Below are 57,671 nucleotides of genomic sequence, written 5' to 3' on the forward strand. Positions count from 1 at the left end.
GTTGCGCCAATGGTAGTGTGGCTCCGGCCATGTGAGAGTAGGTCATCGTCAGCTCTCTATTCTAAGAAGAGTCATCCTTAACCGGGTGGCTCTTTTTTTTTGCCTTTAATTTAGTCATTACCATGTGACCTACGCAGCTATTCCTATTTAAAGGAATAGCTCTTGCGAAGCTAAAATTGGCATGCAATTTTTTAACGGTTCTCAGGTCATCGTCAGCTCCCTATTCCTAAAGCCCCCTTAACTTAATTGTTAAAGGGGTTTTTTTGGGGAAGCTGTTATTGGCTTTGGTTCTAGTAAGCGGCTTTTGACTTAATAACAAGTTTATGCCTCCAAAATGATTTGCCTTATATCATTATAACTGATAATTTTAAATAGTAATATTTATTACAGGTCTATAAAAGGATGTTTTAGGCTTGTAACGTCATAAATGATTTGACGAGGTAAATACTAAGTTTTTCTTTGATCTTTATTCTTACAGTTATCAAAAGGAATTGATAATGAAGTTAGCTCCCCTTTTTTCGATTGGTGCATTAGCTACCGCGAGTCTTTTTGGTTGTTCAAATCAATCTGCGGATAGTACCGATGGTGTATCAGCAAATTCTCAAGAAACCACTGTTCTACGTTTTTCTCATTTTTGGCCTGCAACCTCCTCAATCAGTACAGAAGTTTTTGAGCCATGGGCCAAGCAAATCGAAACTGATTCTGATGGCCGATTAAAAGTTGAGCTATACCCTTCAGCAGGTCTTGCAAAAGCTGACGTGACCTATGAGTCCGCTGCTAAAGGCACCATAGATATTGGCTCACAAGCGCATGGTTATACCAGCGGACGTTTCCCATTAACGCAGATCACTGAGCTTCCAGGTTTGTCTAATTCTGCCACACAGATGGGCTGTATGCTACAAACCCTCTATGATGACGGCACCTTGGCCGGTGAGTATGAAGACTCACATCTCCTCTTTATGTATGGTGCTGGACCTGGCTCTTTGCACACGACCGATAAGCTAATACGCACGCCAGCAGATATGAAGGGCATGCGTATTCGTCGTCCTTCTGCGGTTGCTGGTGATATCATAGAAAGTGCTGGAGCCTCGCCTGTGGGTTTGCCTGCTAATGATATGTATACTTCTTTACAGCGCGGTGTCGTTGATGGTTTGAGCTTTCCGTGGGAAGCTGTGACAGCTTTTAAAATAGACGAAATCACCAAGTATCATACCAATATTCCTTTTTATAGCTCTGCCCTGATGGTCACGATGAATAAGGACAAATACGACGCCCTGCCTGATGATTTAAAACAAGTTCTTGATAACAACTCAGGCATGGCGCTTGCCAAAAAGGTAGGTGAAGTATTTGATAAGCATGACGATATGGCAATAAAAGCGGCCCAAGCTAAAGGTGATGAGATTGTGGAGATTCCAGATCCATTAAATGATCCGGATTGGCGAGGCCCGTTATTAGAAGGCACAAAGAAATATCTCAAAGATGTAAATGCTTTGGGCCTAGATGCAGATAGTGTCTACGAAAAAGCCAAAGCCGCCAGCGCTGCCTGCAAGGTCTAACCTAAAGGAGTCGCCGCATGACCTACTTGGTCAAAATCAGTACCTTCATCTCACGGCTATGTCAGCTCATCGGTGGTATCAGTCTGATCATCATCGTTTTGACCACCATGTTAGATGTTATCGCCCGTTATATCTTCAAGCTCACCGGCGGTGAGTTTGGTTTCACTGTCAAAGGCAGCGTCGAGATTGTTTCTTATTTTATGCTGTTTGCGCTATTAGCTGCCTTTGCCGCTTTTGTCGAACGCTCACAAATCATTGTTGATGTTTTCACCCAAAAGATGCCCAAGTCTATCAAAGGCTATATGATGGGCGTCTTTATGCTGGGGTTCTTTATCATCGGTATCGTCTTTGCTTGGGGGCTGTTTGAGAGCGCTGTTGATGCTATCGAGTTTGGCAAAGTCACCCAGGATTTGCGGGTTTCAATGATGCCCATTTATCTTGTCAGCGCCTTTTTAAGTGCTTTGCTGGCCATTCGATCCTTGATCGAGTCCATCAATATCTTTAAGACAGGCGAGTTTTTTGACGCTGAGGAGACAGGCGCATGAGTCCAGAAATCGTTGGAGCCATTGGCTTAGTTGTCATGATCCTACTCGTCATCTTACGAGTACCCGTTGCCCTTGCTATGCTTGGTGTTGGTCTGGTCGGCTTTGGCGCTGTGACGGCACCGAGTGGCGCTGTACAAATGCTCAAAGACCTCCCCGTAGATGTCTTAGCCAAATATGACTTTAGTGCCATTCCGCTATTTATCTTGATGGGCGTTTTTGCCACTCATTCTGGTATGGCGGGCAAATTGTTTGAAGCAACCCGCACCATCTTTGGCGGTGTTAGGGGCAGTTTGGGAATCGCCGGTATCGGTTCATCGGGTATCTTTGCCTCAATCTCGGGATCATCGTTAGCGACCGCCTCTACCATGACCAAAGTGGCCTTACCGCAAATGGAGAAGTATGGCTATCAGCCAGGCTTTGCCTGCGGCATTTTAGCGGCTGGTGGTACACTTGGGATTATGATTCCGCCCAGTATTGCCTTACTGGTTTATGCCATTTTGACCCAGCAGTCGGTCGGTGACATGTTTATTGCAGGATTTTTGCCGGGTATGCTAGGTATGGTCATGTATTCGATCACTGTCATGATCATGGTGCGCTGGAAACCACACTTGGCGCAGCGCGGTGAGTCTACCTCATGGAAAGCCAAGCTTGTAGCGTTGACAGGACTCATTCCCTTTAGCTTTATCTTCATCGTTATTATCGCTGGTATTTTCTTTGGGTTATTTACTCCAACGGAAGGCGCTGCTGTCGGGGCGTTCGTTTCTTGGGCTTATGCGTTTGCCAAAGGCATGCGTATGAAGGGACTGAAGCAGTCGTTGATTGAAACCTTAGCATTATCTGCAGTGGTGTTTTTCATGCTACTAGGTGCAGAGGCACTGGGCTATTTTATCTCAGTCTCTAGATTGTCATATACCTTAGCGAGCTGGATTGGTACCTTGGCAGTGAGTCCGATGGTGGTGCTGATTTGTATTTTGATCATGTACTTCTTATTAGGGCTGTTTATGGATGCCTTGGCGATGCTGGTCATCACCATTCCGGTGGTGTATCCGATCATTATAGCCTTAGGGTTTGATCCGGTATGGTTTGGTATCATCGCAGTACTGACGGTAGAGCTTGGACTGATTACGCCGCCGATGGGCATGAACATCTTTGTGATTAAGGCGATGGCACCGCATATTAAGCTGTCCGATATGTTTCGAGGGGTGGCGCCGTTTATTGTTTCCGATGTGATTCGCTTGGTGATTTTGGTGGCGTTCCCTGCGATTTCTCTAGTACTGCTAGCATAACCTTTCTCAGATAATAGTCTAAATGGTAACTGTGTTTAAATGGCCATATTGTTTATAAAGCAATATGGCTTTTTTGTTGTAATAGTTGAACGATCACGCTCGCTATCGGTGCTAGCGCCAGTCATAAAAGTGCCATATATCTTCTGATAGCGCCTTGTTACAATAAACTCTACCATGGAGCCTGACAACTGAGAGCCTTTTATTATGGCAGTTGATTTTAGTAATACGTTGATTGTAGCGATCTCTGCAACAGCACTGTTTGATTTAACGGAGTCTGAGAGCTATTTGTCGCAGTTATTAGCGCAGCATCCTGATACGGCCATTAAAGCGTTTCGCGATTATATGACGGAGCGCGAAAACGATCCTTTAAGCATTGGCGCAGGCTATCCCCTGATAAAAGCGCTGCTAAACCTGAACAGATACTGTCAGGCTGACAGTCAAGAAACTGAGCTAGAAGCGCCGCTGGTTGAGGTGGTTATCGTCTCAAAAAGCAGCCCTGATACTGGTATTCAGGTTCTCAATGCCATTCGTGAGCATGGCCTCAATATTTCTCGATCAGCTTTTATCTCAGGTAGCCCGGTGGCGCCTTATATCGATGATTTTAATGTGGACTTGTTTTTGACCACCAATCGCGAGGACGCTCAGCAAGTTGCGGATGCCAATATTTGTGCGTGTGCCATCTTGGATGCGACGCCTGTCAATACTTATGAGCTGGATACTCAGCAGCTGCGTATCGCTTTTGATGGTGATGCGGTGCTTTTTGATGACTCAGGTGAGCTGCTTTATAAGCAAAAAGGGTTACGCGCCTTTCATGACCGTGAAGCCAAAATGCGGGATTTGCCGATAGAGAAGGGGCCGTATGCCGAGCTCTTGATTAAGCTCTCAAACTTGCAAGAGTGTCTGCCAGCAGGGCTTAGCTACTCTCCGATAAAAATCGCTCTGGTAACCGCTCGCAATGCCCCTGCCGATCTGCGGGCCATCAAAACATTGCGAGAGTGGGGCGTCAATGTCGATATGGCGTTTTTTTTGGGTGGACTAGAAAAGACAGCGGTGCTCAGAACCTTTGCGCCGCATATCTTTTTTGATGATTCAATCCAGCATATCGATGCGGCGCGCCGTTTTATCCCAACGGCTTTGGTGCCTTATCATTCAGCCTCGTTGCTGCATGGTGATAGCTATTTGGCCGCTGATAAAGAAAACAGTCTGCTATTTATACCAGTTCCACGTTAACAGACAATGTATAGTTAGCTGAATGTAAAACTGTTATGGATTTAAACGCGCTACTGGTATAAATTTTACTTGCGTGCTGCGTTCCCAGAGGCTGAGCAACCTACGTTTAAAAATAGCATCCCAGTAGCGCTATGACATTTTTAGAGTGTATCGACTATATCTGTTTTATTTAGAATCGACTATAGCATAAAAATTAAATACAAAGCATAGAGTCAAGGGCAGGTCACGATATGAATGGGCAGCAGTTATTTTCTCTCATCATGACACGGGTCAAACAAGTCATCGGACTATATGCTTTTGTGCTGATGCCGATGTGGGGGATGTTTTTTTTAAATGAAACGGTCTTTTTTGGCATCTGGAATGTGTTTGGTATTGTACCGCGCGCCTTAGATGTAGGTAGCATGATTGGGATAGTCGCTTCATGGACAATGCACGGCAACTTTTCTCACTTATTGGGCAATACCATCACGTTGTTGCAGATTTTATTTTTGTTTGGCTTGTTTGAAAAAAACGCCTATCGTACGGTGATTAAGCTGGTGATTGCCTCAGGGCTGGTCACTTGGGTCATTGGTTCGCCGTCTTCTATTCATATCGGCGCATCGGGGCTATGCTTTGCCATGATTGGGTATATGATCGGCGGCGCGGTATTTGCCAGACGTTGGGGCTACCTGCTCGCTTGTATTGTCATGGGTACAGGCTATTGGTTGATTATCAAGCAAGGTTTGATGCCGCAGCAAGGCATTTCATTTGCCGCGCATTTCGGCGGCTTGTGCGCCGGTCTGCTATTGGGTGCCAACTCCAAACATACCTATCAGGTAGGCTCTATACGCTAAACATGCCAGAGACGTTATGGATTACTATCTGTGCAAACACTGATAAATAAAGAATCCGCTTTGGTCAATGGGTGCCATGTGCTGGTTTGCTGCACATGCTCATCAAGCGATAGGATGCTGCCTGCTTTTGGCAATATATAATCTGCACGCGCAGGCGCCGCGCAATCGATGACTTGCGGGATTTTTTGTACGCTTCTACGTCTTTCAAACAAATAAAGAGTGACTAAGTGCATATCGGCATTGTCTACTTGGACACGGGCATTTTTGATATCTGCGGCGATAAAACGCAGTATTTGCGGCTTGACATAAGACCAAGGCCGAAACCAAGTGCGACTCTCTGCTGTTTTGACCACCTCTACGCCCGTGGGTAACTTGCTGACTTGCTGAGAATACCAGTTATATTCTTGATGAATTTGGAAGGTAAAAATGCCAATCGCTGCAAAGAGTGGCACCAGCCACTTTGGCGCGCGTTTGCCCGCCAGTTTACTAAGGTGAGTTATAATCAGTGCCAGTCCAGCCATACCAAACGCTGCGGCCATGGTGGCAATAAACTCAAAAAGCATAAAATCTTCCTTCTTAATCGGTTAGAGCGGTTTGCGTTTTATTTAGGCAAAAACAAATCTGGCAACCATCCAAGACTTATTCTGCACCTAAAGGGATAAAAAAATCACTCACAAGCAGCGCCTGCCTGTGAGTGACACTTTACGTATGATATCTATAATCATTCCAAGAAAAAAAGTGACGTTCAACATTTATCCTTTTAGCGTGGTTTGATTATAGAGCCCACATGGCTCGTACGCCTAGTGGTCGATGGCACCGCCAGCGCCGCGCGGAGAGCGAACACTTTCAACCAGCTCTTGGATGTGCAGCGGTGGCGCTTTTGTCGAATAAGAAACGATAAAGGCGACTGCAAAGTTAATCAGCGCGCCAATGGCCCCAAACGACAGCGGTGAGATACCAAACAACCAGTACTCTGCGGTATCGGGGAAGTTGGCAGTACCACTGATAAAGAACCAGCCTTTAAAGACAAAGATATATACCAAGGTCGTGATAAGGCCGGCGAGCATCCCGCAGATAGCACCTAAGTTATTAATACGCTTAGAGAAAATACCCATCATCAGCGCGGGGAACAAGGAGGCGCCAGCGATACCAAAGGCCAAGGCCACCACCTGTGCGGCAAACCCTGGCGGATTTAGGCCAAGCCACGTTGCCACCACAATCGCAATCGCCATAGAGATTCGAGCAACTTGTAGCTCTCCTTTATCAGTGATGTTTGGGTTGAGGTTTCGTTTGATTAAGTCGTGACTAATGGCAGACGAGATGGCCAGCAACAATCCTGCCGCAGTCGATAGCGCAGCTGCCAAACCACCAGCAGCGATAAGACCGATCACCCAAGGTGGCAGCTGAGCAATCTCTGGATTGGCCAAGACTAAGATATCGTTATTGACATCCAGCTCATTACCCGCCCAACCTGCTTCAGCAAAGCGTCCATCAAGCTCTTGGTCGTGAGCGGCTTGCGCCTTGGCGACTTCTGCTGTAGCAGCGGTGACATCGCCACCATCCGCTTCAGCGGTGTTGAGGGCTACTTGAGCGGCACCAAGTCCACTGTCGTTATACATCTGGATACGACCATCATTGTTTAGATCGTTATACTTGATAAGCCCTGTGTCTTCCCATGTTGCCATCCAGTCTGGACGTTGATCATACTCTAAAGATGCTTCTGCAACCCCTTGTGGATAGACCGTATCAATGAGGTTTAGACGAGCCATCGCACCTACCGCTGGAGCAGTAAAGTACAATAGCGAGATGAATACTAGTGTCCAACCCGCTGTCCAGCGCGCATCAGCGACTTTTGGTACGGTAAAGAAGCGAATGATAACGTGTGGTAGGCCTGCTGTACCAATCATAAGTGATAGCGTAAACAGTACCATGTTAAGCTTGTTTGGCACATCAGCAGTATAAGCAGCAAAACCAAGATCAGTGACTACTTGATCAAGCTTGGTCAAAATAGGCACGCCGGACTCAGCATGCGTAGAAAACAGACCCAAACCTGGAATAGGGTTGCCGGTCAGCTCAAGCGAGATAAAGACAGCCGGAATGGTATAGGCAATCATCAAGACGATGTACTGAGCGACCTGTGTATAGGTAATGCCTTTCATACCGCCTAGTACTGCGTAGAAAAACACGACTACTGCGGCAATGAGAAGACCTGTGTCATTCTCCACTTCCAAAAAGCGAGAGAAAGCAACACCTGCACCAGTCATCTGTCCGATAACATAGGTGGTCGATGCCACAATCAGACAAACCACCGCAATCATCGCTGCTGTCTTGGAATAAAAGCGATCGGATATAAAGTCTGGAACCGTAAACTTACCGAATTTACGTAAGTATGGGGCAAGCAACATAGCGAGTAGTACATAACCGCCTGTCCAGCCCATCAAATAAGTTGAAGCACCATAACCACCAGCAGCAATCAAACCTGCCATGGAGATAAAGGACGCCGCACTCATCCAGTCAGCAGCGGTAGCCATACCGTTTACAACTGGATGCACGCCGCCGCCTGCCACATAGAATTCACTGGTGGTCCCAGCACGTGCCCAAATCGCGATACCGAAGTACAGCGCGAAAGACGCTCCTACAAAAATAATATTAATTATATATTGGCTCATGATCTATTCCTCATCTACGCCATATTGTTTGTCCAACTTATTCATACGCCAAGCGTAGAAAAAAATTAAGACGATAAAAACCCCGATAGAACCTTGCTGGGCAAACCAAAAGCCCAAATCAGTGCCACCGATTTTTATACCTGCCAAAAGAGGACGTAAGAGAATAGCAAAGCCATACGAGCATAATGCCCAAATGATAAGGCTGCCTAAAATGAGACGGACATTGGCACGCCAATAGCCGGATGGATCGTTGTGGTTTTCCATAGGACAACTCCTTTTGTCTTACCTAAAATATCATGGTTGATCTCAGTCTCGTCAGTCTGATAAAGACATCTGACAAGCACGTACTGACGATCAGATAACGCGAGTGCTGATTTAGCATGATGACTATTTGCCAAGATCACTGTATTTAAGAGCGCTATAACAAACAATATTTGAGGAAGAAAGGAGGGGGCAGACCATCCACTGTCTTTGATTACCGTCTCGTCTTCCTGACAAGCGTCTTAAAGTTTTTAGTATGCCAAACAATCATGACAATAAGTGAATATTCAATAAGTCACAATGCCTATAAAATTTAGTCTATCACTTTCAAGTCTGCGTCACTGCAAAAAAATAGGCATAAACCAAAAATCCTGCATAACCATTAGTAATAAAGATCTGATAGGTGGATGACAGTATGTAAAAACCATCACCGCTGGCTTACTTTGTGCAGTAAATTGGTTACTTTTATCATTCTATAGGATAGAAGAAGCCTGTAGTATTTATTTTAAAAATAAATATATTGAACCGATAAGTAAACGTGATGGTTGTGGCGCACCGAATCTCTATAAAATGCACAGCAGATTTGACAACTGAGCATGGTATGCTGGTTTTAATGGCGTTTATTTGATATAAAACGCAAAAAATAAGCAAGTTTTAAAAAGTATTCACGAGGAGTTGATATGAGTGAAGGGGTAGTAGGGTGGTTTAACAGCCTCGTAAATTATGGTGTCAGTATTATCTGGGGGAATAACGATTGGTTGATTGCCAATAACCCTTGGTATGGTCTGCTGATGTTTGTACTGATTGGCGCAGGTCTGTATTTTACTGTCGTGACACGTTTTATTCAGTTTCGCCACTTTGGTCATATGTGGAAGCTACTGCGCGTCTCTAACCAAGGACGCAAAAATGGTGGTATCAGCTCATTTGAAGCATTGATGACGTCGCTGGCGGCGCGTGTGGGTACGGGTAACTTGGCAGGGGTTGCGATTGCGATTTATCTCGGTGGCCCAGGCGCAGTGTTTTGGATGTGGATGACCGCGCTGGTTGGTATGTCGACCAGCTTTATCGAGTCGACGCTCGCCCAAGCATACAAAGTCCCTCACAACGACAATGTGTACCGCGGCGGACCGGCCTACTATATCGAAAAAGGCTTGGGTAAACGCTGGCTTGCGATATTTTTCTCACTGTGTTTGCTCGTGGCCTTTGGTCTTGCTTTCAATGGCGTACAGTCCAACACCATCGCACAAGCGACCAACGAAGCCTTTGGCGTGCCAACATGGATGACAGGCCTTGTATTGGTGGCACTGGTCGCGCCTGTTGTGTTTGGAGGGTTGCGCTCGGTGGCTCGTATCGCGGGCAAAATCGTCCCTATCATGGCGATTTTATATATTTTATTGGCACTGTTTATTATCATCACCAACCTTAGCCAATTCCCAGCTGCCATCGCCTTGATCGTAAAATCAGCTTTCGGATTTGAGCAAGCAGCGGGCGGGGTCATCGGTTATGGTATCGCTCAGGCGATGATCAACGGTATCAAACGCGGATTGTTTTCTAACGAAGCAGGCATGGGGTCGGCGCCCAATGCGGCAGCCACAGCCAAAAGTCATCCTGACCATCCCGCGGTGCAAGGGTTTATGCAAATGCTCGGCGTGTTTATGGATACGCTGGTGATCTGTACCGCAACGGCTGCTATCATCATTTTGTCAGGTGTGGTCGACCCCAGTGTCGAGCAAGAAGGTATTCAGCTGACACAGCTGGCGTTGTCGCAGTACGTGGGTGATTTGGGTATTATCTTTGTCGCCATTGCCATTTTCTTCTTTTCTTTTACTTCCATCATTGCCAACTACAGCTATGGCGAGTCAAACCTTGAGTTTATCTCAGGCGCCAAAAACGCCAAAGTAATGATCATGATATTTCGCTTTATGGTATTGGGAATGGTGTTTATTGGTGCCATCGCCAGCTTGCCTGCGATTTGGAACTTTGCGGATTTATCCATGGGTATGATGGCACTTGTCAACTTGGTGGCTATTTTGCTCTTGTCTCCTGTGGCGCTACGCATACTGCGTGACTACGAGCGTCAAATCAAAGAAGGCAAATCAGGGACACAAATCAAATTTGACCCTGATGATTTTGTCAAATTAAAAGACGAAGTCAACCGTGACGCTTGGACAGATTAAGATGGGTTGTCGCGTCATTTAATTGAGACATTGAATGTATAAGTATTAAAAAACCGCCCTTATAAATTAAGGGCGGTTTTTTATTGCTCAGCGGTGAGCAGATGACTGCTCAAGGCTCTCCAACACCATTACATGTTTGGATAGTTGGGGCCACCGCCGCCTTCTGGTGTGACCCAAGTAATGTTTTGTGATGGATCTTTGATATCACAAGTCTTACAGTGTACGCAGTTTTGCGCGTTGATGACGAATTTTGCGCCTTCGGCATCTTTGACCACTTCATAGACGCCCGCTGGGCAGTACAAACGCGCAGGCTCGGCATAGAGGGGCAGGTTAATCGACACTGGCACCGTTGGGTCAGTGAGCTTAAGATGTGTTGGCTGATCTTCTGCGTGGTTGGTATTAGAGATAAACACTGAAGAGAGTTTATCAAAGATAAGTTTGCCGTCAGGCTTAGGATAAGTAGGCTGATATGCATGAGCTGCACGCTCTAGCTGATGATAGTCATGCGAGTTATCATGAATCGTCAAAGGCATCTTACCGCCAAGCAGGTTTTGGTCGATAAAGTTGAACGCGCCGCCCATCCATTGACCCATACGGTGCATAGCCGGCGAGAAGTTACGTGCCTCATAGTTATCTTGATACAACCAAGACTCTTTGTACATCGTACTATAAGCGACTACTTCATCATGCTGACGGCCGGCTTCTATCGCTTCGAAGATAGCTTCAGCAGCGAGCATACCCGACTTCATAGAAGTATGCGTACCTTTGATTTTGGCTGGGTTTAAGAAACCAGCATCGTCACCGACCAACACGCCGCCTGGGAAAGTGAATTTTGGTAGAGAGTTTAGGCCACCTTTGGTCAGCGCTCGTGCTCCATACGAGATACGCTCGCCGCCTTCTAAGATATTGCGAATAAGTGGATGCAGTTTTAGGCGCTGCATCTCATCGAACGGTGACATATACGGGTTAGAATAAGATAAGTCGATGACCATACCGAAGCTGACTTGATTGTTTTCGGCATGATAGAGCCACCAACCACCAGAAGATCCGGTATCACTCAACGGCCAACCAGAGCCATGCAGTACCACGCCTTCTTCATGCTTAGCAGGATCGATGTCCCAAAGCTCTTTTAGGCCAATACCATAATGCTGTGGGTCAGAGTCATTGTCAAGTCCGAAACGGCTGATCAAACGTTTGCCCAAGTGACCGCGGCTACCTTCAGCAAAGATGGTGTATTTGGCCAGTAGCTCATAGCCTGGCTCAAAGCTTGGCTTGGCCTCACCGTCAGCCGCCACACCCATATCGCCTGTCAAAATACCACGTACTGAGCCGTCATCATTATATAAGATATCGGCGGCAGGGAAGCCTGGGAACATCATCACTTCAAGCTCTTCAGCTTGCTCAGCGAGCCAACGTACGACATTACCTAGTGAGACGATGTAATTACCGTCATTATGCATGAGGGCTGGAACCACTGAATCCATAAGCTTTGTGGCTTTGGTCGCCGAACCAAGCATATAAACGCGATCTTCAATCGCAGGGACATTAAGCGGTGCGCCTTTCTCTTTCCAGTCCGGAATTAGTTCATCTAGGGCGCGCGGCTCAATAACCGCGCCTGATAAGATATGCGCGCCAAACTCAGAGCCTTTTTCGACCACGCAAACCATAAACTCATCGTTACCCGCCTCAATGGCAAGCTGACGCAGACGGATAGCCGCAGACAAACCTGCAGGACCGCCGCCGACGATGATGACATCAAACTCCATAGACTCGCGTTCTATCTCAGGCTCTGCAGCCACGCTTTGTGCTTGCACGTCTTGCTCGACCGTATCTGTCGCTACAGTATCGCCATCAACGACTGGCTTTTGATTGTCTTGCTCTTGCATACCTACTCCTAAACTTATGGTGGCTTATCTCAGGGCATCATTAGCTTAACAATTAAATAATAGACTTGTGGCGCTAACGTCACTCGACATATGGCTGCCCGATAAAAACTGTCTGCGCCGTATCAATAACAATGAGATGGGCTCTTTGCGACAAACCATTTATGCAAAGATATCAACACCTTAAAAAACGCCTCATTGATACAGCACCCACTTAACCATGTAAATAAAAACACGTAAATGAAAAATCGTTACTCATTATAAAAGAAAAGTCCTACAAACACGATACGCATTTGTGAGTATCGATGTTAAGGTAAAATCAAAATAATGAGCTAATTATGATGATTGATTGACGACAAAGATTCATCATACCTGAAACTAAAATTTATAGTCATAATAGATTTGCCAAACTTTGCATACTAGATAGGAAATCATAAGATGGATAGCCATAACAAGCAAGCCAATAAACACCAAAACGATACGCTACAAGCCCCAAACGACGTGCCATCAGACCTAAATAGTATGGACGCATTGAGCCAGTATCTAAAGACCACTGCTGGGGCGCGCGAGGGGCGAGCCATACCGCCCCTAGAGCGCTGGCATCCTGAGCAAGTGACGGATATGGATTTGGTGATCAAGGCAAATGGCGAGTGGTGGCACGAAGGCGGGCAAATGACCAGAGAGTCATTGGTAAGTCTGTTTGCCACGATTTTGTGGAAAGAAGAAAATCAGGGCAAAACAGAATACTTTTTAAAGACGCCTGTACAAAAAATTCGTATTCAAGTTGAAGATGCGCCGTTATTGATCAACGATGTGGGTATCGTTGAGGAAGCAGGCCTGCGCTGGTTGGAGTTTACCACGACCACAGGCGATGTCGTTCGCCTAGATGACGAGCACAAAATCGTCTTAAAGGCGTATAATCCTAATGTACCAGACAAGCATGCCGAGAGTCAGCCTCAGGCCAGCAGCGCTCAAGCCAATAATACACAAAACGCCAAAGACCATCAGCAACAAGCAGCCGAGCAGCAGATACGTCCGTATATGCCCGTCAGACAGGGCTTGATGGCGCTGATCGGCCGCAATACGTTTTATCATTTGGCTGAGATTGGTGAGCTGACAGAGCAAAACGGCGAGACGATATTAACCTTACAAAGTGGTGGGCAATGCTATCAGTTATCGATGCCTTAACATATCAATGTCTTAACGTACCAATTAAATTAGCAATGACTTAAGCTATCAAGGCCTTAAGCTATTGCTAATTTGTAGAATAAACAATAAATAGCAAAGCGTGACAGGATGTGTGTAGCAGTTTGATTGACTACCGACAAGTCACGCAATCAGTAGTATAAAGATACCGATATGACCAAAAAAAACGACAGTACAGCCATGAAGGGTATGAGCAAAAATGAAGCGCTAAACATGGATAGGGCAAATCCTGAGGCTGTGCTAGCCAAACACATGAAGACAGCGGCTATCTGGCAGGCTGCTGCTCATGAGGTGGTAGCTGAGGCAACGACTTATCATGCCGACCCAAACGCACCGATAGGTTTATTTGACTCGGGGGTAGGCGGTCTGTCTGTGTATCTGCATTTGGCCGAGCAGCTGCCTGCTGAGCGCTATGTCTATTATGCCGATACGCTACATGTCCCTTATGGTAATCGCGACAGCACCGATATTGAGAGGCTGACATTAAGAGCGATAGAGTGGCTGTATCAGCAAGGCTGCAAACTTATCGTTATCGCTTGCAACAGTGCCTCTGCCTATGCGCTAGAGACGGCTAGGCGTTGTTATCCGCAGCTGCCTATTGTGGGATTGGTGCCAGCATTAAAACCGGCGGTACTGGCCAGCAATACCCATCACGTGGCGGTGCTGGCGACCAAGGCGACCTTAAATGGTGCGTTACTAAACAAGGTTATCGATGCGTTTGCCCTGCCCAATAATGTAGAAGTGACTAAGTACTTTGACCCTCTACTAGTGCCATGGGTGGAGGCGGGCATGCCAGAGGCGGACGAGACCGCGCGGCGTTTACGTCAGCAGCTCATGGTCTTTGCGCAAGCTGGTATCGATCAGTTGGTCCTTGGGTGCACGCATTATCCGTTTTTTAAGGGTTTCTTGTTGGAGGAAATTGCGCGCCAGCAGTTATCGATACAGGTATTGGACTCAGGACAGGCGATTGCAGAGCGGGTCAAGCAGCTGCTACTGAGCAATCAGCTATTGGCAAGTGCTAATATTAAAGGCAGTGGTAATAACCATATCAATGAATATTGCAATGATGATGGCGAGAATGACAACAACGCTTACCGAGCGATAGCGACAAACCATCAAATATCGCCTAGTATTCGACTGCCGTTGACTTTTTATGCCAGCAAATATGACGATACGTTGGGCGCTTTGATAAAACAATTGGTCGGACAAGAGACCATTTTGCAATACGCTTCTAAATAAGTGCTATCATGGTTTTTCTGATCAGCGGTTTGAGTGTCAGGCGTGCCTATATGACGATGAAACTGCTGTAGTCGAAATAAAATAATTCCATTTCTATAAGTTTATGCTAGTCTGTGCAAAACAAGATATTTGTGCTTTATTTTATCTGCTTGTTACTTATGTCATGACTGAAGCTTAGAGGTGATTGTGCCAAACCGTCGCTATCATATCCACGTCATATGCGCTGATAATGATCAATTGCTGGTATTGGATAACCTAGCGATATTTTTTCAGGCGCGCGCTTTTTTGACTTATGATGTGTCAAGCCAACTGTCAAAGGCATCGTTATATGGGCGCCAATGCATCGATTCCTGCGACTATGCGTTGATGGTAATCGGTGATAGCTATGGCACCGCACAAAAAACCGGCGTCAGCCAAATGCATTTGAGCTATCTAAATGCCAAAGCCAAGCTCAAGCCTTTACTGGTCTTAATCAAAAACCAGCCGCCAGACAGCGCCATCAGCCGCCAGTTACAAGAATTTATCAACGCAGTGACCAAGCAAGACAATCGCATATACTACTATGACAATGCTGATGAAATCGAAAGCCTGCTGGTACAAGCCTATCACACCATCATTGCTGCACATAAAGTCACGGGCGGCTGGATAAAGGCCAGTGACGAGGTCATTGAGTTTAGCAAACAAGCCACTATGCAAAAACCCGCTGAGCGGCTGTCCACCAAAAAAGCCATCAACCAAAACAGCCTGACCCAACATAATCTTGCCTACCCTCATGAGCAGCCCAAAGCCAGCTTTGCAGAAGATAATGTCAGTAACCCCATCGTTTTGACAGAGTCCTTTGATATCTCTTATAGTGCGCAAGCTTATGCAGGGGGTAACCTGACAGATGTGACACGGCCGATGACGCTGACATGGCAAGAGGTACTGAGCGCCTTATCAAAAATTCCCTCGACGTTCTCTAGCTATGGTTTACAAACCGCCATCAACCGACTGATAGCATCAAAAGCTGAAGCAGACGTCAAGCAAGACATGCCAAATGTCCACGCGGTTGCGCGCTGTCAGATATCACAAGACGACTTAAACGTCTTGCAGCGTCAGCTGGTCAGTGCCAATTGGATACAGCTGACCACCTATGGCACACGGGTATCGCAGGAGCTATGGAAGCTGACTTTTTATGCAAAAAACTTGTTAAACAACACCTCATCTCAGTCTTAATCTGCTTTTTTTAAATTTTTCTCTTCTTTATTGGTTTACTTTTCTCAGTAGTCCTCCAGTAGTAGCTGTCTCGAGCAGATATACCGCAAGCATCTGCGCGCGCGACTACGTTTTGTAATACAAAGCATACGTGGCAGAGGTTGTGAATCTGAGCAGGACTGGTGATAATAAGAATCATGATTCAGCGCACGTTCAGTCGACAGCCGAGTGCCATGAACGAAATGACTAAAGAACAAAATCACTAAAACGATAACACATCATACAATAGCGCTGAGATACGTATCATTGACGATCACTGAATAATTAAGGAGAGTAGACATGAGCAACTCTAAATATGATGAGCGCAACCATGAAATCGACGGCTTAGAAAAAGCCATGCATGATGCCGATCAGTTTCGCACCCTAGAAGAGCAAGTTGCCGACATGAAGCGCCGCGGCATCGACCCTAGCCAAGCCTACAAAGACTTGGATAGAAAAGAAGAAGATGCGGATTGGGGTGATGAGACATGGAAAGAAAATGGCAAATGGGAGCCAAAAACCCCTGCTGACCTAGACGACAAGGCACGGGAAAACTGGGATGGCGACAATGGTAAGCCCAATCCGCCGCCTATCGTATAACACCGCGTCACTATGATCAAAGGATCAAAACGTAGGTTTGTCAAAAAGCCAAAGCTAGAAACTGATTTGTTAAATGTATCGTCCTAAAGGTCTCGTCTTAAAATACATAGAAAGGCCACGCTAGCTATAGCGTGGCCTTTTTGCTATCAGAGAGAGCGATAAAACCTAGCGGTTATGAGCCTTCATCAATTCGTACCAGCTTGATAGTACCGTCGCTGCCGATCACGCGGCGATAGCGCGGGTTGCTAGACGTAGAGGGCTGCGTCGACTGAGAGTAAGCGCTTGGCGCGGTGGTCTGCTGCTGGATCAATTGCCCCATACGATCGGCGGGTGCTGGGTTTAGGGGTTGGCTATTGGTGGGCTGAGAGTATGAGTGACCATACGAACGCGGGCTTGGGGCCGCACTGCCAACGATAGTACGATAAAATTTTTGCCCTGCACGGCCATCAGCTGGGAAGATACCGTGACTGGTTTGGTATTGCTGAATCGCCGTACGAGTGTTGTCACCGATGATGCCGTCGACGCCGCCAATATCATAGCCAGCATCGAGCAGTGCTTGCTGGATGTCTTTGGCTTGTTGGCGGCTGATACCTGGGTCATCTGTGGGCCACGCAGTGATAAAATCTGTCTTGCTGCTGTCTTCGCGCGTGATCAGATCTGACAAGTGCGCGATGGCCAATGCGTAGTTTTCTGACGCGTTATACGAGTAAAAGGTGTCAAAGTTTTTACCAACCAAAAACGCCGGCCCTTCTATACCAGCTGGTAATAGCAGTCCTGCACTACTCAAATCATAGGGCAGCGGGCTACCATTTGCCAATGTCAGACCTTGGCTGCGCCAGTGACTCATGGATTTCTTGTTTTTACGGTTGGACGCCGCCCAGTAGCCATCAGGGAGTTTGACTTCATAACCCCACGGCTCCCCTGTACGATAGCCACGGTTGTCCAGAAAGTTGGCGGTAGAGGCTAGTGCATCAGGGACGCTATTGACGAGGTCGCGGCGACCATCGCCATCAAAGTCGACGGCCAGCTCCAAAAAGGTGCTCGGCATAAACTGCGTTTGCCCAAAGGCGCCAGCCCACGAGCCTGTCATGTCGTTTGGTGCGATATCACCGCGTTGGACGATTTTGAGCGCGTTGGCAAACTCCCCCTGAAAGTAGCTTTGGCGACGATCAAAGCAGGAGAGAGTCGCTAAGGATTCAAATAGCGGTTTTTTACCCAGTGTCTGACCAAAGTTGGACTCCACGCCCCAGACGCCAAGGACGTGCTCGGCTTTTACGCCATAGCGCGATTCGATTTGGCGCAGCGTATCACGCCATTGGTGCTTGGCACGAATACCATCTTCGACGCGCTCTTTGTCCACCAGCGCCGATAGATAATCCCAGACATCTTTTTGAAACTCGGGCTGATAGTTAAGCGACTGAATAACGCTAGGGTCAGGCTGAGCTGGGCGATAGTTGTTGAAGGTAAAGCTGTCTACGCCGCGAAACTTACTAGAGCCTTTTAACCTATCTAGACACTGCTGAAACTCGCTATTGGACAAGTCTGGCGCTGGTGGTTTGGCCGCTTGGGCAGTGCTGGCAAAGCTCAGACCGATAGCCGCAACCAGCATGGATAAGGTCGAAAGAGGAGTCAAACGCATGAAAACATCCTATAAACGTCAAAATTATTATGAGAAATGGTGATGGGACGTGATGATAAGTAATGGTTATAAATAAGAGCGATCAATAAAACAGCATAAAGTGCAAAATCGTCATATTTACTTAGAGTAACCAATCTGCATAATAAAGAAAAGCTGTCGCAGCACCCTGTTACTATAAATTGACGTAGGCGTGAGGTTGCAAGCGGTTTTTGCTGCGTGCCAAGCTTCTAAAGGATGTCGCTACGACTCTAAAATCTTATCCAGCTCTTTGATAAAACGACGAATACGCTCAGCATTTTTGCCCAAATCGCTGCCACCAATTCGTGATTTACTACGGATATCGACCAGCCGCTTGCTACCTGCATCGGCGACACGTATCACCACATCGTCCTGAAAACCAACCCAAGGCGTCGTATCTGTCGCCTCCACAATACCGGTGTCTGCGTCTATCACCACCAGCTCCTTTATCTTGATCGTAAATAAGCGTGAGTAATAACTGCGGCGCATAGCGTGATGGTACGTCCTGCCAGCTGACCTTTAGCCGAATGATGCACCCGTGATGGCGCGTCAGTTAATTGACCATATATTCGCTAAACTCTTTTCGCAGTTTGGCAAGTTTGGGCGGGATGGCAAAGTTGCAGTAGGCTTGGCCTGGGTTTCTATTAAAAAAGTCTTGGTGCGACTCTTCAGCCTTATAGAACGTCATAGCAGGATGGACTTCTGTGACGACGTTGACGCCCATATCGCGCAGTTTATTGATGGTGCGATCGACGGTTGGTTTTTGCTCATCGTCTGTATAGAAAACCACGCTACGATATTGACTGCCGACATCATTGCCTTGACGATCTTTGGTTGTGGGGTCGTGAGTGGCAAAAAACACATCAAGTATCACCTCCAGAGGGACAACAGTGTCATCAAAATCGACTTTGATAACCTCTACATGACCTGTGGTGCCGCTACAGACGGCCTCATAGTTGGCCGATACCGCGTCGCCGCCCATATAGCCTGAGGTCACGGACGCTACGCCCTTTACGGACAAAAAGACTGATTCGGTGCACCAAAAGCAGCCACCGCCTAAGATAATGGTTTGCATAATTTTTCCTATTATTATAAAGAGATGATCAGGTTATATAATCACTTCATTCTAAAAGTGACATAGCGCTACTGGTGTAAATGTTGGTCGCAGACGGTCATTTTTCAACTTTCAACGACCTGCTTAAAGACTCTATCAACTCAATGACACGGTTGGTTTAACGACTGCTTCAATCATCAATTGATTGTCCTTAGCGTGACCTATTTAGCTTAGCAGGGCATCGGATGGCGATAAGTAACAAACAGTAATGTTATAATGGGCTTTTGCTATTATCAAAACGAGTCGCCCCATGAGCCAATCCAATCCTGCCACTATCAAGCATGACACTTTATTTACCACACCTCTCGATAAAGCGGCGCGCTTTTCTTTTGATGAGCAGGTGGTGGCGTGTTTTCCAGATATGATTCGCCGTAGTGTACCAGGTTATGGTCAAGTGCTGGCGATGTTGCCTATCTTTGCTCGGCGTCATTGCAAGTACCGTCAGCAAGGTGATGATGGCCGCCGTGTCAGCCGTGTGTATGATTTGGGCTGCTCACTTGGTGCAGCTAGCATGGCGCTGGCTGGGGAATTTGCGCCGCAGGATTTACAGATTAAAGCGATAGATATCTCGCCTGCGATGACCACAAAAGCGGCAACTGTGCTCAATGATAACTATCCTGAGCACGATATCGAAGTCGTCACCGCCGATATCCGCGATGTGACACTTGAGCCATGCGATATGGTGATTTTAAATTTAACGCTACAGTTTTTGCCAGCTGCCGATAGAGTGGCGGTGTTAGAGAATATCTATAATGCACTGAGCGAGGGCGGTATATTGGTGTTGACTGAAAAAACTCATGCGTTTGATGAGCAGTATGATGCGTGGCTGGTTGAGCGCTATTATGACTTTAAGCGCGCTAATGGCTATACCGAGATGGAAATCAGCGGCAAGCGTAATGCGCTAGAAAACGTCCTTATCACCGATACCTTAGACGGGCACCATCAGCGTTTGGATGAGGTGGGTTTTGCACGGCATTTGACGTGGTTTCAGTTTTTGAACTTTGTCTCGATTGTGGCGTTTAAATAGCCTTTCTTTGAGGACGCAAATTTTAACCTTACTTTTTGATCCACATGGTAATTCGCTTTTATGCTTAATGACACTATCTTGCGCGCCGAGCGTGAGCTGTATTTGACCTTGCTAACACTTGCGCAGCAGCAGCCGACGGCTTATGAGTGGCTGACCCAGTTGCCAACATGGCTGGGTGCTATCAAAGACAAAGCCAACTATGCGCACGCGCCAGCTTATCAGGCGTCGGTGGCGCGTTTGCCAGAATTGGTCGTCGATGCTGTCCATCTAGACACTGATGTATTGACCATTGAGGCAAATCTGAGTGATTCGCAGCGCAAGCAAACAACGGCGCTGTTAAAGCAGCTGATGCCGTGGCGCAAGGGGCCGTTTCAGATCGGTGGTCAAATCGGCGATGATGCGTCAGGTATCAAGATTGATACCGAGTGGCACAGTGACTGGAAATGGCAGCGAGTTGCGCCGCACTTGGGCACCTTAAAAGGACGGCGCGTGCTCGATGTCGGCGGCGGCTCTGGGTATCATGGCTGGCGTATGGCAGGGGCTGGCGCGGAGACGGTCATTATCATCGATCCCTCTTGCTTGTTTTATCATCAGTTTATGGCGATTCGGCATTTTGTCGGCGCGGCTGATAGTTATAAAACGCATTATATCCCCGTCCCACTCGAAGCCTTACCTGAGCATAGTCAGCTATTTGATACGGTGTTTAGTATGGGGGTGCTCTATCATCGTCAGTCACCCTTTGAGCATTTGCAACAGCTAAAGGGGCAGCTGGTCAAAGGCGGCGAGCTGGTGCTTGAGACGTTGGTAATTGAAGGCGATGCCAATACTGTACTGGTGCCGCATGACCGCTATGCGCAGATGAATAATGTGTACTTTTTACCCTCTGTTGCAGCGTTAATCGGCTGGCTTGAAAAAGCAGGGTTTACAGACGTGCGCTGCGTCGATGTGGCCACGACTTCGACCAATGAGCAGCGCCAAACCGAATGGATGACATATCACTCTTTAGCAGATTTTTTAGATCCTAATGACCGAACAAAAACTGTAGAAGGCTATCCTGCCCCGATGCGCGCGACCATCATTGCCAAAAAATAGCACAGTAAAACAGTGCAGTGTTTGGTCGCTGTTTAGCCGCTTTGAACCCATTTGGATGACTGTCGGTTGAATGAAGGACCCTAGAGCATTGGTTAGATCAACCATCTCTCAAAGGCGACCTCTAGTAAGAGCTTGAGTAAAAAGCCCACAAACCCAGCACCCAGTGCCAAAAAGATCCAAAACGTCCCAGCGCGTCCAGCCTCAGATTTTTTAGAGATGTCCCACATAATAAAAAACAAAAAGGCGATAAATATTGGTAGTAAGACGTACAACCCCCAGCTGGTGATGGTACTAGCGGCAATAGCAAACATAAGATAGTCCTATAAAGTGGTAACGCGTTGTCTGATTGTCTTTATTATTTTATCGTCTGGATAATGGCAGGCGACTCGGCTGCAATGGGGCATATTGCCTCACTACAGCAAGACAAACCGTCATTATAGCGTGGAATGTACTGGGTATAAACTACCGCAAAGCCTTGGACAACAGTAACGCTACAATCATAATGCTCGGTGTTGTGGCACGCTTAGCGCGGCGCGCGCCGTCTTTATCAGATAGCCAACACTGAGGGGCAAATTGGGCTTAAAGTGTTGTATTTTGACACTAATTTTATCGTAAATAGTGCAATACAGCACAAAGATTGTTATATTTATAGGTTACTTGTTTTTTAGTACTAATGTCTCTTTTGCATAGACTGTCGCTACTATAATAATCCCATATCGACTGCTCGCATTCGTCATGTTTCATACCGTTTTTGTTGTTTATTTAACTGAGTTTATACCCTATGTCACAAGCCCAAATCGATACCTTAACCGCATTATTTGACCAAGCTGTTCAAACCTTACAGGCGCAAGACATCTTGCCTGCTGATTGGAAAAACAATAGCCAGATCACCCGTACCAAGGATTTGAGCCATGGTGATTTTGCCAGTAACATCGCGCTGACGGCAGCCAAAGCAGCCAAGAGCAATCCGCGTATGCTGGCCGAAAAAATCGTCGCCGCGTTGCCTGATAATCAAGACATTCGCCAAGTCGAAATCGCCGGCCCTGGTTTTATCAATGTGTTTTTGAACAGCGATGCCAAGTTTGCAGTATTAGCAGATATCTTTGAGCTACAAGACCGTTTTGGTCTAAGCGAGCAATTTGCCGGGCAAAAAATCCAAGTCGAGTTTGTCTCTGCCAACCCAACCTCAAGCCTGCATGTCGGTCACGGCCGCGGCGCAGCGTTCGGTATGAGTGTCGCCAATTTGCTAGAGGCAGTGGGGTATGATGTCACGCGTGAATACTACGTCAATGATGCCGGTCGCCAAATGGATATTTTAGCAACCAGCACCTACTTGCGTTATTTGCAGATCAACGGCGAGCAGGTGACCTTTCCGGTCAATGGCTATCAAGGTGAGTATGTCCGAGATATCGCACAGACTCTAAAGGTGCAGCATGGTGACAGCTACGTTCATCCTTTCGCTGACGTCGCCAAAGACGTACCAGCAGATGCTATCTTTGATACCAATGCCGATGGCGAAAAAACACTGGTATCAGGCGACAAAGAAGCTCATATCGATGGCTTGATTGCCAATAGTAAATCCTTGCTAGGCGAGGGTTATGAGCTGTTTTTAGACGCTGCGCTGAGCAGTATCTTGGCGGATATCAAAGATGATTTAAATGACTTTGGGGTGCGTTATGAGTGCTGGTTTAGCGAGCGCTCAATCGATAGCGAGATCGAGCCTGTCTTACAGATACTAGACGACAAAGGCTATCTGTATGAAAAAGATGGCAATATTTGGTTTAAATCGACCGATTTTGGTGACGAAAAAGACCGCGTGGTACGCCGCGCCAATGGGCAAACGACGTACTTTGCCTCTGATATTGCTTATCACAAAAACAAGTTTGACCGCGGCTTTGATAAAGTCATCAACGTCTGGGGCGCAGACCACCATGGTTATGTCCCGCGGGTAAAAGCGGCGCTGACTGCGCTTGGCATCGATGAGGCGCGCCTCGATGTGGTATTGGTACAGTTTGTGGCCTTATGGCGCGGTAGTGAAAAAGTACAAATGTCGTCACGCTCAGGCAAGTTTGTCACCTTGCGCGAGCTGCGCTCTGAGGTGGGTAACGATGCGGCGCGTTTTTATTATGTGGCGCGTAAGCCTGAAGTGCATGTGGACTTTGATCTGGAGCTGGCCAAGTCGCAAAGTAAAGACAACCAAGTTTATTATATCCAGTACGCGCATGCGCGTGTCTGCCGCGTGTTAGAGAAGCTTGAAAACAGTGGCTTCGTGGTAGATGATGCCATCGGTCAAGCGCAGCAAACGAGGCTAAGCGCTCCTAATGAAGATGAACTGATCAAGCTGCTAGCAGGCTATCCTGCGACCTTGGCGCGCGCGGCAACCGGCTACGAGCCGCACGTCTTGACCAATTATCTAAAAGAGCTGGCCGCGCTGTTTCATGGCTGGTACGACAGCAACCGCATCTTGCCGGTGAGCTTGACATCAGGTGAGACACCGAGCACTGATGAGATGGCATTGATGCAGGCGCGTCTACGGTTGTCAAAAGCGGTGCGTCAAGTATTGTCCAACGGACTTAATTTATTAGGGTTGTCTGCCCCGTCTAGCATGTAGGATAAAGAGACGGCCGATAAGCGTAATTTAATGATAGTTAGATTCAGTAGGGAGAACCAGATCCATGCTAGCCAAAAAACCTAAAGGCGCGACCGAAAAGCGCAAAACCAGTAGTGTGTCAGGCTTATTATGGATGTTCGTCGGGGCGATACTGACCTTGATGATTGGGGTGTTTATCTACCTCTCGCCATTGTTTGATTTTAGTCCAGCAGATAGTGCCGCCAGCGATGACCCAGACCGTCAGGTACAGCCGCGTGTCGATACCGACACGGATAATGGTGATTATGAGTTTTATGACATATTGCCCAGTCAAGAAATGGCGACGATTCCTGATGAAGACATCGCCGAGGTGGGCAACAGTGCAATAGGCGATATCAATGCCTTTGAGCCGGATGTGGTCGTCACTCAGCCGCAGGATAGTAGCGCCAGTCGTGATGATGAGTCAGACAATGTCGGTATCGCGGATGGCACAGTGACAGCGCCTAATCAAGGCAATGGCGCGGCCAATGGCGAAAACAGTGATGAGATTGTCATTGTCGAAGAAGACGCCACTTACGATGGCCCTGCGCCTACTAGCAATAGTAATGGCGCTAACCGTAGCAATAACTCAGGTGCCGGAACCGCTAGCGTACAGGCCGCCAAACCGGCAGCCACCTACATTTTGCAGATCAATAGCTTTGGTGATGCTGATGAAGCAGATCGTCGCCGCGCCCAAGTACTGATGGCAGGTGTCGATGCAAGAGTGGTAAAAAACACCACAGGTAATGGCTTGCCCATCTATCAGGTCATCTCACGGCCGATGAATAATCGTCAAGCGGTGACCACCGCCCAGCAGCGCCTACAAAATAACGGCATCGACTCTATCATCGTCGAGCAGCGCCGCTAGCATCGGCAGCTTAGGAGGATGATTCGTTTATAAACAAAGGCGTCGCTTACTGGTACGAGCGACGCCTTTTTTATCGTTTATTTTAGGGCGTGTTTTCAATTCACTCGATAGTTATCTAAATGGGCTAAAAATGGCTAAATTTTGCCAACCATCGTCAAATAGCTGGTCAATATCCCGATATGAACGGCGCTATTTTCCTTATTTGACCACAATTTATCTCCAAAAATTACAAAGAGCATGGCTATGACTGTATCGCACGCAGTAGCACCCCACGGTGTCATTAAGGCTTTTTTTCAAAAATATTTTATTGATGCTTTTACTGGCATGGCGTTGGGCTTGTTTGTCACCTTGATAGCTGGTCTTATTATCTCGCAAATCGGTGGTTGGTTAAATTTGCCAGCACTGGTGGCTGTCGGCAAGCTGGCTTCAGTCATGATGGGGGCGGGTATCGGCGTGGGTATTGCGTACTATCTAAAAGCACCGACGCTGGTGATGCTCAGTTGCTTGGTCGCTGGTATGCTCGGTGCCCACTCCGAGGCGCTAATGGTAGGGACGCTATTTACCGCTCAGGTAGGCGCACCTGCGACTTTTGTCGCCATACCAGGCAATCCGATTGGCGCGTATTTGGCATCGGTATTTGCGTATCGTGCTGGTACGTGGGTCGCAGGTAAAACCAAACTTGATATTTTGTTGGTACCATTGGTGGTATGTAGTGCGGCGTTGCTGGTTTGTGCCCTACTTAATCCGCCCATAGTCGCTGCCGTCAGCGCTATTGGACAAGGTATCCAAGCAGCTACTGAGCTGCAGCCGTTATTGATGGGGGTGGTGATAGCTGTGGTGGTGGGGATTTTGCTGACACTTCCCACCTCCAGCGCTGCCATCTGTATCGCTATCGGGCTTGGCGGGCTGGCAGGCGGTGCGGCAGTGGTGGGCTGTGCGGCGCACATGATCGGCTTTGCGGTAGCGAGCTTTAAGGACAACGGCATGAGCGGGGTGATCTCTCAGGGGCTTGGCACCAGTATGCTACAGATTCCCAATGTACTAAAAAAACCATTGGTGCTATTGCCTGCGGTCATCGCAAGCGCCATCGTCGGCCCTATTGCGACCGTCGGCTTTGGGCTGGCATGTACCGCAACTGGCGCTGGCATGGGGACGGCAGGGTTGGTCGGGGTATTTGGCGTTATCGAGGCCTCGCAAGGACTGATGAGCACCGCACAGCTATGGACGGCGATTGTGTTATTGATGTTTGTGCTGCCAGCCGTGATTGCCGGTGTTGTCGCTTATGTGATGCGGCGTATGGGCTGGCTGGTAGAAGGTGATATGAAGCTACCTTAAGTATTACTATGATGGTTATGCATACCGCAAAAAAGCCCAGTTTATTTTCTTATGGATTTTTTATACGCCTTTTGTGCGCTTGGGCATATATATTTATGCATACAGACGAGCGGACACAAAAAAGCGCCTGAGCACTGCTGCCAGACGCTTTTTTAGGATTATTGTCAAGATAGCCTACCATTTGTCCTGCTATCTTTGGTCATGCTCAGATTAAGCAATTTTAGGCGTTTTGCCTTCATTGATGACCGACTCATCGACCATCACGGTTTTGGCGTTTTTCATCGATGGTAGCTCATACATGGTTTCTAGCAAGGCGTTTTCTACGATAGAGCGCAGACCACGCGCGCCTGTTTTGCGCTCCATGGCTTTTTTGGCGATGGCATCGAGGGCTTCTTTGGTAAACTCAATCTCAGCGCCTTCCATATCAAACAAATACTTGTACTGTTTGACCAGCGCGTTTTTTGGTTCGGTCAAGATTTGCACCAGCGCTTCTTCATCCAGCTCTTCGAGCGCGGCCAGTACCGGCAGACGACCGATTAGCTCAGGAATCAAACCAAACTTAATCAAATCCTCAGGCTCGACTTGCTGAAGCAAATCTGAGCTACGGCGGCTGTCGTCTTTTGAGCTGACATCCGCATTGAAACCGATACCGCCTTTTTCGGTACGCTGCTGAATCACTTGGTCGAGGCCAGCGAACGCACCACCAACGATGATGAGGATGTTGCTGGTATCGACTTGGATCAGCTCTTGCTGTGGATGCTTACGGCCACCATGAGGCGGGATAGCAGCAACTGTACCTTCGATTAGCTTGAGTAGGGCTTGCTGTACGCCTTCGCCCGATACATCGCGCGTGATAGACGGGTTGTCGCCTTTTTTGCTGATTTTATCAATCTCATCGATATAAATGATACCTTGCTCAGCTTTGCTCACATCATAGTCAGCCGCTTGCAGTAGTTTTTGCACAATGTTTTCGACGTCTTCACCGACGTAGCCTGCTTCGGTCAAGGTGGTGGCGTCGGCCATGGCAAAAGGCACGTCGAGCAGGCGCGCTAAGGTTTGCGCGAGCAGTGTCTTACCAGAGCCGGTCGGGCCAATCAGCAAAATATTGCTTTTTGCCAATTCAACCATGGCATCATCAGCGCCAATCTTGGCTGTTTTGTTGTCATTGGCCAAAGTCTGGCTGACTTTTAGACGTTTATAATGGTTATAAACCGCCACTGCCAAGGCTTTTTTGGCCGCGTCCTGCCCGATGACATACTGATCAAGCTTGGCGCGTATCTCTTTTGGCGTTGGTAGTTTTTTATTGACCCACGAGGTGTCAATATCGCTATCGTCGCTCTGCTCGGCGCTGTCTGCGATTAAGTCGGTACATAGCTCGATGCACTCATTACAGATATTGGCGTCGTCAGAGGCAATGAGCTGTTGTACGTCACTTTTGGCTTTGCCACAAAATGAGCACTGTGGGGTGTTATCTTCTGCCATAAAAGGCGCTCCTAAAATTTAAAGCTTATAAGTATTCTGAGTATGTCCATCAATGCCCAAACAGCAAGTGCTCAGGCATAAAATGTAACAAAATGGCTGCGGATATCGCGATGATGGCGCGGCGCCCAAAGCCTACAACGAAGTCGGACGACGCTCTAGTACTTCATCGACCAGACCGTACTCTTTGGCTTCTTGCGCATCTAGCCAAAAGTCACGTTCGACGTCTTTTTCGATTTTTTCAAGCGGCTGGCCGGTGCGCTCAGCCAAAATGCGGTTTAGGCGATCACGGATTTTGAGGATTTCACGGGCATTAATCTCGATATCGGTCGCTTGACCTTGCGCGCCGCCTGATGGCTGGTGAATCATCACGCGTGCATTGGCAAGTGAGTAACGCTTGCCTTTTTGGCCTGCTGCCAATAGGAATGAACCCATGCTATACGCGCCGCCCATACAGATGGTCGATACTTCAGGCTGGATAAAGTTCATGGTATCAAAAATTGCCAAACCGGCACTGACTGAGCCGCCTGGTGAGTTGATGTATAAATGAATGTCTTTGTCTGGGTTTTCTGCTTCCAAAAATAGCAACTGAGCAACGATAAGATTGGCCATGTGGTCTTCGACTTGACCGGTCAAAAAGATCACACGCTCACGTAGCAAGCGCGAGAAAATATCAAACGAGCGCTCACCACGTGAAGACTGCTCGACCACCATGGGTACTAAGGCAGACTGCGGAGCGCTTTGGATGTTTTGTACGTCGTTGTGCGCACTCATCAACATATCAAAATACGGGTTGGCGGTGATGCGATCATAATCTGTCATAAAGATGTCCTATGTATAAGTCCATAAAATAAAGGGTTTGAGGGTAGCGAGTGGCTAAACTTTGCTGACGGCTTATCATTGTAAATACGGCCGTTTATACCTAGCACGAGCCAGATGCCATAAAACTATCACTATAAAACCATCTAGGTGTCGCTAAAAAATAATTGAGCTAATGGTAACTTTTTTATTGAGGCAATAGTAACTTTTTAATGTGAAAATTGATAAATGACTGTCTATTAATAAGGCGTGTGCAACCATTTATCAAGGGGTTGGTCGTAAACGATGATGAAAAACACTCAATAGAAAGTCAGTCAGTGTGGGCGTACGTGCCAGTACTCTATCCATCAATAACTATCTACCAAGAAAAATGCCCTAACACAATGGTTAGGGCATTTTTGTATTACCTTGGTCGTCGTTACCAATGATCACCCGTGCTTAGCGATGATCGTAATGGTCTGGCTGGACGACTAAGCAAGATTACATTGCTTGCTGCTGCTGAGCGGCGAGCAGGTCTTGGTAGCTGACTTCTTTGTCAGTTACTTTACCTTGGCTGATCAAATAGTCGACCACTTGGTCTTCTAGTACCACAGACTCGATGTTGGCGCGTTGCTCCTTGTCATTGGTATAGTACTCGATGACTTCGCTTGGGTCTTCGTAGTTTTCTGCCGCTTCTTTGATGAAGTTTTCGACACGCTCTTGATCCACTTCTAGACCTTTGGTATCGATGACGCGAGCGACGATGATGCCAAGACGGGCAGCACGTAGCGCTTGCTCTTCAAACAGCTCATTTGGCAGCATGTCTTTGTCAAAGCTGTCAGCGCTAGCGCCGAACTGCTGAGAAAAACGCTGCATCATCATGTTGCGCTGACGCTCGATTTCTTGCTCTAGCATGGCGTTTGGTACGTCAAACTCGTTCTTTTCTAGCAATGCATCAAAAGTCGCTTGCTTGACTTGGCTACGCGCAGCGTTTTTGATTTCACGTTCCATGTTTTTGCGTACGTCTTCTTTTAGCTTCTCAACGCCGCCTTCGGTCACGCCAAATAGCTCTAGGAACTCGTCGTCGATTTCAGGTAGCTTGGCTCTTTCCACCAATTTTACATTGATTTTGAACTGTGCTTCTTTACCGGCTAGGTTTTCTGCTTGGTAATCTTCTGGGAAGGTCACATCAATGACTTTTTCTTCGCCAGCTTTCATGCCTTTGATACCCGCTTCAAAACCAGGAATCATCTGGTTGCTACCGATGACCAATTTGAAGTCTTCAGCTGAGCCGCCTTCAAATTTTTCGCCGTCGATAGAGCCTTCAAAGTCAAAGGTCACTTGGTTATCTTTGGCTGCTTTGCCTTTCTTTTCAACATACTCTTGACGCTGCTTTTGCAGGTTTTCGATCATGGTGTCGACGTCTTCGTCACTGACGGTTGCAGTGTGACGCTCAACTTCGATTTCATCGATACCTTGTACGTCGATTTCTGGGAAGATCTCAACAGTGGCTTGATACACCAAAAAGTCGTCTTCTAGTTTGACGTCGTCGATGTTTGGCATGCCAACGGCGCGGATGTCTTCAGCTTTGATCGCTTCAAAGACCGTATCACGGATCACATCGTTGATCACTTCTTGCTGGATGCCCGCACCGTACTGTGAGCGGATGTGCGACATTGGCACTTTGCCTTTACGGAAACCGTCGATTTTGGCGGTTTTCGCCACTTGGCTGATGCGGCCTTCTACTTTGTTTTGGATTTTTTCTACGGGGACTTTAACCGTCAGCTGAGTCTCTTTATTAGATAGCTTGTTGGTTGTGACTTGCAAATCTGTAGCCATGTTAATTACACCTTTAGGGTTAAATAATAATGATAGACAATCGCACGTCAAAATACGGGCGTGTGCTGCTGATTGCCGTTGGAATAAATAGGGGATAGTGATAGCGCGCAGTCGCTCAGCTGGCCTTTAAGCAATCGCCTCAGGCGTCCCTATAACCTAACTGCGCCACGGCTATAAGGCCAAGCGCTGTCAGGCAGCGTTTGAGTACACGCTATCAAATATCAATAATAAACCGTTTATGCCGCGCATAATAACGCTTTTTGCTGAATTATACAGGCAAATAACGGCCTTCAACAAAATTTTAAAAGTAGAACAGTATAATCTATCTGTTTATTAAAGTAAAAATTATCTGTTTGCCTATTGTTTGCCTATAAAGCGTTCTTTATTTACCTTATGTTTGATGACATGCATCATTAGCGCTAACGCTGTTTTAGAGCGCGTCAACTGTCATAGCGGTAGCTGCGCCAATAACTGCCGAATGGCTTGGCCGCGGTGACTGATGCTGTTTTTGTCAGCGGCGCTAAGGCTGGCGGCCGTCGTTTGTAGCTTGGGCAGCCAAAACAGGGGGTCGTAACCAAAACCACCATCGCCATGTGGCGCGTCTAATATCTCGCCTTGCCATAAGCCTTGTGCGATAATCGGCAGCGGGTCGTCGGCATGGCGTACCATCGCCAGCACACAAACAAACATGCCTTTGATAGGCGTATCTGGCGAGGCGGCGCGAATAGGCTGCAAATCAGCGATGAGCTTGGCGTTGTTTTTAGCATCATGACCATGCTCGCCGGCGTAGCGCGCCGAATAGATGCCAGGCGCGTTGCCCAATACGGGCACGCATAACCCTGAGTCATCTGCAATGGCAGGCAGGTTGCTGGCTCGGCTGGCATGCCGCGCCTTGATGATGGCGTTTTCTACAAAGCTGAGCCCATCCTCGATGGCATCATCGATATCAAGCTGGCCTTGCGGGACGATCGTCACATCCAAATCTGCCGCCGCAAATAGACGTTTAAACTCAGCAAGCTTGCCTTTGTTATTACTGGCGAGTACCCACTGGCTGGCAGCGATTGCCTCATTTGGCGATGGTACAGGGTGACCAGATAGTTGGCCTGTGGTAGTGCTCATAAAATCATTCCATCAAGTCGAGGGACAAAAAAGACGTTACCAGTAAATGGGTTAGGCTAAATAGAGTAGGCATGCATAATGGCTCGCATCCGCCCATTTATTATACCGGTTAAGCTCAAACAACCAGATAGCATGGCTCGATAAATAACCAATTGCTATACAGGTTGTATCGTCCATAACATTTAGTAACTGATATTGCCGCGTACTGTTGCTATAATAGGTGCCAAGATTCAGTGAATGATATCTTATAGCTTGTGAATATTAAGTTAATAAACGCTCGCGAAGTCAAACACTTGGCTTTCGGGCAAAAAATAACACTAATGTTACTTTTGGATTCATGACAATACGTGGTATTGTGAGTAAAAATATCATGTATAAACGACAAAAGTATTAAGCGATAAAATTCATCTCAAACAATAAACTCAGCCAATTTAGCTCGGTATGTTGCTTGCCTCTGTGGGGCAGGTGAGATAAGAGCGGCAAATAAGCAAGGATAAAATAATTATGTCAAACATTACTCTACCAGATCTACCTTATGCAAAAGACGCGCTAGAGCCACATATCAGTGCCGAAACGCTAGAATACCATCATGACAAGCACCATGCGGCGTATGTCAATAAACTAAATGACTTGCTACCAGGCTCTGGTTTAGAAGACAAGACATTGCCAGAGATCATCGAAGCCACGGCAAAAGATGACAGCAAGCAAACCATGTTTAATCAAGCCGCGCAAGTATGGAACCACACGTTTTACTGGAACTGCATGACCCCAGAAAACGGCGGCGGCGAACCGACTGGTGATCTCAAAGCAAAAATCGAAGAAGATTTTGGTAGCTATGACAAGTTCCGCGAAGAGTTTAAAAACGCAGCAACTTCACAGTTTGGTTCTGGTTGGGCTTGGCTTGTCGCTGATAAAGTCGGCGGTAAACTATCAATCGCGAAGACTGGTAACGCTGACAACCCATTGGCCCATGGTCAAGTCGCGGTATTGACTTGTGACGTATGGGAGCACGCTTACTACATCGATTATCGTAACCGTCGTCCTGACTATGTTGACACCTTCCTAGATAAGCTAGTGAACTGGGACTACGCAAACGCGAAATATAAAGGTCAAGATGCTGGTGTTGAAGAGTAATCTTTAAGACTTAAGGTTTTGATATAAAAAAAGAGCGCCGTTTGGTGCTCTTTTTTTTGTGGGCGAGATAAAATTGCGGTTATTTTTAGAACACTTTATCGATGCATTACAGAAAGTAAGTGATCGCCAGCGAACCTTTATCAGAAAAAAAATGTTCAGCAGCGCTATAATGATTTTCAATAAAAAATGGAATTAACACGGAGGGAGCTCGTGAACAAAGCGCGCATTGCTGTACTTGCCATATTGGCACTCTCGGTCATCAATTTGTGCTTTGTGATATTTAGCAACTTGGTCGGGATGCGGGCGCTGACTGACTACTCACCGATGGTGATGACGCTATTTAATGTGTCTTTGATTACCCTTGGGCTGCTCAGTGTGTGGCAGCTGTTCACGGGGATTGACGGTCATGCGATGCGTGGCAAGATACTGCTGTTGCTCGCGGTGGAGTTTTTTGCGGTTTATGCGGCGGACATTGCCAATATCTTCCCGCGCTCGGCAGAGCCGATGGGGCAAACGCTGTTTATGCTAGAGGTATTTGGCGCGGCGCTCGCGGTATTGTTGTTTGTCAGTGCGGGTTGGTATATGAAAGCGGTTTCTGTGCCTGAATCTATGTGATGGGCGTGGGGTAATGTGAAAAAAGGACACGGTGGGTGTCCTTTTTTTTATTATTAAATAGCTTTATTCATCATATCCGTAATCAGGTTCTAAAGTTCCAAAGTCAATTGATGTTATAGGGTCTACAACTTCTACATCTTCAATATCCACATCTGATAAATCACCATTTAGGTCGCCACATATAGTGACTAATATGGCAGATTTAAACTGCTCTTCAGCAGTAGTTACAATCCCACCTAGTCCAACATAATCACGATCTATTGAGTCATAGTGAGAAAGAGAAAATTCTCCTTCTACTTCAACTGAGATAATAGCATTCATTTCCAAAACAACGTAATCCTCTGCGTGATCTACTATTTTGAAATCATGATTGGCTAACTCAAAATCACTTAACCAACCATGGCAGCCATCTGGCTCCCAGTAGTGAAAAGAGTCTGCTTCTTGGTCTGGTGTGAAGCCATCAAATTCCATCTCTAAGCTACTACGAATTCTCTGTAAAAAATCAGCTGCATCAATACTATTTTCTTGTTCTAATTGAGAGGTAAGTAAAGACAAGAAGGTAAAAGCTATTTCTTTATTGAACTTGCTTAGTGCATCTGCGAAATATTCAATGTAATCGATATTATCTGACATTTCACAATAGTTCTTCCAGTCGCTATCCTTAGCAACAGCTAAGACTTGAATATCATTTTTTCTTGCCCATGATTCTGTCGCTAAAAGTACAATAGCATCAGGAAATTCATTTTTCTTTTTGCCTGTCGCCGCGAAAGGTGCTTTATTTTGAAAATATTGCTCTAAAAGTTCAGATACTGATACATGTTCTCCGCAATTAAGAACTAAAGCTCCTGAATTGACTATGAATTTATCAATACGACTTGCAGCCAGTTCTTCAATTTCATTACCATCAGTCAAAATTGATTTTGCATCGTTGAGTTCGCTACCCTCAAAAAATAGATGATCTCCAGCATCATTTAGTGCTTTTTCTAAAGACTCTCGAGAACTTTTAACCTTACTTTGTAAGTGACTTGTTACCTCAGCCCTTATGACATCAGGAAATAGGTAGTGTATATTGCTTTTCTGAAATTGGCTTAACTTTCCTAGTAAGCCTTTTTCTAATCTTAAACCATACTGATCGAAAATGGATGTATCTACGAGGATTGCACCATATTCTTTATTTTCATCGGAATTCATTTTCCATCCTTAGATTTTTTTAATGCATTGCTTTTTATAACATAGAAGTAATATGACAATTGTCTACACCAACCTTACTCCAAAACCCCAACCCCTGTCATCACCAATCACCAACTTTATTCAACTATTTCCCAAACCTCACGCCCATCCACCATTTTTTCATCAAACACCCGTTTAAACCCTTGCTGAATCAGCTCAAAACGTGACGGTGTAGGTTCATTATCTACCTTGATAACAGGGGCGTCTATCGGGGTGATGGCTTGCCACTGCGCATTGTCATTGGTTTTATCCGCCAATACAAAACTAAAGAACGCCGTGTCACCTGCCATCATACGCAAATCATCAACGACCAGCTGTTCGGCTGCATCGCCAGTAGTAGAAGTGGCGGGTAGCATTTGGACGCGATACCCTGTCCAATCACCAGAGAACCAGTCAAGACGCTGGGCATAGGGTCGGCTTTGCGCTGGCAGGTTTGCGCGTAGCGTCTGCGCGTTGTCATACTGCGTCAAGTAGCGATATTCAGGCAAGCGGCTATCTAAGGCACTACCGCGTATCTCAATCAGTCTATGCTCATTATCTTCGGCAACGGTACGCCACATGAGTATCGTCGGCAGGACGGGCATGGTTTTTAGTCGTATGGTGTCAATGCCAGCCGCTGCCAAAGTTTGCTCCGCTTGGGATTGGGCGTCGTACTTCAGTCCTAAGCCCAATAATAAATAACTACTGCTGATTAGCAGCAGTATCCAAACCGCAAGGCGTTGACAGTTGATCAGCAGTCCTGTTTTGAATACCGCAAGTTTGCCCCCTTTTATGATGCCCACGATTACCGCTATCAGTAACGGTAAGGTATAGAGGGGATCAATAATAAAGATGGAAGCAATACTGATGGGGGGCATCTGCAACGGGTCATGTAGCGGCCAAAATAGCTGCGTGCCGTAGACCGTAAAGCTGTCCAAGATAGGATGGGTGGTCAACACCAACGTCATGGCGAGTGCTAAGCGCCGCGTTGAATAAGGCAACGGCATATCGCGCCAGTGATGATAGCGACTGATTAGCCAAGCGCCGATGAAACCTACTGCGGTCAGGACAAATAAAGAATGACTAAAGCTGCGATGGTAGGTCATGTCGCTGATGGGGTCGGGGTAGCTAATCAGTACATCCAAGTCAGGCAACGTGCCCAGTATCGCCCCATATAGGTAGGCTTTGCGACTCTGATATTTGCCAAGTAATGCCCCTTGGACGCTCGCACCTAAGACGATTTGACTGAGTGAATCCATAGCGCTCTTATTAAATTAGGGGTTTAGATAATTACAATACGTCAAAGTTATGCGCTATTAGCGCCTCTCGCAACATCGCAATATTATAATAAGCATGAGCATTGACGGTGTTTTGAAAAAAGATATAGAGCGTGTCAAAGTGCTGACGCTGATTGGCAATCGCTTGCGCCCAGTCCTGCATCTCCGCCTTGCTATAGCGATAATCATGACGATCGGCGGCGCTCATCGCGTCCCACCAGTTCAGATTGTTGCCATGCATACGCAGATAGCCGGTGCGCTCGGTGAATATCAATCGTGATGGTGGTAGACCGCTGACTTTAGGATAGTCAACGCTGCACCAAATGAGACCTTGCTGTTTAAAGCTATCGACCACTTGCGGGGTGTGCCATGCGTTATGACGAAACTCGACTGCTAGCGGATAATCGCCAAACCAGCTGACCAGATTGGCCAGATATAGCCGATGCTCACGAGTACGATCAAAGCCATGGGGGAATTGCAATAGTAAAGGTGCGAGCGCATCGGCTTCGATGAGTGGGGATAGGGCGTTTAAAAATGCTTGTGCATGCTCGCTTGTGCCTTTGCGCGCATGGCTAAAGTCTTGATGCAGCTTTACCGCAAACTTCAACTCGCTATCGGCTTGTACATAGGTCTTATCGATCATACCAGCAAAGGCTTTTTGGCCGATGGGCGCGTAAAAGGTGCTATTGATCTCGACCGCGCCGTATTGACGAGCGTATTCGCGCAAAAAGTCTGTCTTTTTGGTGCCGGCTGGGTACAGCGTACCAAGCAAGTCGGTATCGCTATAGCCGCCGGTGCCAAGGTAGATACGCGGTGTCGGGGTACCGTCCATGTTGACCACCCTTTATCGTTTTTAATGTTTATTGCTCAGCTTATTTTTTACGTGACCATAGCCATTCGATGAGTGCCAATAAGGCGTTGGTGTCCTTACTGCCGCTCAACTCACGCAAGATAGCGGCGCGTCCGTCATTAAACAGCGACTGCGCATAGCTGGTCGCCTGCTCAACTCCCATCAGTTTGACATAAGTGGATTTATCCAGTTTTTCATCGCTGCCAGCAGGTTTACCAAGGGTGTCGGTGCTGGTGGTGACATCCAAGATATCGTCTTGGACTTGAAAAGCCAGACCAATATGCTGGGCGCATTCTTGTAGCGCCATGCGTTCTTGCGCGGTCGCGCCAGCACAAATCCCGCCCATCAGCATCGCCGCTTCGATGAGCGCGCCGGTTTTATCACGGTGGACGGCTTCTAATTGGCTCTGGGTAATGTCGGGGTTGGCTTCGGCATTGATATCCAGCGTTTGCCCTGAGACCATACGGCGAGCACGCGGCGCAAATACCGCGAGCAGCTGACTGGCTATCGCGGCATCAAATGGCGCAAAAGTCGGCAGCTCTGCGGTCAGTACCTCAAAGGCGAGGGTCTGGAGCACGTCCCCTGCCAGTAGGGCGGTTGCCTCGGTAAAGACGATATGCGCGGTTGGCTGCCCACGGCGCAGCGCGTCATCGTCCATACAGGGCAAATCATCATGTACCAATGAATAGGTATGCAATAGCTCGACGGCCAATGCCGCTCGGCGCGCCATATCATAATCGGAGTCGTTTTCTAACAGGTTTTCTAATAAAGGGTTTACCGTGTTGCCTTGCGTCATGGTCTCAGAGATATCTGGACTGATAGGCTGCGCCTCGCTTTGCCATCGGTCATCATTCACGCTGGCAAAGGCGCTGGCGACCAGTAGCGGACGCACCAGCTTACCTTGCCCCGTCATCACATATTGGCAGGCATCCAGCAGCGGGCTTGGCAGCTTGGCATACGCAAATAACACATCGATATCTTTGGCAATCTGGGTGCGCACAATCTGATGAAACTGCTTGGTTTTATTATTGATATGGTGATCAGCATTATCATGCGCGCCGTCATTTATACGCAAAAAGGACATAAAGCCAGAAGTAGGAGAGACAGTCATAATCCAACCATTTGTAAAAGAGACAAGAAAAATAGCGATAGTGTAGCATGATAGCTGGCCCTGCTTATGAAGCGCGTATCATCCGCGCCGCGTTTTTGGCAGTTTTTTATCAAAAAACACGCTAAAAAACACAAAAAAAGAAGCCATATGTAATGCAGTACGCCCTGCAACCAACCCTCGTTACGTATTGCCCGTTTTATTTAGTGATTGAATGTGTTGTGATGAGGCGGCTGTCCACTGAGTATACAACTGGTCACTTAAAGCACGTTAGCCACTAGGTAAAGGCGAGTCTCGACTTAAGAGTGACTTGTGAGTATGGTATTCGCTTGTGACAGTGAGGGGCATAATCCCCTACACTAATTGCCGTGGAAATGGGCTGATAAAGGCAGTCGCCGGCGTGAGTGAGCCGGACTGCCTAAACCGTCATCGCTGCATCTACATGCGATGGCGCTCCCCAATCAGCACCGACAGCCGTAGTAGATACCTGTAATATATAAACAAAGCGCCAAACGATGTTGTACAAGCGACGTAAAAATAAGTACATTACTATGAGCGCTGGATAATAAAGATATCTTCACTGTGCGCCCGCTAGTGGTTTGTCGTCATGACGATGTTTGTCTTGATGGCGGCGGCGCACAGTGCTATTACCCATTTTACTAACAGTAACTGGCTATTGATTGTAATCCAAAACGTAGCTTTCGTTATATAGCAAGGAGTTTCAAATGGTATACCAAGGAAATCGCATCACGGTGACAATGCTAGAAGATGGCATCGCCAACATGCAATACAACGCCGAAAATGAGAGCGTGAACAAGTTTGATGCCGAGACCAACAAGCAGTTTGGCGAAGCGGTCAGTGCTTTAGAAAAAGCCGATGACGTAAAAGGCCTTATTGTCACTTCAAGCAAAGGCGTGTTTATCGCGGGCGCTGATATCACAGAGTTTGTTGGCTCATTTAAAAACCCAGAAAACGAGATCAAAGACTGGGTGGTGAGTATCAATGATACCTTTAACCGCTTTGAAGATCTGCCATTTCCAAAAGTAGCGGCTATCAATGGCGCAGCGCTAGGCGGCGGCTGTGAGATGACTCTAGTGTGTGAATACCGTGTGATGAGCGAAAAAGCCAGCATCGGTCTGCCAGAGACTCAATTAGGTATTTTCCCGGGCTTCGGCGGTACGGTGCGTAGTACTCGCGTCATCGGTATTGATAACGCTTTAGAGCTTATCGCGACGGGTAAGCCAAAAAAACCACTTGAAGCGCTAAAGTTAGGCTTGGTAGATGCGACCGTCTCTGCTGATGATTTGCAAGACGCTGCGATTGACCTAGTCAAAAAATGTATCTCAGGTGAGCTTGACTGGCAAGCCAAGCGTGAAGAGAAGCTAGTGCCTGTCAAGCTAAACCAGCTTGAGCAAGCGATGGCGTTTAACAGTGCCAAAGGCATGATCTTCTCTAAAGCCAATCCTAAGCAGTATCCAGCGCCAGCGCTCGCTATCGAAGCGATCGAAAAGCACGTCAATTTGCCACGTGACAAAGCGATCGAAGTCGAAGCAGCTGGTTTTGCCAAAGCGGCAAAAACCCCGCAAGCTGAGAGCTTGGTCGGTCTGTTCTTAAACGATCAGTTGGTCAAAAAACTGGCCAAAAAACACAGCAAAAAAGCACATGAAATCAATGAAGCGGCCGTACTTGGCGCAGGTATCATGGGCGGCGGTATCGCGTATCAGGCAGCCAGCAAAGGTTTGCCAATCATCATGAAAGATATCAAATCTGAGCAATTAGATTTGGGTATGGGCGAGGCCAGCAAATTGCTTGGTAAAATGGTCGAGCGCGGCAAGATGACCCCAGCCAAAATGGGCGAAACGCTAAGCCGTATCCGTCCTACCTTGAACTATGGTGATTTTGCTGAGACTGATATCGTTATCGAAGCAGTAGTAGAAAATCCAAAAGTGAAGCACGCGGTACTCAAAGAAGTCGAAGGCTTAGTCAAAGAAGACGCGATTTTGGCTTCGAATACTTCAACGATCTCTATTACGCATTTAGCAGAAGTGCTTGAGCGTCCAGAGAACTTCGTCGGTATGCACTTCTTTAACCCAGTACACCGTATGCCACTGGTAGAGGTGATCCGCGGTGAGAAATCATCTGAAGAAGCCATCGCGACGACCGTTGCGCTGGCCTCCAAGATGGGCAAGGTGCCAGTGGTGGTCAACGACTGCCCAGGTTTCTTGGTAAACCGTGTCCTCTTCCCATACTTTGGCGCGTTTGACTTGCTGCTCAAAGAAGGCGCTGATTTCGTCCATGTCGATAAAGTCATGGAAAAATTCGGCTGGCCGATGGGTCCTGCTTACCTAATCGACGTCGTCGGTCTAGACACAGGTGTGCACGGCGCAGAAGTGATGGCAGAAGGATTCCCTGACCGCATGAAGCCTGATTATAAAGGGGCGATCGAGCATCTATATGAAAACGAGCGCCTAGGTCAGAAAAATGGCGTTGGTTTCTATAAGTACGAAACCGACAAGCGCGGTAAGCCAAAGAAAGTCGCTGACGATGCCACTTATGAGCTACTTAAAACCACGACAGATAGCGACAAAAAAGAGTTTGATGATCAAACCATCATCGACCGTACTATGCTGGCTTTCTGTAATGAGACCGTACGCTGCCTAGAAGACAATATCGTCAGCACGCCAAGTGAAGCGGATATGGCGATGATTATGGGCGTTGGTTTCCCGCCGTTCCGCGGTGGTCCTTGTCGTTATATCGACCAAATGGGTCTCGATAACTACTTGGCACTATGCGAAAAATACGCACACCTTGGCAAAGCCTATGAAGCGCCGCAAAAGATTCGCGACATGGCAGCCGCTGGCGAGACTTTTTACGCCACAGCGTAACGAGCATACCGTATTAGGATAAGTGGGGTGCGTTTGCTGACGCCGCTATCGGTGATAAAAAAATAGCAGACGCACCGTTTTGGTCGGTTTTATCAGGTCTGGCCTGCCGCGATAATATCCAGCGCGAAAACATCTAGATAGTTATCGTACTGATGTACGGATCGCGTGATAGATGGCTATAGAGCCCGATTAAATCGACAACACTGACAATAAAAATTGAAAAGGAAGATAGTATGACAACTTTAAGTCCAAAAGATGTGGTCATCGTAGATGGCGTACGCTCGGCGATGGGAAGATCTAAAAACGGTATGTTCCGCCATGTTCGTGCTGATAATCTGTCAGCAGAATTGGTACGTGCTTTGGTAGAGCGCAACGATTTTGACACCAACGATGTCGAAGACATCATCTGGGGCTGTGTCAACCAAACCCTAGAGCAAGGCATGAACATCGGTCGCAATATCGGTCTATTGGCAGGTATTCCAAAAACCGCTGGTGGTCAAACGGTCAACCGTCTGTGCGGCTCTTCTATGCAAGCACTTCACACCGCTGCTGCACAAATCATGACTAATCAAGGTGATGTGTTTGTTATTGGCGGCGTTGAACACATGGGTCACGTTGGTATGATGCATGGCATCGATCTAAATCCTGCCGCCTCCAAGCATTATGCAAAAGCGTCAAACATGATGGGTTTGACCGCTGAAATGCTGGGCCGTATGAACAACATCACGCGTGAGGAACAAGATGCGTTTGGTCTTGAATCGCATCGCCGTGCATGGGCTGCGACGACTGAGGGACGCTTTGATAATGAAATCATCGGCATCGAAGGTCATGATGCTGATGGTCGCTTGCAACTATGTACCGTCGATGAAGTGATTCGCCCTGATGCGACCATGGAGCAAATGCAAAAACTGCGCCCAGCCTTTGACCCTAAAGGCGGTACAGTGACTGCTGCGACGTCATCTGCACTCTCTGACGGTGCCTCAGCGATGCTGGTTATGAGCGCGCAAAAAGCCAAAGATCTTGGTCTAAAGCCTCGCGCTCGTATTCGTAGCATGGCTGTCGCTGGTTGTGATGCGGCTATCATGGGCTACGGTCCGGTACCAGCCACCAACAAAGCCTTAAAGCGTGCTGGTATGAGCATCGATGACATGCAGACCATCGAGCTAAACGAAGCCTTTGCCGCACAAGGCCTATCAGTCCTAAAAGCGCTGAACTTGACGGACAAGCAAGACATCGTCAACATCAATGGTGGCGCGATTGCACTGGGTCATCCACTAGGTTGTTCTGGTGCTCGTATCACGGTTACCTTGCTAAACGCTATGGAGCAGTCTGACACCGAGCTTGGCCTTGCAACCATGTGTATCGGCCTTGGCCAAGGTATCGCCACTGTGATTGAACGGGTTTAATTTTTGGATTGGTAGATAATTTGTAACATTTGTCGACCAAATATGTTATAAGAAACCCCTAGCTATGATGGCTAGGGGTTTTTTGTGAATATAATGAGAGGGTTAATGGCGCACGTCGCAAAGTGTGTGCAAGTAATGATGAGGGTTCAATAAAGCGTATCTCCATTGACGCATTTAGAAAACTGTGACTAAATAAGAGTGACCAAGACACTATTAATATCAATTTATAATATTTATTTAATGCTCATTTAATATTCGTTCTAAAATATTTTTAGTTGCAACTGTCAGTCGTACAAGGAGTGTACTATGTCTACCATGATTACCGACCGCACTTACCGAATCGCTCGTGAAAACACCCAAGCGATGCTGATCGATGTCCAAGAGCGCCTTACCCCGCATATCTATGATCATGAAAATATCGTCAAAAAAACCGTGACACTGATTAAGGGGTTGCAGGCGCTTGATATCCCTATCATGCTCAACGAGCAGTATAAAAAAGGCCTTGGCGATACCTTGCCTGAGATTCGTGAGGTGCTTGCAGATAACAATGCTAAAAGCTTTGAAAAAGTGACCTTTAGTGCGTGTGATAACGATGAGTCGTGGCACCATTTGGCGCAGCAAAACCGCAGTATTGTGTTGCTGTTTGGGGCAGAGGCGCATGTATGCGTCATGCAAACGGCGCTTGATTTGTTAGACAACGGTATGCAGCCGGTCATCATCGGTGATGCGGTCGGTTCGAGATTTCCGTATGACAAAAAACAAGCCATTCGCCGTATTCGCCGCGCAGGTGGAGTGATCAGCACGGTTGAGTCTATCTTGTTTGAGCTGTGCCGCAGTAGTCAAGATCCGGCGTTTAAAACCATTAGCAATTTGATCAAATAGCCTCTTGACCAAATTGCTTTGTTTGTGCTGCCGCAAGTGTGTGGGTCAGATATAAAAATAGCGCTTGATGACTATAGTCAATTTGATATAAAAACGATACCGTGAGATGAAACGTTGTTTTTCGTAGCCTCTGTCGGCGTAGGCACAGCACGCAAGAAAAACAACGTTTCATTGAGCGACTTGATAGCCATGTATCTGATTTATTTGAACTCGACTATATCAGCGCTATTTTTACGTCTAGGGTCGGGTTTTGTACTAAAATGAGCGCTACATTTGCTGATTGCTTAAGAGAGAGACATGCCATCCAACCATTCAATCCATCCGACAACTTTAAATGACAATGCCTTTGCTGATAATATCGATATTGATGATGTGACGCATTTTTTATTAGAATTAGATGCGCTAAAGCGCGTCAATCGGCGCAGCTATGTCACCCAGACCACCCGCCGCGAAAACTCAGCTGAGCACTCTTGGCATTTGGCGATGGCGTGTTGGTCGATTGCTGAGCTGTTTGCGCTAGACGTCAATCACGAGCAGCTGCTCAAGATGGCACTGGTTCATGATTTGGGTGAGATTGATGCTGGTGATACTTTTTTATACGACAATACGCGTCATACGGCGCATATCGAGGAGCGTCAAGGCATGGCGCGCTTGCAAGCGGAGCGTGGCAATGGCATTGCTAACTTAGCAGCGGTCTGGGAAGCACAGGAGACAGGCGATAGCGAAGAAGCGCAGCTGCTACGGGTGGTGGATCGCTTATTGCCGTTTTTGCTCAACCTCAATACCAATGGACAAACGTGGATTGAGTTGGGGGTGACGCGCTCGCAGGTGGCTGGCGCGCATGCCTTTATCAAAGACAGCTTTCCGCCTATTCATGATTGGCTGTCACAGCGTATCGATTATGCGACCAAGCAAGGCTGGCTAATCGATGCGTGACCAATAAAATCGTTAGCTTGGTACGGCTAACGCTGGCCGCGGCACCTATCGGCAGCGGCGCAAAACTGGCACACGCTGCCAAAAAACAAATCGGCGTGCTGCGACCCTTCAATGCTACCCAAGATCATTCCAGTAGCACTGTGCTTATTTTAGAGTGATCAACTATGGTCACATAGATAGCCATTAAAAAACAGACAGATTATCTAGCGTTAGCCATACCCAATAGCTGTCCCATTTTTACCACACTATTGGCTTGCAGACTGTCTTGCCAGTCGGCTTTGGCGGTTTTCGGTAATACGACTATCGCAGTGGAGCCGAGATAAAAACGTCCAAGCTCATCGCCTTTTTCAAGCTTCATATCGTGCTCGGTCTCTTGAATATCGTCGGTACGGCTGATTTTGCCAGTGGCGACTGTCTCGATACCAGCGACGATCATCGCACCGACCATCACGACCGCAGCTTTGCCGTAGGCGGTATCAAACAGGCACACCAAACGCTCATTGCGCGCAAACAAGTCAGGTATGTTGGCAGCCGTGGTGTTGTTGACAGAAAACAGCGTGCCCGGCACATAGCGGGTTTTGGTCAAGGTACCAGCAAATGGCATATGCACGCGGTGATAATTGCTGGGTGCCAGATAGACTGTGGCAAAACTGCCATCGGCAAAATAATGCCCATCTTCGCTATCAGCCAGCAGTTGGCCGATATCATAGTAGCGCCCTTTGGCTTGCAAAAGCCTATGATCGTCAATCTGACCGAGCTGCGAGATGATGCCGTCAGCTGGGCTGACAATCCCATGCGGCGTGGCGTCGATAGGGCGCGCGTCTGCTTTTAACTCACGAGTAAAAAAGTCATTAAAGCTCTCATAAGCACCTAAGTTTTGGCGCTCATACTCATCCAAGCTGATATGATAGGCTTTTGCAAAGCTACGAATAAAGGTGCGCTTGACATAGGGGTGGCGACTGGCAGCCAAACGGCCAGCGACTTTACTGAGCTTTTGTTGCGGGACAAGCTGCTGCAAGGTGGTGAATACATTCATAATACGGCGACCAAAATAAAGGTGAGAGAGTAATAAATAGGCAAATAAATGATGATATTTTATCATGGACAGCCTAAGTTTGTATGAGCATAATTGGTAAGGGAGCATAAATGAAAGCATTGATACAGCGGGTACATGGTGCGAGCGTCAGCGTCGATGGGGATTGTGTCGGGCGTATCGAGCGCGGCGTGCTGGCATATATCGGTTTGGGGCCTGAAGACGACCTACAAACGGCCAAGCGAATGATTGATAAAATCCTTGGCTATCGTATTTTTGAAAACGACGATGACCCTACCAAATATGGCAAACTGGACAAAAATGTCCAGCAAGTCGCTGGCGGGCTGCTGCTGATATCACAGTTCACCCTGATGGCGAAGACCGACAAAGGCCGGCGTCCTGATTTTGGCGGTGCCATGCCACCAGAGGCGGCGCGCGTGCTGTTTGCTCAGCTAGTCGACTATGCCAACAGTCAGCACCCTCAGGTAGCGACGGGTCAGTTTGGCGCAGACATGCAGGTTGCGAGTATCAATGATGGACCACTGAATTTTATATTAGACGTGAGCTAAAACATCAAATGTGAATCATGATGGTGAGTGCCATCTGTTTAAGGGAAGTGGCTTGGTCTATAGCAGCCGCTTAAATGACAAATGTCATCAAACTGTCACAATTACCGCGTTTAATAGGCAAGCAGTGGCGAGTGATTATCGCTCTTTTTTATACGTCTGTTTTGTCCCTTATCACTGAGAATACCTTATGTATAATGAGCAAGTTTTGATTGTTGAAGACGAACCTGCAATCCGCGAGATGGTCGTAATGACGCTAGAGATGGCCGGTTTTGATAGCTTGCAGGCAACGGACGTATCAGAGGCGCACCAACAAGTGGTCGACCATCGGCCAGCGCTGATTTTGCTAGATTGGATGCTGCCTGGGGACAAAAGCGGCATTGATTTTTGTCGTATGCTCAAAAGTGATGAGCTACTCGCTGAGATACCCGTCATCATGCTGACAGCCAAAAGCGAAGAGGACAGCAAGGTGCACGGTCTGGATGCGGGTGCAGATGATTATATGACCAAGCCTTTTTCGACGCGCGAGCTGATCTCAAGGATCAAAGCGGTGTTGCGCCGTAGCAATGCTTTGAGCGCCGACAAGACTATTGAGATAGGCAAGTTAAGCCTCGACCCCAAAAGCCAGCGAGTCATGGCGTCTGGGCAAATCATCGATGTCGGACCGACCGAATATCGGTTGTTGGCGTTTTTTATGAGCCATCCCGAGCGTGCCTATACGCGCACCCAGCTGCTTGATCAAGTGTGGGGCGGCAATGTCTATATCGAAGACAGAACCATCGATGTGCATATCAAACGCCTACGCAAACTGCTGCGCCCTCATGACTGCGATAAGCTGATACAAACGGTGCGCGGTACTGGTTATCGCTTCTCAAGCGTTGTTGAGGCCAAATGATCGGCGCTCATACTGTCAAAATAGCCGCCGCAATTCTGTTGCCAGTCCAGCTATAATCACCATAATTATCAGTAAGTGATTATCAGTAAGGGCCAATTAGCAGATAGGGATAATCATCATAATGATAACGAGATGACAAGTAGGGCAAAAAAATAGGTCACGAAAAATGGATGAGTAACATAATGTCAAAGCAATGTACGGAACAAGATATCTCAGAGCCGATAGCGCTACAAAACACCACCGATCAATTAAAAAAAATAAGAAGTGCGCTGCGGGCGCTGCGCGATGCGGTGATTTTACTCAATGACAGTGATGGTCTGGAGTGGTGGAATCAGGCCGCTGAAGATTTACTATTATTGCAGGCAGCAGATAAAGGCCGATGTATTTTTGACTTTATTGACGCATCTGAGTTTCGTCAGTACTATCAAGCGCCGACGCTGGCTGACGAAGGCGTACATATAAAGTCATGGCGCGCGCCTGAGCGCTATTTAAAGTGTGAGCTGACCCCATTTGCCGACGAAAAGCTATTGATCATCTACGATGTGACGCGTCTGCATCATCTAGAAGAGATGCGCCGCGACTTTGTGGCCAACGTTTCGCATGAGCTGCGTACGCCGCTGACCGTGATGATGGGGTATTTAGAGAACTTTTCGGATCAGCCAGACATGCCGCCGCACTGGAAGCGCGGCTTTGAGCTGATGACCCAGCAGACAGCGCGCATGAATAGAATCGTCAATGATTTATTGCTGCTATCGCGTATCGAAATCGAAGAGACTCATGAGCTGCATTATATCGATATGATCAAGCTGCTGACTCATATCTATGATGATGCACAGGCCTACAATCAAGAGTACGGTCATAGCATCCATCTACAGATAGATACCTATGATGGGCTGTACGGCTCAGAGATATATCTGACCAGTGCCTTATCCAACCTGGTAATCAATGCGATTAAATACACGCCAAAAGGTGGCGATATCACCGTCAGCTGGACCAAAACAGCAGAGGGTTGCCGTTTCGCCGTCGAGGACAATGGCATCGGTATTGCGCCGCAGCACATTGCCCGCCTGACAGAGCGTTTTTATCGTATCGACAAGGGTCGTAGCCGTGCCACAGGTGGCACAGGTTTAGGGCTGGCTATCGTCAAACACGTCTTATATCAGCATGAAACCAACCTACAAATCAAGTCGGTAGAAGGCAGCGGCTCGACATTTAGTGCGGTGTTTCCGCCAAATTACGTGCGCTCTGCGGCCATTAGCTGAGGTTTGATGGCTATTAATATAATATTTGATGGCTATTAGCCAATGTCAGATGGATACGCAAGCAATTGTCGTGCTTATCATGACAGGCTACCGGGCAGGCTCGGATTTTTGCAAAAGCGGGTAGGGGTTGACCGCATTGCCTTGGATATAAATCCCATAATGTACGTGCGGCGGTGTGCCCTTGGCGTTGCCGCTATCGCCGACATAGCCGATGATATCACCCGCATCGACCCAGTCATTGGGGGCGATATCGGCATACTCCTCTAAGTGCGCATAGTAGTGGCCAGCGCCGCCAGGACCGACGATGACCACCACACGCCCGCCTAGGGTGTTTTCGCCAACCTTACTGACGATGCCTGCTGTCGTCGTTTGTATCGGTGTACCTCGCGCGGCAAATATATCGATCCCTTCGTGTGTGCGGCCTTGACTGCGCGCTGCGCCCCACGTGTCGCTTAGGTTTTGCTGAGGCAGTGGCGAGGGCAGGCTGTTTTCTGTTGGCAGATCTTGCTGCAATAAGCTGAGCTGTTGCCATTTGGCGATGACAAAGGATTGGGTTTGCTGGCTGATGCTGGGCCATAATCTGTCTAATACAAACAATAACATCAACAATACTGCTGCTCTAATCAGCAGCTTGAGCAGGCGGCGAAAAAACCTAGGCCGCGGTGGTGGATTGGGCCTTGGTGGTGGCTTGTTGCCATCGGCGATCATAGCGATCCTTTGTCAGTATGGTCATAGATATTATAAGAGACCTGCGCTAGCAGGTTTGTATCGCATTGTTATATCTGCTTGTTATCTTTGGCTTTTAGCCCCATAAACAACAAGGCAGTCTATGGGATACCGTGCGTTGTTTGCGCTGGATAAAACAGACTGTTATCGATTATGGATACCCAACGTGCTACAGCGAGCTTTATGACTGATTGCCTCAATATGCCAAGTCTGACTGATACTGCTTTGGTTATCGATACCGAAACCGATCAAGGCCGTGACCCAAGACCGATTCAGGTTGCTACCATCAACGTAGCGACGGGGTTTGAGTGGATGAAGTACTTTAATAGTGGCCGTGCCATCTCACCGGTGGTCATCAAAGTACACGGTATCACCGACGATGATGTGGCGGGTCTTGAGCGTTTTGATCTACAAGCGTTTGATTTGCCCACCTACCTCATCGGCCATAATGTGCGCTTTGACTGGCGCGTGATAGGCCGTCCGACTACCAAGCTGATCTGTACGGTGCGGCTCGCCCGTGTGGCCTTCCCAGAGTGGCGCTACTACAGTCAGTCTAAATGTATCGAGCAATTGCTGGGTAAGTCTGCAGCGAGTGAGCTGACCTGCGCCGCCCATGATGCGCTGGGTGACGCCCGTATGTGTTATTTGCTGTATCAAGCATGCTGCACGCGTCTACAAATCGCGCCGACAGACTTTGCCGCGGCTCATGCCATCGCCAATCAAGCCAATCCTGCCAGTAGGATGCCATTTGGCAAATATAAAGGCCGACTTATCACCGAAGTGCCCATTGGCTATATCAAGTGGATGCTAGGTAATATCCATAATTTGCAGCCGTCGCTGTACTCTGCTCTACGCCAACGTGTCAAAGCAGAAGATGCGCAAAAAGATTGACGCATGCCTTAAAAAGCCATGCCCTAACACTGCTGCTCCAACCAGTCCACCGCCATTTGCCATAGTGCTGGGGCTTTTTCATGGGTGCGGCGACTAAAATAGCGCATATGACCGATATGACTTAAACCAAAATCTTGCGGGGTATAAAAACGCTTTTTGGCAGGCATCTTGGTAAACACACGTATCATGTCGTCTATATTGTCGCTGTTGGCGATATCATCGTCGCTAAACCCTAGCCACAAAGCGGGCATGCTAAGCTCATCGTAAAAATGAGTATGTATGCTGTGACCAAAGGCGGTTTTGATATAGCCTGCGCCATTGCACCACTCGCGCCACTGCCGAGCAACGCCGCGTGGTAATGGCTCGCCCATACCGATTTTATCCGCTGGTGTATAGCCTAATACCAAGTTACTAAGTGGAATAAAAGCATCCATAAAACCCATGGCCTTGAGCTTATAGGGCATGTCCATGTTTTTGATTTGCCCTGACGAGCAGGCGACATTGAATACAGACTGTACGGTCCGATAGTTTGGCATCAAGCCAATCAGCTGACCGCCGGCACTGTGACCGATGATGTGATATGTGGTATCGGCAAACTCATCTTGCAGGGCATCAAGCACGGCTGGCAGGTCATGACGCCCCCAACTGATCAATGAGGCGTCACATTTGGGCAGCTCAGTGCTTAACGACTCGCCGATACCTTCGTTGTCAAAGGTCAATACACCAAAACCGCACGTGGCCAAATAAGTGGCAAAGTGGTGATAAAACTGACGTTTAATACCAGTGGCAGGCGCTATCATGACTGCCGCTTTTGTTGTATGTTGCGGGCGATATACTGTCGCGGCTAGCGGCTGATTGCGTTCAGTCATGATACTCAGGGCATCGGTTTTTATGACATGGCTGTCTGTTGGTAGGGAGTTTTTCGGTTCTTCCATGAGTTGGCCTTATGGTCTGATCTATAGTGTGGGGGCTGGTGTTTTATGATTGTGGCGGCTACAAGGTTTGGGCAGCTCTGCTGGCTCTAACGGCGTGATGGTCAGTCCGTTATGAGACTCTGATGCGCGGCTTTGATGATATCAATCTCATGTAACAGCACCGCTTATGTTAAGATAAATGAGGGTAGGTGAGGCGGGCAATGATGACTTGTAAGTTCTATACGCTATGACTGGAGCGGCGCTTTGTCACATTTTTATCGTCATCAGTCAACTGAGCACTCACCTAAAAACAATAATATAAAAATTAAGGAAGCACTATGCAAATGAAAATCAATAACGACACTTATGAAGTCATCACCAGTCAAGATATCACCAATATCGAAAAAGCCGTCGATAAATCCTCACTGACCATGCCGCTGGTTGCGGTGTATTGCGGCTCGCGCCTAGGTAATCATGAGGTGTATGAGCAAGCCGCTCGCGAGCTGGGACTTGCGCTGGCAAAAAACGGCATGGGTCTGGTCTATGGCGGTGCTAGCATCGGGCTGATGGGGGCGGTGGCGGATGAGGTCGTCAACGGCGGCGCTCAAGCGGTCGGTGTGATTCCAACCTTTATGCTCAAACACGAAATCGCTCACAATCAGTTGACGCGCCTACATTTGACCGACACCATGCATACGCGCAAAACCGTCATGGCAGAGTATGCCGATGCTTTTATCACCTTACCAGGTGGGCTTGGCACGCTCGAGGAGATCATGGAGATTGCCACGTGGCGTCAGCTTTATCAGCACGAAAAACCCATGATTATTCTGAATATCAATGGGTTTTATGACCGGATGATAGAGCACTTGGCCTATACCGCTGAGCAAGGATTTATGAAGCAAGAAGATTTGGCGCGTCTGGTGGTGTGTAATACCATCGGTGAAGCGATTGAAATGCTAAAGACGGTGGTCACCATCGACGATGCTGTCGATACCGAAAAGATGGCGGGCAGCGAAAGCTAAAGTGTGCAAAGTCTCACAGATTGCCAAACTCAGAGATTAAGGCTCTTAGAGAGCAAGACGCTCAGAGGCCAAAAAGCGCAGACCATCTAATAGCGGTGGTCTGCGCTTTTTTTTATTGAATTATTGAGTAGGAGTTTTGCCTCGTCTGCGCTGTGAGCGGGATAGAAGCAAAAATAAGCCAAGATAAGCGATGCCTCATAAGCTAGACGGTATGGCCTCACGGATACCATGGTTTACTCCCGCCATGGCCACTGGAAAACCGCGCTGCTCAGCCAGCTCGCGAGCCACACTATCGATGGTCAAGCTATCGTTGTGCGTCAGATATGGCCATTTATGAGCATAGCGGTGACGGTTTGCGGGCGTATCTGTTGTCACTAAACCCAGCTCAGCCAGCTCATTGACGATTTGATCCGCTGCAATCAAGGTCGAGGAGGCTTTGACGTTTTCTGCACGGGCATAGCGGATATCGGCGTACAAACTGACGTCAGCGACGCGCAAAGTATCGTCTTCTCCAGGAATTTGCTGCCCACCATACAGGGCATTGCCAACGCTACGAGCACTATGAAAGGTCGGTACAAACTGCGCCACATACTCGATGGCTTGTTGGCTACGCGCTTGTAGCGGCGCTTTGTCCCAGCCATCCTCGATGTAGTGTACGTACTGCTGTGGTAGCTTGGGCTGGGCGCTGTCAGTATTCGACGCCACCAACCCATCATCAAACAAAGTAATGGCATGACTCATGCCATGAATCTGAAAATAACCATCAGGATAAGGCGTCAGCTGCGCCATCCCCTCAGGGGTGCCGCGATTGCCATAGACGATGATCTCGGGTATCTGACCACCAGCTTCGCCCCAGTGGGTGATATAGGAGGACTTAAATTCGACCATACGGGTGACGGCGACACCGACCATATCATCGATGATGCCCGTACGAAATCCGCACGCATTGATCAGGTAGTCGACCTCGATAGCGTCTTCTTGCACCGCCTCTGTCGAGCTGCTTGCTGATTGGTAGTCGATGCGCCATTTGGTCACATGGTGATCGGCGTTTGTACAGTTTTCACAATCGACAGGCATGACCTGTGTCACCGTCGTATCGGTAAACACATGAGCGTGCTCATACTCTGCCAATGCCAGCTGTGCTGACGCGGCGAGGCGAAAGATATTCCAGCCGTACTCTTGGACGACGATAAGCGGGAACTTGACTTTGTTTAAATCCAGATACTTGGCAACTGGTATCATCCACTCATCGAAGGTGCGAGGAATGGCGACTTGCTCACGCTCGGCCAGCGCCAGCAACTGCTCATGGTTATAGAGCTGATAGTAGTCCTCAGGCTCGCCCAAGACTTTATTGTTTGGGTCCTGCGCGATCAGCTCGCGATAGGCGTCTGTCAAAATATCAAGGCGTGGTAACAAATCCTCAGGCAGGCCCTCATCGCGTGTCGGGACGGCAAACACGGTGGGGCGCACATCGATGGTATAAGGGTATAAGCGCAAAATATCGATACACTGCTTGAGTAAGGCGACGCAGTCTTCGTCAGGGATTTCGCGATACAAGTTGCCGCCGGCATGCAAGTGGCACATTGGTGGGCCGTCGATGAGAGATTGTTTTTTTTCAAACACATACGTCTCAAGCCCCAATGCAGCCAGGCGAATGGCAATCGTCGCGCCTGCCGTGCCGCCGCCTAAGATACCCACACGCTTTGCCGGTCGCGGCATGTCCGCCGTCTTCGCCGATGTTTCATCAGTGGCTGTATTGGCTGGTATGCCGCTATGGCTAGAGTTGGTGTTGTGATAAACGGATTGCGTCATTGTCGTTGTCATATCCTTAATAGCCTGAGCCGCGCTTAGGCTGCACTTATTAATTATAGGGTCGGTCGCTTTTGATATGCGTGCGCCTATCGCCAACTTCAACATCTTATCGTCATTGTTAGTCAATGCTGATCATTCGTATAAAGCTGTTTTAATATAGGGGGTATTTTACGAAAGTTGAGGCGAGCATAAGATGACAAATACGTAAGTACATGCATGAGTTTTGTCAGTAGAGCCGAGAGCAAGACAACCCAGAGCCTGTATAAAGCGATAAGGCGCCGTGGTATAAAAGGTAGGCAGTCTAGTGGTTTTAGAATAAAAATTAGCTCAAACGATAAAGGGTGACCGCTGCAAGTAGCGTTGACTTTTGTAAAATAATCCGGCTTTTGTAACAGTACACATTAAGAAAAATGCCGCGTTTTTAGCCTGCGCTACATAGTGAACAAACCTTAAAACAGCGATAGCGCTACCGGTACTCACTTTTTTGATTTGACAGCAATGTGTCTTACTTTTATCCACATTTTTAAAATAAAGATATGCCCTAGTCAAGAACAGCCATGATGGTGGCTGCTTTTTGTGTTGGCTTATGACGGTTAGGGTGATGGTGATTAAGATGATGGTCGTATAAAAGACGGACGTGACAAGGGCGCTCTATATATCTGCGAGCGCTTCAGCTGGTGCGGTTTTTACCGCAGGCTCGGTGGTGGCAGGTTTTCTATATAAGAGGAAAAAGTCTGAATGTGACTCATCTGGGGTCAGTCTACGCGCGGCTACCAGCTTGGCATACTTGTCTGGGTTGATGATGAGCCTATAGGTCTTAAACAGCAACTCTTGTGAGCTAAAGCCTTTTTTGTACTCGTATAAAGAATCCAGCGCCCCGCCCACACCGCCGCCTAAGTGGAGAATTTGATAGTTATTTTCTCTACCCCAACTGCGGGCGGTATGAGTAATTAGCTTGGAGGGCTGCAGATGAGAGTAGGCACCGCACGTGCCGCCGAGGTGAAACTGCATGATGCCAGACTCTCGGCAGAGGGTATAAATAGCAGACGCAATCGGCGTATCATCTTGATAGGCGGTGATGAGTAGTATCCGGTCTTGTAGGTTTTCTAGCAGATTAAAAAAGTAATCGTCATCAAAAAAATAGTATTGATCGGCCTGCACATGCGCCATGGTTTCTTTATAAATGGTAGAAAACACCAGCGCACTGGCTTTGGTCAACCGCTCAATTTTGGTCACGACATTATGCTTGATGGCTTTTTTGATGCCTCGGCGATGACGGTTTTGCGTCTCGCTCCAGTGCGCGGCCTCAGACTGACTCAGATCAGACATCAGCGTAAGGCCATGAGTCAAAGCCTTACCAACCGTCGGTATCCAGTCTTTATTGATAATAGGGTGCAGGCGCATAAATAACGACACGCAGCCTTTAGCAAAAAGCCGCTCCTTCACTGCTTGCAGCATATAATCTGCCTCCGCATCACTAAGCGACTTGTCCATCAGTGGGCCACCATAGCCGTAAGTGGTGGTTGCATCCCAGTATGCTGAGTCTATTTTGCGGATGATAATGGGCAAAAAAAGTTGTTTGTTTTTATAGGTGGCCATCAGTCCCATCGGCGTGCCTTTATCGACTATCGCCGAAGCCGCCACCCAGCCTGATAAATGATATATATCAAAATGACAGTGTTTTATCTTTTCGTCCCACTGTTGATCGATATTAAGAAAATCTATCTGTACGGTATCCATCCTTCTGCTCCCTCAGAGGTTTGTCTATATATTCATAAATACGTATATAAGAATATATCAACAAACCAAGGGGTAAACAAGAAGAGAAAGGATTTTATGTAATATATTGAATATAAAAGTATGAGCACAGGTTTTTAATTTAGCAGGGAGCGGCGTAGAAGGGCCAGCACGGCTCTAGTGTGAGTAAAAGATGCCGCGCAAAGTTGGGACACGCTCTTGCATCAAATGCCAAAAACCGTTAAAATCGCGGTTTGATTTTCCCGCTGGGGAAAGGCTAAGTGAACAGAGGCGTGGTGTTGGGTGCTGGAATAAGCCAGTGATGCAGTTGCCACTCTTAGACATGTCCTTAGTGCCTCAGTTACGTATGCCAGCATGTGTTTGATTGCTCATCAAGCCGCCTGATACATACATCGGACATAGAGAGATTATTATGCGTAAAGATATCCATCCTACCTACCAAGAAGTTTTGTTTCACGACACCAACGCTGATGTGTTTTTCTTGACTCGTTCAACGGTCAGCACAAAAGCCACTCGTGAGTACGAAGGTAAAGAATATCCATACTTCCCACTTGATATCTCAAGTGCATCGCACCCATTCTATACAGGCGAGCAGCGTAAAACCTCTACTGAAGGCCGTGTTGCTAGCTTTAACAAACGCTTTGGTGCATTCGGTGGCCGTAGCAAAAAAGCGGCTGACTCTGCTGAGTAATATGCGCTTATCGCGTCATGTTATATGGCGCAGTATAAAAAAAACCGCTGAATAATCAGCGGTTTTTTTATGTCAAATCAGCCAGCATCTGTTAGCGCTCAAGGAGCTGTGCGATTAGCGCCGCCAACTGCTGCGCCCACAAGCCATAAGTCAAGCTGCTGGGGTGAAAGCCATCACTGGCAAACATCGCCGCGCTATCAATGGGGCCGCTGCCGCTGTGCATTTCGGCCATCATCGCAAAGTCAGCGGCCATGTAGTGTACACCGCCCTGAGCCTGACACACGTTTTGCAATACCTTATCGAGTGCCATGGCTTTGGCACCGATAAAGGCGTTGAGCGGCGCGGGTAGTGCTGGCATTTGCGCCATCGGTGGTAGGCTTGAGAAAACAATCTTGCGCGCGCCAAATTTGCGCTGAGCAATGGTGATGATCTGCTCGAGTTGCTGTTGCCACTGGTCGGGGGAGACGTTCGCTGTGGTGTCATTGACCCCGACGCTCAAAACCATGAGATCAACAGGCTCGCTGGGCGCAGACAGCACATACAATCGCCGCAAAATATCAAAGCTGGTGTGCCCCGTCGTCGCCTGCAACGACCAGACGATCTCAGCAAACTGGCTATGAATAATTGGCTGTTGCTGCAGAATGGGGATTAGCTTGCCTGCCAGCGCTTCTTGCTGTGTCAACGTCCCGACCCCTGCTGCTGCGGAGTCGCCGACGATCATCAACTGTAGCACAGGCTTCGATGCTTGGGCGAGCGTCTTAGTCGCTGATACTAGAGTGACCCGGCCGCATCTCTCACCGGTAGGCTCAGGGAGGCGTACCGTATCACGTTTGACCTTGGTACCTTGATACAGATAAATTGGCGCAAGCAGCATATCTTTTTTGGATAAATTTAGAGAACCTACCATCCTGCACGCTCCCGAATGGTGGTCAGGCTGTCGTTGATCAACAGCTTACCGTCGACATACACATCGCATAGTAGGTTGTCAGCAGTCGATAAGTCGTCAAGTTTGATGGTTTTTGGTTGGCCTTGGGTCTGATTGATCAACGCCAAGCGGCCTTTTTTTGAGCGTTTTGAGCGGCTGGTCACAGGGTCCTTATAGATATCCTTCCAAACGCCATCGATACAAATGGCGCTGGCTTTCATCGCCCAGCTCATGGTGTCGCGGTTGACTCGCTGCAATAATCCACCGCCCATCCCAAAGGTGATGTTATCCGCGCTAAACCCAGCCTTTAGCACCACATCGATGATGCTGCCCAAAGTGTTTGGGCTGATACCATCACCTTGGATGAGACGCACATAATCTGGCAATACCTTATAGCCTTTACTATTGATGGTGGTGCCAAATTTCACAGCCAAGCGCTCTAAAGCTTCGCGTACCACTTTGGCAGGCTCGCCGCTGTCTGGTCTGATGACCAGCGTGCCGCCCATGTTTTGGACTTCGTCTTTGAGACGGCCGCCCCAGATATTATCTATGGCGTTCCATAAGTCGTAGCTGTCACAGACCACAGAGACACTTTTGCCCGCGCCGCCAAACTGCGTAAGCATATTGGCAAAGGCGGCTGTCTCGCCGTCGCGGCCCCAAGCGGTCATGGTACTGTGCTCGGCGGCCGGAATCGAAAACGCTGGCATGTCTTTATCCATCCGATACCAACGGCTGGCGGCGACCAGCGCCGTCATCGAGTCGGTCCCTGCAAAGTTTACTAAATGTGCCAAACTGCCTAAAGCGACTGATTCTTGGCTAGAGGCACCGCGCGCGCCAAAATCATGCAGCCGAAACGTAAGCGAGTCGCTATTGTCGGCAGACTTTTCTAGGGCCTGACGAATGATGCTTTTACAGTAATGCGAGACGCTAGCGACGGTGGAGGGGTACCAAATAGCGCGTAGCAGTGCGGTCTCGATATAGCTTGGTAGCCAGTAAAACTCAGGATCGGTATTGATGACTTGGCAGACGACGTTTGAGACAGGGACGATGCTGCCTTCAGGGATGGCCTCGATACGTAGTGGCAGGTAGCCACCGTGTTTATCGACCAAACGCTCCCAGCCTGCACGGTTAAACGTCAAGCCATGCGCTTGAATGACCATTTCGGCTTCATCGATATCTTGATGGGTAATAGGGGTGCT

51 protein-coding genes (1 of these 51 running past the window's edge) are annotated in these 57,671 nt (G+C 47.8%); 28 read left to right on the plus strand and 23 right to left on the minus strand.

The window, feature by feature from the left end; genetic code table 11:
- The first annotated feature begins 497 nt into the window (after positions 1–497).
- The 5 genes from JFC05_RS07430 to JFC05_RS07450 all read left to right on the plus strand — a co-directional run bounded on the left by JFC05_RS07430 (position 498) and on the right by JFC05_RS07450 (position 5,450).
- The gene (locus tag JFC05_RS07430; RefSeq protein WP_198336411.1) at positions 498–1,556 is read left to right on the plus strand and encodes a TRAP transporter substrate-binding protein; all 1,059 of its coding nucleotides are present in this window, start codon (positions 498–500) and stop codon (positions 1,554–1,556) included.
- Positions 1,557–1,573: 17 nt separating this feature from the next.
- Positions 1,574–2,101 (plus strand): TRAP transporter small permease, encoded by a 528-nt coding sequence (locus JFC05_RS07435; RefSeq protein ID WP_192993284.1) that lies wholly within the window; start codon positions 1,574–1,576, stop codon positions 2,099–2,101.
- Positions 2,098–3,387, plus strand: coding sequence for a TRAP transporter large permease (locus JFC05_RS07440; protein ID WP_198336412.1), 1,290 nt, complete (start codon positions 2,098–2,100; stop codon positions 3,385–3,387). The genes JFC05_RS07435 and JFC05_RS07440 overlap by 4 nt, the downstream gene beginning before the upstream one ends.
- A gap of 204 nt (positions 3,388–3,591) precedes the next feature.
- Complete coding sequence (locus JFC05_RS07445; protein ID WP_198336413.1) at positions 3,592–4,617, plus strand: 5'-nucleotidase; 1,026 nt, start codon at positions 3,592–3,594, stop codon at positions 4,615–4,617.
- 230 nt (positions 4,618–4,847) lie between these two features.
- Positions 4,848–5,450, plus strand: coding sequence for a rhomboid family intramembrane serine protease (locus JFC05_RS07450; protein ID WP_198336414.1), 603 nt, complete (start codon positions 4,848–4,850; stop codon positions 5,448–5,450).
- 14 nt (positions 5,451–5,464) lie between these two features.
- Here JFC05_RS07450 and JFC05_RS07455 read toward each other — a convergent pair whose 3' ends face one another.
- The 3 genes from JFC05_RS07455 to JFC05_RS07465 all read right to left on the minus strand — a co-directional run bounded on the left by JFC05_RS07455 (position 5,465) and on the right by JFC05_RS07465 (position 8,383).
- Positions 5,465–6,013: a hypothetical protein gene (locus JFC05_RS07455; RefSeq protein WP_198336415.1), complete on the minus strand. Its 549-nt coding sequence runs from the start codon at positions 6,011–6,013 to the stop codon at positions 5,465–5,467.
- 237 nt (positions 6,014–6,250) lie between these two features.
- The gene (locus JFC05_RS07460) at positions 6,251–8,119 is read right to left on the minus strand and encodes a sodium:solute symporter family protein (protein ID WP_198336416.1); all 1,869 of its coding nucleotides are present in this window, start codon (positions 8,117–8,119) and stop codon (positions 6,251–6,253) included.
- Positions 8,120–8,122: 3 nt separating this feature from the next.
- Complete coding sequence (locus JFC05_RS07465; protein ID WP_100748990.1) at positions 8,123–8,383, minus strand: DUF4212 domain-containing protein; 261 nt, start codon at positions 8,381–8,383, stop codon at positions 8,123–8,125.
- A 677-nt stretch (positions 8,384–9,060) separates the two neighbouring features.
- Here JFC05_RS07465 and JFC05_RS07470 point away from each other — a divergent pair.
- Positions 9,061–10,557, plus strand: coding sequence for an alanine/glycine:cation symporter family protein (locus JFC05_RS07470; RefSeq protein WP_198336417.1), 1,497 nt, complete (start codon positions 9,061–9,063; stop codon positions 10,555–10,557).
- 128 nt (positions 10,558–10,685) lie between these two features.
- Here the strand turns inward: JFC05_RS07470 and JFC05_RS07475 are convergent, their stop codons facing one another.
- Complete coding sequence (locus tag JFC05_RS07475; RefSeq protein ID WP_227697467.1) at positions 10,686–12,323, minus strand: electron transfer flavoprotein-ubiquinone oxidoreductase; 1,638 nt, start codon at positions 12,321–12,323, stop codon at positions 10,686–10,688.
- A 555-nt stretch (positions 12,324–12,878) separates the two neighbouring features.
- Here JFC05_RS07475 and JFC05_RS07480 point away from each other — a divergent pair.
- The 4 genes from JFC05_RS07480 (at position 12,879) to JFC05_RS07495 (ending at position 16,718) form a co-directional block, all read left to right on the plus strand.
- On the plus strand, positions 12,879–13,628 hold the full coding sequence (locus tag JFC05_RS07480) for a DUF1285 domain-containing protein (RefSeq protein ID WP_198336419.1): 750 nt from the start codon (positions 12,879–12,881) through the stop codon (positions 13,626–13,628).
- Positions 13,629–13,898: 270 nt separating this feature from the next.
- A complete protein-coding gene (murI, locus tag JFC05_RS07485; RefSeq protein WP_420850564.1) occupies positions 13,899–14,885 on the plus strand; it encodes a glutamate racemase in 987 nt (328 codons plus the stop codon).
- A 186-nt stretch (positions 14,886–15,071) separates the two neighbouring features.
- Entirely contained in the window at positions 15,072–16,100 is a 1,029-nt protein-coding gene (locus JFC05_RS07490) for a DUF4062 domain-containing protein (RefSeq protein ID WP_198336420.1), read from the plus strand.
- Positions 16,101–16,418: 318 nt separating this feature from the next.
- Positions 16,419–16,718: a hypothetical protein gene (locus JFC05_RS07495; RefSeq protein WP_075102515.1), complete on the plus strand. Its 300-nt coding sequence runs from the start codon at positions 16,419–16,421 to the stop codon at positions 16,716–16,718.
- A 172-nt stretch (positions 16,719–16,890) separates the two neighbouring features.
- On the opposite strand, the gene JFC05_RS07500 is transcribed toward JFC05_RS07495, so the two are convergent.
- The 3 genes from JFC05_RS07500 to msrA form a co-directional block, all read right to left on the minus strand.
- A complete protein-coding gene (locus JFC05_RS07500) occupies positions 16,891–18,357 on the minus strand; it encodes a lytic murein transglycosylase (RefSeq protein ID WP_198336421.1) in 1,467 nt (488 codons plus the stop codon).
- A 240-nt stretch (positions 18,358–18,597) separates the two neighbouring features.
- Positions 18,598–18,864: a DUF1499 domain-containing protein gene (locus JFC05_RS07505; RefSeq protein ID WP_198336422.1), complete on the minus strand. Its 267-nt coding sequence runs from the start codon at positions 18,862–18,864 to the stop codon at positions 18,598–18,600.
- A gap of 64 nt (positions 18,865–18,928) precedes the next feature.
- A complete protein-coding gene (msrA, locus tag JFC05_RS07510) occupies positions 18,929–19,450 on the minus strand; it encodes a peptide-methionine (S)-S-oxide reductase MsrA (protein WP_075102518.1) in 522 nt (173 codons plus the stop codon).
- Between the two features lie 289 nt (positions 19,451–19,739).
- On the opposite strand from msrA, the gene cmoA reads away from it, so the two are divergent.
- Together cmoA and cmoB are read left to right on the plus strand one after the other, a co-directional pair.
- On the plus strand, positions 19,740–20,516 hold the full coding sequence (gene cmoA / locus JFC05_RS07515; RefSeq protein ID WP_198336423.1) for a carboxy-S-adenosyl-L-methionine synthase CmoA: 777 nt from the start codon (positions 19,740–19,742) through the stop codon (positions 20,514–20,516).
- Between the two features lie 60 nt (positions 20,517–20,576).
- On the plus strand, positions 20,577–21,608 hold the full coding sequence (cmoB, locus tag JFC05_RS07520; protein WP_198336424.1) for a tRNA 5-methoxyuridine(34)/uridine 5-oxyacetic acid(34) synthase CmoB: 1,032 nt from the start codon (positions 20,577–20,579) through the stop codon (positions 21,606–21,608).
- A 92-nt stretch (positions 21,609–21,700) separates the two neighbouring features.
- On the opposite strand, the gene JFC05_RS07525 is transcribed toward cmoB, so the two are convergent.
- A complete protein-coding gene (locus tag JFC05_RS07525; RefSeq protein ID WP_075102521.1) occupies positions 21,701–21,919 on the minus strand; it encodes a DUF2788 domain-containing protein in 219 nt (72 codons plus the stop codon).
- 470 nt (positions 21,920–22,389) lie between these two features.
- Between JFC05_RS07525 and argS the strand changes: the two genes are divergently transcribed.
- From argS to JFC05_RS07540, 3 genes are all read left to right on the plus strand, one after another.
- Positions 22,390–24,219 carry an arginine--tRNA ligase gene (argS, locus tag JFC05_RS07530; RefSeq protein WP_192993311.1) on the plus strand — a complete coding sequence of 610 codons (1,830 nt, stop codon included), beginning with the start codon at positions 22,390–22,392 and terminating at the stop codon, positions 24,217–24,219.
- A 64-nt stretch (positions 24,220–24,283) separates the two neighbouring features.
- Positions 24,284–25,105 carry an SPOR domain-containing protein gene (locus tag JFC05_RS07535; protein ID WP_198336425.1) on the plus strand — a complete coding sequence of 274 codons (822 nt, stop codon included), beginning with the start codon at positions 24,284–24,286 and terminating at the stop codon, positions 25,103–25,105.
- A gap of 243 nt (positions 25,106–25,348) precedes the next feature.
- A complete protein-coding gene (locus JFC05_RS07540; protein WP_244658189.1) occupies positions 25,349–26,440 on the plus strand; it encodes a PTS sugar transporter subunit IIC in 1,092 nt (363 codons plus the stop codon).
- 210 nt (positions 26,441–26,650) lie between these two features.
- Here JFC05_RS07540 and clpX read toward each other — a convergent pair whose 3' ends face one another.
- The 4 genes from clpX to rdgB all read right to left on the minus strand — a co-directional run bounded on the left by clpX (position 26,651) and on the right by rdgB (position 31,618).
- On the minus strand, positions 26,651–27,922 hold the full coding sequence (gene clpX / locus JFC05_RS07545; protein WP_198336427.1) for an ATP-dependent protease ATP-binding subunit ClpX: 1,272 nt from the start codon (positions 27,920–27,922) through the stop codon (positions 26,651–26,653).
- Positions 27,923–28,054: 132 nt separating this feature from the next.
- Positions 28,055–28,693 carry an ATP-dependent Clp endopeptidase proteolytic subunit ClpP gene (gene clpP, locus JFC05_RS07550; RefSeq protein ID WP_172953052.1) on the minus strand — a complete coding sequence of 213 codons (639 nt, stop codon included), beginning with the start codon at positions 28,691–28,693 and terminating at the stop codon, positions 28,055–28,057.
- A 525-nt stretch (positions 28,694–29,218) separates the two neighbouring features.
- On the minus strand, positions 29,219–30,556 hold the full coding sequence (gene tig / locus JFC05_RS07555; protein WP_198336428.1) for a trigger factor: 1,338 nt from the start codon (positions 30,554–30,556) through the stop codon (positions 29,219–29,221).
- A gap of 447 nt (positions 30,557–31,003) precedes the next feature.
- Entirely contained in the window at positions 31,004–31,618 is a 615-nt protein-coding gene (gene rdgB / locus JFC05_RS07560) for an RdgB/HAM1 family non-canonical purine NTP pyrophosphatase (protein ID WP_420850565.1), read from the minus strand.
- Between the two features lie 561 nt (positions 31,619–32,179).
- Here rdgB and JFC05_RS07565 point away from each other — a divergent pair.
- Together JFC05_RS07565 and JFC05_RS07570 are read left to right on the plus strand one after the other, a co-directional pair.
- Positions 32,180–32,809: a superoxide dismutase gene (locus JFC05_RS07565; RefSeq protein ID WP_198336430.1), complete on the plus strand. Its 630-nt coding sequence runs from the start codon at positions 32,180–32,182 to the stop codon at positions 32,807–32,809.
- Positions 32,810–33,019: 210 nt separating this feature from the next.
- Positions 33,020–33,424 carry a DUF8051 family protein gene (locus JFC05_RS07570; RefSeq protein ID WP_198336431.1) on the plus strand — a complete coding sequence of 135 codons (405 nt, stop codon included), beginning with the start codon at positions 33,020–33,022 and terminating at the stop codon, positions 33,422–33,424.
- 63 nt (positions 33,425–33,487) lie between these two features.
- On the opposite strand, the gene JFC05_RS07575 is transcribed toward JFC05_RS07570, so the two are convergent.
- The 4 genes from JFC05_RS07575 to JFC05_RS07590 all read right to left on the minus strand — a co-directional run bounded on the left by JFC05_RS07575 (position 33,488) and on the right by JFC05_RS07590 (position 37,844).
- Positions 33,488–34,615 carry a PIN domain-containing protein gene (locus JFC05_RS07575; RefSeq protein ID WP_198336432.1) on the minus strand — a complete coding sequence of 376 codons (1,128 nt, stop codon included), beginning with the start codon at positions 34,613–34,615 and terminating at the stop codon, positions 33,488–33,490.
- Between the two features lie 116 nt (positions 34,616–34,731).
- On the minus strand, positions 34,732–35,892 hold the full coding sequence (locus tag JFC05_RS07580) for a metal-dependent hydrolase (protein ID WP_198336433.1): 1,161 nt from the start codon (positions 35,890–35,892) through the stop codon (positions 34,732–34,734).
- A gap of 31 nt (positions 35,893–35,923) precedes the next feature.
- Positions 35,924–36,742 (minus strand): DUF72 domain-containing protein, encoded by an 819-nt coding sequence (locus JFC05_RS07585; RefSeq protein WP_198336434.1) that lies wholly within the window; start codon positions 36,740–36,742, stop codon positions 35,924–35,926.
- Positions 36,743–36,782: 40 nt separating this feature from the next.
- On the minus strand, positions 36,783–37,844 hold the full coding sequence (locus tag JFC05_RS07590) for a polyprenyl synthetase family protein (RefSeq protein ID WP_420850566.1): 1,062 nt from the start codon (positions 37,842–37,844) through the stop codon (positions 36,783–36,785).
- Positions 37,845–38,593: 749 nt separating this feature from the next.
- On the opposite strand from JFC05_RS07590, the gene fadB reads away from it, so the two are divergent.
- The 5 genes from fadB to JFC05_RS07615 all read left to right on the plus strand — a co-directional run bounded on the left by fadB (position 38,594) and on the right by JFC05_RS07615 (position 44,135).
- On the plus strand, positions 38,594–40,753 hold the full coding sequence (gene fadB, locus JFC05_RS07595) for a fatty acid oxidation complex subunit alpha FadB (RefSeq protein ID WP_198336436.1): 2,160 nt from the start codon (positions 38,594–38,596) through the stop codon (positions 40,751–40,753).
- Positions 40,754–40,986: 233 nt separating this feature from the next.
- Positions 40,987–42,159, plus strand: a complete 1,173-nt coding sequence (gene fadA / locus JFC05_RS07600; RefSeq protein ID WP_198336437.1) for an acetyl-CoA C-acyltransferase FadA — start codon at positions 40,987–40,989, stop codon at positions 42,157–42,159.
- A 306-nt stretch (positions 42,160–42,465) separates the two neighbouring features.
- Entirely contained in the window at positions 42,466–43,041 is a 576-nt protein-coding gene (locus JFC05_RS07605) for an isochorismatase family protein (RefSeq protein ID WP_192992908.1), read from the plus strand.
- A gap of 297 nt (positions 43,042–43,338) precedes the next feature.
- A complete protein-coding gene (locus tag JFC05_RS07610) occupies positions 43,339–43,977 on the plus strand; it encodes an HD domain-containing protein (protein ID WP_198336438.1) in 639 nt (212 codons plus the stop codon).
- Positions 43,974–44,135, plus strand: a complete 162-nt coding sequence (locus JFC05_RS07615) for a hypothetical protein (protein ID WP_198336439.1) — start codon at positions 43,974–43,976, stop codon at positions 44,133–44,135. Before JFC05_RS07610 ends, JFC05_RS07615 begins: the two co-directional genes overlap by 4 nt.
- 41 nt (positions 44,136–44,176) lie before the next feature.
- Here the strand turns inward: JFC05_RS07615 and asd are convergent, their stop codons facing one another.
- A complete protein-coding gene (asd, locus tag JFC05_RS07620; protein ID WP_198336440.1) occupies positions 44,177–45,013 on the minus strand; it encodes an archaetidylserine decarboxylase in 837 nt (278 codons plus the stop codon).
- A 110-nt stretch (positions 45,014–45,123) separates the two neighbouring features.
- On the opposite strand from asd, the gene dtd reads away from it, so the two are divergent.
- From dtd to phoR, 3 genes are all read left to right on the plus strand, one after another.
- The gene (gene dtd / locus JFC05_RS07625; protein WP_198336441.1) at positions 45,124–45,579 is read left to right on the plus strand and encodes a D-aminoacyl-tRNA deacylase; all 456 of its coding nucleotides are present in this window, start codon (positions 45,124–45,126) and stop codon (positions 45,577–45,579) included.
- A 187-nt stretch (positions 45,580–45,766) separates the two neighbouring features.
- Positions 45,767–46,471, plus strand: coding sequence for a phosphate regulon transcriptional regulator PhoB (gene phoB, locus JFC05_RS07630; protein WP_198336442.1), 705 nt, complete (start codon positions 45,767–45,769; stop codon positions 46,469–46,471).
- Positions 46,472–46,653: 182 nt separating this feature from the next.
- Positions 46,654–47,733, plus strand: a complete 1,080-nt coding sequence (gene phoR / locus JFC05_RS07635) for a phosphate regulon sensor histidine kinase PhoR (RefSeq protein ID WP_105244216.1) — start codon at positions 46,654–46,656, stop codon at positions 47,731–47,733.
- 87 nt (positions 47,734–47,820) lie between these two features.
- On the opposite strand, the gene JFC05_RS07640 is transcribed toward phoR, so the two are convergent.
- Entirely contained in the window at positions 47,821–48,441 is a 621-nt protein-coding gene (locus JFC05_RS07640; RefSeq protein WP_227697465.1) for a M23 family metallopeptidase, read from the minus strand.
- Between the two features lie 171 nt (positions 48,442–48,612).
- Between JFC05_RS07640 and JFC05_RS07645 the strand changes: the two genes are divergently transcribed.
- Complete coding sequence (locus JFC05_RS07645; protein ID WP_227697466.1) at positions 48,613–49,350, plus strand: putative quorum-sensing-regulated virulence factor; 738 nt, start codon at positions 48,613–48,615, stop codon at positions 49,348–49,350.
- A 23-nt stretch (positions 49,351–49,373) separates the two neighbouring features.
- Here JFC05_RS07645 and JFC05_RS07650 read toward each other — a convergent pair whose 3' ends face one another.
- Positions 49,374–50,285, minus strand: coding sequence for an alpha/beta hydrolase family protein (locus tag JFC05_RS07650; protein ID WP_198336443.1), 912 nt, complete (start codon positions 50,283–50,285; stop codon positions 49,374–49,376).
- Between the two features lie 317 nt (positions 50,286–50,602).
- Between JFC05_RS07650 and JFC05_RS07655 the strand changes: the two genes are divergently transcribed.
- On the plus strand, positions 50,603–51,286 hold the full coding sequence (locus JFC05_RS07655; protein ID WP_100749016.1) for an LOG family protein: 684 nt from the start codon (positions 50,603–50,605) through the stop codon (positions 51,284–51,286).
- 195 nt (positions 51,287–51,481) lie between these two features.
- On the opposite strand, the gene JFC05_RS07660 is transcribed toward JFC05_RS07655, so the two are convergent.
- Positions 51,482–53,005, minus strand: a complete 1,524-nt coding sequence (locus JFC05_RS07660) for an FAD-dependent oxidoreductase (protein ID WP_198336464.1) — start codon at positions 53,003–53,005, stop codon at positions 51,482–51,484.
- Positions 53,006–53,749: 744 nt separating this feature from the next.
- Positions 53,750–54,838: a GNAT family N-acetyltransferase gene (locus JFC05_RS07665; RefSeq protein WP_198336444.1), complete on the minus strand. Its 1,089-nt coding sequence runs from the start codon at positions 54,836–54,838 to the stop codon at positions 53,750–53,752.
- Positions 54,839–55,268: 430 nt separating this feature from the next.
- On the opposite strand from JFC05_RS07665, the gene JFC05_RS07670 reads away from it, so the two are divergent.
- The gene (locus tag JFC05_RS07670) at positions 55,269–55,547 is read left to right on the plus strand and encodes a type B 50S ribosomal protein L31 (protein WP_198336445.1); all 279 of its coding nucleotides are present in this window, start codon (positions 55,269–55,271) and stop codon (positions 55,545–55,547) included.
- A 91-nt stretch (positions 55,548–55,638) separates the two neighbouring features.
- Here the strand turns inward: JFC05_RS07670 and JFC05_RS07675 are convergent, their stop codons facing one another.
- Positions 55,639–56,454, minus strand: a complete 816-nt coding sequence (locus JFC05_RS07675; protein WP_198336446.1) for an SGNH/GDSL hydrolase family protein — start codon at positions 56,452–56,454, stop codon at positions 55,639–55,641.
- Positions 56,448–57,671, minus strand: the 3' portion of a protein-coding gene (locus JFC05_RS07680) for a nicotinate phosphoribosyltransferase (protein ID WP_198336447.1). It continues 171 nt past the right edge of the window; only the last 1,224 of its 1,395 coding nucleotides appear in the window; its start codon lies off the right edge, out of view; it ends in the stop codon at positions 56,448–56,450. The genes JFC05_RS07675 and JFC05_RS07680 overlap by 7 nt, the downstream gene beginning before the upstream one ends.

Source organism: Psychrobacter celer, assembly GCF_016107555.1.
GTDB classification, from domain to species: Bacteria; Pseudomonadota; Gammaproteobacteria; order Pseudomonadales; family Moraxellaceae; genus Psychrobacter; species Psychrobacter celer.

Bases quoted from the DNA above. Each gene is read 5' to 3' on its own strand.
- JFC05_RS07430 (WP_198336411.1), top strand. From the start codon at position 498: ATGAAGTTAGCTCCCCTTTTTTCGATTGGTGCATTAGCTACCGCGAGT.
- JFC05_RS07435 (WP_192993284.1), top strand. From the start codon at position 1,574: ATGACCTACTTGGTCAAAATCAGTACCTTCATCTCACGGCTATGTCAG.
- JFC05_RS07440 (WP_198336412.1), top strand. From the start codon at position 2,098: ATGAGTCCAGAAATCGTTGGAGCCATTGGCTTAGTTGTCATGATCCTA.
- JFC05_RS07445 (WP_198336413.1), top strand. From the start codon at position 3,592: ATGGCAGTTGATTTTAGTAATACGTTGATTGTAGCGATCTCTGCAACA.
- JFC05_RS07450 (WP_198336414.1), top strand. From the start codon at position 4,848: ATGAATGGGCAGCAGTTATTTTCTCTCATCATGACACGGGTCAAACAA.
- JFC05_RS07455 (WP_198336415.1), bottom strand. From the start codon at position 6,013: ATGCTTTTTGAGTTTATTGCCACCATGGCCGCAGCGTTTGGTATGGCT.
- JFC05_RS07460 (WP_198336416.1), bottom strand. From the start codon at position 8,119: ATGAGCCAATATATAATTAATATTATTTTTGTAGGAGCGTCTTTCGCG.
- JFC05_RS07465 (WP_100748990.1), bottom strand. From the start codon at position 8,383: ATGGAAAACCACAACGATCCATCCGGCTATTGGCGTGCCAATGTCCGT.
- JFC05_RS07470 (WP_198336417.1), top strand. From the start codon at position 9,061: ATGAGTGAAGGGGTAGTAGGGTGGTTTAACAGCCTCGTAAATTATGGT.
- JFC05_RS07475 (WP_227697467.1), bottom strand. From the start codon at position 12,323: ATGGAGTTTGATGTCATCATCGTCGGCGGCGGTCCTGCAGGTTTGTCT.
- JFC05_RS07480 (WP_198336419.1), top strand. From the start codon at position 12,879: ATGGATAGCCATAACAAGCAAGCCAATAAACACCAAAACGATACGCTA.
- murI (WP_420850564.1), top strand. From the start codon at position 13,899: ATGAAGACAGCGGCTATCTGGCAGGCTGCTGCTCATGAGGTGGTAGCT.
- JFC05_RS07495 (WP_075102515.1), top strand. From the start codon at position 16,419: ATGAGCAACTCTAAATATGATGAGCGCAACCATGAAATCGACGGCTTA.
- JFC05_RS07500 (WP_198336421.1), bottom strand. From the start codon at position 18,357: ATGCGTTTGACTCCTCTTTCGACCTTATCCATGCTGGTTGCGGCTATC.
- JFC05_RS07505 (WP_198336422.1), bottom strand. From the start codon at position 18,864: ATGCGCCGCAGTTATTACTCACGCTTATTTACGATCAAGATAAAGGAG.
- msrA (WP_075102518.1), bottom strand. From the start codon at position 19,450: ATGCAAACCATTATCTTAGGCGGTGGCTGCTTTTGGTGCACCGAATCA.
- cmoA (WP_198336423.1), top strand. From the start codon at position 19,740: ATGAGCCAATCCAATCCTGCCACTATCAAGCATGACACTTTATTTACC.
- cmoB (WP_198336424.1), top strand. From the start codon at position 20,577: ATGCTTAATGACACTATCTTGCGCGCCGAGCGTGAGCTGTATTTGACC.
- JFC05_RS07525 (WP_075102521.1), bottom strand. From the start codon at position 21,919: ATGTTTGCTATTGCCGCTAGTACCATCACCAGCTGGGGGTTGTACGTC.
- argS (WP_192993311.1), top strand. From the start codon at position 22,390: ATGTCACAAGCCCAAATCGATACCTTAACCGCATTATTTGACCAAGCT.
- JFC05_RS07535 (WP_198336425.1), top strand. From the start codon at position 24,284: ATGCTAGCCAAAAAACCTAAAGGCGCGACCGAAAAGCGCAAAACCAGT.
- JFC05_RS07540 (WP_244658189.1), top strand. From the start codon at position 25,349: ATGACTGTATCGCACGCAGTAGCACCCCACGGTGTCATTAAGGCTTTT.
- clpX (WP_198336427.1), bottom strand. From the start codon at position 27,922: ATGGCAGAAGATAACACCCCACAGTGCTCATTTTGTGGCAAAGCCAAA.
- clpP (WP_172953052.1), bottom strand. From the start codon at position 28,693: ATGAGTGCGCACAACGACGTACAAAACATCCAAAGCGCTCCGCAGTCT.
- tig (WP_198336428.1), bottom strand. From the start codon at position 30,556: ATGGCTACAGATTTGCAAGTCACAACCAACAAGCTATCTAATAAAGAG.
- JFC05_RS07565 (WP_198336430.1), top strand. From the start codon at position 32,180: ATGTCAAACATTACTCTACCAGATCTACCTTATGCAAAAGACGCGCTA.
- JFC05_RS07575 (WP_198336432.1), bottom strand. From the start codon at position 34,615: ATGAATTCCGATGAAAATAAAGAATATGGTGCAATCCTCGTAGATACA.
- JFC05_RS07580 (WP_198336433.1), bottom strand. From the start codon at position 35,892: ATGGATTCACTCAGTCAAATCGTCTTAGGTGCGAGCGTCCAAGGGGCA.
- JFC05_RS07585 (WP_198336434.1), bottom strand. From the start codon at position 36,742: ATGGACGGTACCCCGACACCGCGTATCTACCTTGGCACCGGCGGCTAT.
- JFC05_RS07590 (WP_420850566.1), bottom strand. From the start codon at position 37,844: ATGTCCTTTTTGCGTATAAATGACGGCGCGCATGATAATGCTGATCAC.
- fadB (WP_198336436.1), top strand. From the start codon at position 38,594: ATGGTATACCAAGGAAATCGCATCACGGTGACAATGCTAGAAGATGGC.
- fadA (WP_198336437.1), top strand. From the start codon at position 40,987: ATGACAACTTTAAGTCCAAAAGATGTGGTCATCGTAGATGGCGTACGC.
- JFC05_RS07605 (WP_192992908.1), top strand. From the start codon at position 42,466: ATGTCTACCATGATTACCGACCGCACTTACCGAATCGCTCGTGAAAAC.
- JFC05_RS07610 (WP_198336438.1), top strand. From the start codon at position 43,339: ATGCCATCCAACCATTCAATCCATCCGACAACTTTAAATGACAATGCC.
- asd (WP_198336440.1), bottom strand. From the start codon at position 45,013: ATGAATGTATTCACCACCTTGCAGCAGCTTGTCCCGCAACAAAAGCTC.
- dtd (WP_198336441.1), top strand. From the start codon at position 45,124: ATGAAAGCATTGATACAGCGGGTACATGGTGCGAGCGTCAGCGTCGAT.
- phoB (WP_198336442.1), top strand. From the start codon at position 45,767: ATGTATAATGAGCAAGTTTTGATTGTTGAAGACGAACCTGCAATCCGC.
- phoR (WP_105244216.1), top strand. From the start codon at position 46,654: ATGTCAAAGCAATGTACGGAACAAGATATCTCAGAGCCGATAGCGCTA.
- JFC05_RS07640 (WP_227697465.1), bottom strand. From the start codon at position 48,441: ATGATCGCCGATGGCAACAAGCCACCACCAAGGCCCAATCCACCACCG.
- JFC05_RS07645 (WP_227697466.1), top strand. From the start codon at position 48,613: ATGGATACCCAACGTGCTACAGCGAGCTTTATGACTGATTGCCTCAAT.
- JFC05_RS07650 (WP_198336443.1), bottom strand. From the start codon at position 50,285: ATGGAAGAACCGAAAAACTCCCTACCAACAGACAGCCATGTCATAAAA.
- JFC05_RS07655 (WP_100749016.1), top strand. From the start codon at position 50,603: ATGCAAATGAAAATCAATAACGACACTTATGAAGTCATCACCAGTCAA.
- JFC05_RS07660 (WP_198336464.1), bottom strand. From the start codon at position 53,005: ATGCCGCGACCGGCAAAGCGTGTGGGTATCTTAGGCGGCGGCACGGCA.
- JFC05_RS07665 (WP_198336444.1), bottom strand. From the start codon at position 54,838: ATGGATACCGTACAGATAGATTTTCTTAATATCGATCAACAGTGGGAC.
- JFC05_RS07670 (WP_198336445.1), top strand. From the start codon at position 55,269: ATGCGTAAAGATATCCATCCTACCTACCAAGAAGTTTTGTTTCACGAC.
- JFC05_RS07675 (WP_198336446.1), bottom strand. From the start codon at position 56,454: ATGGTAGGTTCTCTAAATTTATCCAAAAAAGATATGCTGCTTGCGCCA.